The organism is Alteromonas sp. I10 (assembly GCF_003201515.1).
Taxonomy (GTDB): Bacteria; Pseudomonadota; Gammaproteobacteria; order Enterobacterales; family Alteromonadaceae; genus Alteromonas; species Alteromonas macleodii.
Map to the genome: position 1 here is coordinate 57,672 of NZ_QJJN01000012.1, position 57,671 is coordinate 115,342.

The 57,671-nt window shown below is 45.1% G+C and carries 54 protein-coding genes and 2 pseudogenes (2 of these 56 cut by a window edge); 17 read left to right on the plus strand and 39 right to left on the minus strand.

All coding sequences use genetic code 11. From position 1 onward, the window contains the following. Positions 1-1,839: the 5' portion of a S9 family peptidase gene (locus tag BZA03_RS18940; RefSeq protein ID WP_110289581.1), read on the minus strand. Its footprint begins 153 nt before the window's first position; only the first 1,839 of its 1,992 coding nucleotides appear in the window; the start codon lies at positions 1,837-1,839; its stop codon lies beyond the left edge, outside the window. 617 nt (positions 1,840-2,456) lie between these two features. On the opposite strand from BZA03_RS18940, the gene BZA03_RS18945 reads away from it, so the two are divergent. Next, a complete protein-coding gene (locus BZA03_RS18945; protein WP_110289582.1) occupies positions 2,457-4,295 on the plus strand; it encodes an autotransporter assembly complex family protein in 1,839 nt (612 codons plus the stop codon). Beyond that, positions 4,292-8,164, plus strand: a complete 3,873-nt coding sequence (locus BZA03_RS18950) for a translocation/assembly module TamB domain-containing protein (protein ID WP_110289583.1) — start codon at positions 4,292-4,294, stop codon at positions 8,162-8,164. The genes BZA03_RS18945 and BZA03_RS18950 overlap by 4 nt, the downstream gene beginning before the upstream one ends. Before the next feature lie 42 nt (positions 8,165-8,206). Here BZA03_RS18950 and BZA03_RS18955 read toward each other — a convergent pair whose 3' ends face one another. Continuing rightward, entirely contained in the window at positions 8,207-8,827 is a 621-nt protein-coding gene (locus BZA03_RS18955) for a hypothetical protein (RefSeq protein WP_110289584.1), read from the minus strand. Next, entirely contained in the window at positions 8,820-9,326 is a 507-nt protein-coding gene (locus BZA03_RS18960) for an RNA polymerase sigma factor (protein ID WP_110289585.1), read from the minus strand. Before BZA03_RS18960 ends, BZA03_RS18955 begins: the two co-directional genes overlap by 8 nt. 210 nt (positions 9,327-9,536) lie before the next feature. Between BZA03_RS18960 and BZA03_RS18965 the strand changes: the two genes are divergently transcribed. Then, positions 9,537-9,812, plus strand: a complete 276-nt coding sequence (locus tag BZA03_RS18965; RefSeq protein ID WP_014951413.1) for a hypothetical protein — start codon at positions 9,537-9,539, stop codon at positions 9,810-9,812. Between the two features lie 16 nt (positions 9,813-9,828). Here BZA03_RS18965 and BZA03_RS18970 read toward each other — a convergent pair whose 3' ends face one another. The 4 genes from BZA03_RS18970 to proB form a co-directional block, all read right to left on the minus strand. After that, on the minus strand, positions 9,829-10,731 hold the full coding sequence (locus tag BZA03_RS18970) for a DMT family transporter (RefSeq protein ID WP_049586437.1): 903 nt from the start codon (positions 10,729-10,731) through the stop codon (positions 9,829-9,831). Between the two features lie 24 nt (positions 10,732-10,755). Continuing rightward, positions 10,756-11,757, minus strand: a complete 1,002-nt coding sequence (locus tag BZA03_RS18975) for a D-2-hydroxyacid dehydrogenase (RefSeq protein ID WP_110289586.1) — start codon at positions 11,755-11,757, stop codon at positions 10,756-10,758. Between the two features lie 3 nt (positions 11,758-11,760). Next, positions 11,761-12,198 (minus strand): thioesterase family protein, encoded by a 438-nt coding sequence (locus BZA03_RS18980; RefSeq protein ID WP_014951416.1) that lies wholly within the window; start codon positions 12,196-12,198, stop codon positions 11,761-11,763. A gap of 125 nt (positions 12,199-12,323) precedes the next feature. Further along, positions 12,324-13,424 (minus strand): glutamate 5-kinase, encoded by a 1,101-nt coding sequence (gene proB, locus BZA03_RS18985; RefSeq protein WP_014951417.1) that lies wholly within the window; start codon positions 13,422-13,424, stop codon positions 12,324-12,326. A gap of 193 nt (positions 13,425-13,617) precedes the next feature. Here proB and BZA03_RS18990 point away from each other — a divergent pair, with 193 nt between their 5' ends. From BZA03_RS18990 to BZA03_RS19005, 4 genes are all read left to right on the plus strand, one after another. After that, positions 13,618-16,080 carry a M1 family aminopeptidase gene (locus BZA03_RS18990; RefSeq protein ID WP_110289587.1) on the plus strand — a complete coding sequence of 821 codons (2,463 nt, stop codon included), beginning with the start codon at positions 13,618-13,620 and terminating at the stop codon, positions 16,078-16,080. Then, complete coding sequence (locus tag BZA03_RS18995) at positions 16,070-16,654, plus strand: DUF6702 family protein (RefSeq protein ID WP_014977821.1); 585 nt, start codon at positions 16,070-16,072, stop codon at positions 16,652-16,654. Before BZA03_RS18990 ends, BZA03_RS18995 begins: the two co-directional genes overlap by 11 nt. 283 nt (positions 16,655-16,937) lie before the next feature. Beyond that, positions 16,938-17,357 carry a hypothetical protein gene (locus BZA03_RS19000; RefSeq protein WP_014977822.1) on the plus strand — a complete coding sequence of 140 codons (420 nt, stop codon included), beginning with the start codon at positions 16,938-16,940 and terminating at the stop codon, positions 17,355-17,357. A 375-nt stretch (positions 17,358-17,732) separates the two neighbouring features. Continuing rightward, a complete protein-coding gene (locus tag BZA03_RS19005) occupies positions 17,733-19,100 on the plus strand; it encodes an AarF/ABC1/UbiB kinase family protein (protein ID WP_110289588.1) in 1,368 nt (455 codons plus the stop codon). 174 nt (positions 19,101-19,274) lie between these two features. On the opposite strand, the gene BZA03_RS19010 is transcribed toward BZA03_RS19005, so the two are convergent. Next, positions 19,275-19,583: a DUF6482 family protein gene (locus tag BZA03_RS19010; protein WP_014951422.1), complete on the minus strand. Its 309-nt coding sequence runs from the start codon at positions 19,581-19,583 to the stop codon at positions 19,275-19,277. Positions 19,584-19,673: 90 nt separating this feature from the next. After that, the gene (locus BZA03_RS19015) at positions 19,674-20,066 is read right to left on the minus strand and encodes a hypothetical protein (RefSeq protein WP_014951423.1); all 393 of its coding nucleotides are present in this window, start codon (positions 20,064-20,066) and stop codon (positions 19,674-19,676) included. Between the two features lie 381 nt (positions 20,067-20,447). Between BZA03_RS19015 and BZA03_RS19020 the strand changes: the two genes are divergently transcribed. The 6 genes from BZA03_RS19020 to BZA03_RS19045 all read left to right on the plus strand — a co-directional run bounded on the left by BZA03_RS19020 (position 20,448) and on the right by BZA03_RS19045 (position 24,765). Continuing rightward, positions 20,448-21,308, plus strand: coding sequence for a DUF3014 domain-containing protein (locus BZA03_RS19020; RefSeq protein ID WP_110289589.1), 861 nt, complete (start codon positions 20,448-20,450; stop codon positions 21,306-21,308). Continuing rightward, positions 21,295-21,879, plus strand: coding sequence for a DUF1285 domain-containing protein (locus BZA03_RS19025; RefSeq protein ID WP_061486859.1), 585 nt, complete (start codon positions 21,295-21,297; stop codon positions 21,877-21,879). The genes BZA03_RS19020 and BZA03_RS19025 overlap by 14 nt, the downstream gene beginning before the upstream one ends. Before the next feature lie 149 nt (positions 21,880-22,028). Further along, complete coding sequence (locus BZA03_RS19030; protein ID WP_110289590.1) at positions 22,029-23,321, plus strand: amidohydrolase family protein; 1,293 nt, start codon at positions 22,029-22,031, stop codon at positions 23,319-23,321. 24 nt (positions 23,322-23,345) lie between these two features. Next, positions 23,346-23,933 (plus strand): YqaA family protein, encoded by a 588-nt coding sequence (locus BZA03_RS19035; protein WP_110289591.1) that lies wholly within the window; start codon positions 23,346-23,348, stop codon positions 23,931-23,933. Between the two features lie 165 nt (positions 23,934-24,098). Continuing rightward, on the plus strand, positions 24,099-24,560 hold the full coding sequence (locus BZA03_RS19040; RefSeq protein WP_014951428.1) for a hypothetical protein: 462 nt from the start codon (positions 24,099-24,101) through the stop codon (positions 24,558-24,560). Positions 24,561-24,585: 25 nt separating this feature from the next. Then, on the plus strand, positions 24,586-24,765 hold the full coding sequence (locus BZA03_RS19045; protein ID WP_014951429.1) for a hypothetical protein: 180 nt from the start codon (positions 24,586-24,588) through the stop codon (positions 24,763-24,765). A 22-nt stretch (positions 24,766-24,787) separates the two neighbouring features. Here the strand turns inward: BZA03_RS19045 and tusA are convergent, their stop codons facing one another. From tusA to rph, 3 genes are read right to left on the minus strand one after another with little or no spacing between them, the layout of a single operon-like run. Beyond that, complete coding sequence (tusA, locus tag BZA03_RS19050; RefSeq protein ID WP_014951430.1) at positions 24,788-25,048, minus strand: sulfurtransferase TusA; 261 nt, start codon at positions 25,046-25,048, stop codon at positions 24,788-24,790. Then, positions 25,038-25,679 (minus strand): orotate phosphoribosyltransferase, encoded by a 642-nt coding sequence (pyrE, locus tag BZA03_RS19055; protein ID WP_110289592.1) that lies wholly within the window; start codon positions 25,677-25,679, stop codon positions 25,038-25,040. The genes tusA and pyrE overlap by 11 nt, the downstream gene beginning before the upstream one ends. 57 nt (positions 25,680-25,736) lie before the next feature. Continuing rightward, positions 25,737-26,450, minus strand: a complete 714-nt coding sequence (gene rph, locus BZA03_RS19060; RefSeq protein WP_014951432.1) for a ribonuclease PH — start codon at positions 26,448-26,450, stop codon at positions 25,737-25,739. Positions 26,451-26,751: 301 nt separating this feature from the next. Between rph and BZA03_RS19065 the strand changes: the two genes are divergently transcribed. After that, entirely contained in the window at positions 26,752-27,615 is an 864-nt protein-coding gene (locus BZA03_RS19065) for a YicC/YloC family endoribonuclease (RefSeq protein ID WP_014977829.1), read from the plus strand. Positions 27,616-27,773: 158 nt separating this feature from the next. Here the strand turns inward: BZA03_RS19065 and BZA03_RS19070 are convergent, their stop codons facing one another. The 3 genes and pseudogenes from BZA03_RS19070 to BZA03_RS19080 form a co-directional block, all read right to left on the minus strand. Then, positions 27,774-29,279, minus strand: a complete 1,506-nt coding sequence (locus BZA03_RS19070) for a tryptophan halogenase family protein (RefSeq protein WP_110289593.1) — start codon at positions 29,277-29,279, stop codon at positions 27,774-27,776. Then, positions 29,257-30,930 carry a tryptophan halogenase family protein gene (locus BZA03_RS19075; protein ID WP_110289594.1) on the minus strand — a complete coding sequence of 558 codons (1,674 nt, stop codon included), beginning with the start codon at positions 30,928-30,930 and terminating at the stop codon, positions 29,257-29,259. The genes BZA03_RS19070 and BZA03_RS19075 overlap by 23 nt, the downstream gene beginning before the upstream one ends. Before the next feature lie 143 nt (positions 30,931-31,073). Beyond that, positions 31,074-33,017: pseudogene (locus BZA03_RS19080) on the minus strand (TonB-dependent receptor); the annotation flags it as partial. A gap of 167 nt (positions 33,018-33,184) precedes the next feature. Here BZA03_RS19080 and BZA03_RS19085 point away from each other — a divergent pair. After that, positions 33,185-34,185 (plus strand): annotated as a pseudogene (locus tag BZA03_RS19085) (LacI family DNA-binding transcriptional regulator). A gap of 138 nt (positions 34,186-34,323) precedes the next feature. On the opposite strand, the gene BZA03_RS19090 reads toward BZA03_RS19085, so the two are convergent. Beyond that, entirely contained in the window at positions 34,324-35,493 is a 1,170-nt protein-coding gene (locus BZA03_RS19090; protein WP_110289595.1) for a DUF1624 domain-containing protein, read from the minus strand. A 201-nt stretch (positions 35,494-35,694) separates the two neighbouring features. Here BZA03_RS19090 and BZA03_RS19095 point away from each other — a divergent pair, with 201 nt between their 5' ends. Further along, positions 35,695-36,162, plus strand: coding sequence for a nuclear transport factor 2 family protein (locus tag BZA03_RS19095; protein ID WP_110289596.1), 468 nt, complete (start codon positions 35,695-35,697; stop codon positions 36,160-36,162). A 52-nt stretch (positions 36,163-36,214) separates the two neighbouring features. Here the strand turns inward: BZA03_RS19095 and BZA03_RS19100 are convergent, their stop codons facing one another. The 3 genes from BZA03_RS19100 to BZA03_RS19110 all read right to left on the minus strand — a co-directional run bounded on the left by BZA03_RS19100 (position 36,215) and on the right by BZA03_RS19110 (position 38,812). Next, complete coding sequence (locus BZA03_RS19100) at positions 36,215-36,856, minus strand: OmpA family protein (protein ID WP_014951442.1); 642 nt, start codon at positions 36,854-36,856, stop codon at positions 36,215-36,217. A gap of 365 nt (positions 36,857-37,221) precedes the next feature. Next, the gene (locus tag BZA03_RS19105) at positions 37,222-38,406 is read right to left on the minus strand and encodes an HD-GYP domain-containing protein (RefSeq protein ID WP_069945252.1); all 1,185 of its coding nucleotides are present in this window, start codon (positions 38,404-38,406) and stop codon (positions 37,222-37,224) included. Positions 38,407-38,473: 67 nt separating this feature from the next. Further along, positions 38,474-38,812 (minus strand): MGMT family protein, encoded by a 339-nt coding sequence (locus BZA03_RS19110; protein WP_014951444.1) that lies wholly within the window; start codon positions 38,810-38,812, stop codon positions 38,474-38,476. A 79-nt stretch (positions 38,813-38,891) separates the two neighbouring features. Between BZA03_RS19110 and BZA03_RS19115 the strand changes: the two genes are divergently transcribed. Continuing rightward, the gene (locus tag BZA03_RS19115; RefSeq protein WP_069945253.1) at positions 38,892-39,473 is read left to right on the plus strand and encodes a tRNA-uridine aminocarboxypropyltransferase; all 582 of its coding nucleotides are present in this window, start codon (positions 38,892-38,894) and stop codon (positions 39,471-39,473) included. Positions 39,474-39,496: 23 nt separating this feature from the next. Here the strand turns inward: BZA03_RS19115 and BZA03_RS19120 are convergent, their stop codons facing one another. From BZA03_RS19120 to mnmE, 20 genes are all read right to left on the minus strand, one after another. Further along, positions 39,497-40,096, minus strand: a complete 600-nt coding sequence (locus BZA03_RS19120) for a glutathione S-transferase family protein (RefSeq protein ID WP_069945254.1) — start codon at positions 40,094-40,096, stop codon at positions 39,497-39,499. Between the two features lie 97 nt (positions 40,097-40,193). Next, entirely contained in the window at positions 40,194-41,048 is an 855-nt protein-coding gene (locus tag BZA03_RS19125; protein WP_110289597.1) for a hypothetical protein, read from the minus strand. Positions 41,049-41,089: 41 nt separating this feature from the next. Continuing rightward, a complete protein-coding gene (locus BZA03_RS19130; RefSeq protein ID WP_110289598.1) occupies positions 41,090-42,022 on the minus strand; it encodes a hypothetical protein in 933 nt (310 codons plus the stop codon). Positions 42,023-42,234: 212 nt separating this feature from the next. Further along, positions 42,235-42,648, minus strand: a complete 414-nt coding sequence (locus tag BZA03_RS19135; protein WP_014951448.1) for a F0F1 ATP synthase subunit epsilon — start codon at positions 42,646-42,648, stop codon at positions 42,235-42,237. A gap of 60 nt (positions 42,649-42,708) precedes the next feature. Beyond that, entirely contained in the window at positions 42,709-44,094 is a 1,386-nt protein-coding gene (atpD, locus tag BZA03_RS19140) for a F0F1 ATP synthase subunit beta (protein ID WP_014951449.1), read from the minus strand. Between the two features lie 33 nt (positions 44,095-44,127). Beyond that, positions 44,128-44,988: a F0F1 ATP synthase subunit gamma gene (atpG, locus tag BZA03_RS19145; protein WP_110289599.1), complete on the minus strand. Its 861-nt coding sequence runs from the start codon at positions 44,986-44,988 to the stop codon at positions 44,128-44,130. Between the two features lie 58 nt (positions 44,989-45,046). Next, the gene (gene atpA / locus BZA03_RS19150) at positions 45,047-46,588 is read right to left on the minus strand and encodes a F0F1 ATP synthase subunit alpha (RefSeq protein WP_014951450.1); all 1,542 of its coding nucleotides are present in this window, start codon (positions 46,586-46,588) and stop codon (positions 45,047-45,049) included. Positions 46,589-46,601: 13 nt separating this feature from the next. Next, entirely contained in the window at positions 46,602-47,135 is a 534-nt protein-coding gene (gene atpH / locus BZA03_RS19155) for a F0F1 ATP synthase subunit delta (RefSeq protein WP_110289600.1), read from the minus strand. 14 nt (positions 47,136-47,149) lie between these two features. Continuing rightward, on the minus strand, positions 47,150-47,620 hold the full coding sequence (gene atpF / locus BZA03_RS19160) for a F0F1 ATP synthase subunit B (protein ID WP_075177147.1): 471 nt from the start codon (positions 47,618-47,620) through the stop codon (positions 47,150-47,152). A 37-nt stretch (positions 47,621-47,657) separates the two neighbouring features. Continuing rightward, positions 47,658-47,888: a F0F1 ATP synthase subunit C gene (atpE, locus tag BZA03_RS19165; RefSeq protein WP_075177146.1), complete on the minus strand. Its 231-nt coding sequence runs from the start codon at positions 47,886-47,888 to the stop codon at positions 47,658-47,660. A 99-nt stretch (positions 47,889-47,987) separates the two neighbouring features. Further along, a complete protein-coding gene (gene atpB / locus BZA03_RS19170) occupies positions 47,988-48,821 on the minus strand; it encodes a F0F1 ATP synthase subunit A (protein WP_075177145.1) in 834 nt (277 codons plus the stop codon). Between the two features lie 101 nt (positions 48,822-48,922). Continuing rightward, positions 48,923-49,309, minus strand: a complete 387-nt coding sequence (locus BZA03_RS19175; RefSeq protein ID WP_075177315.1) for an ATP synthase subunit I — start codon at positions 49,307-49,309, stop codon at positions 48,923-48,925. Between the two features lie 206 nt (positions 49,310-49,515). Continuing rightward, the gene (locus BZA03_RS19180; RefSeq protein WP_014951454.1) at positions 49,516-50,394 is read right to left on the minus strand and encodes a ParB/RepB/Spo0J family partition protein; all 879 of its coding nucleotides are present in this window, start codon (positions 50,392-50,394) and stop codon (positions 49,516-49,518) included. A 45-nt stretch (positions 50,395-50,439) separates the two neighbouring features. Further along, the gene (locus BZA03_RS19185; protein WP_014951455.1) at positions 50,440-51,234 is read right to left on the minus strand and encodes a ParA family protein; all 795 of its coding nucleotides are present in this window, start codon (positions 51,232-51,234) and stop codon (positions 50,440-50,442) included. Positions 51,235-51,269: 35 nt separating this feature from the next. Next, complete coding sequence (gene rsmG, locus BZA03_RS19190) at positions 51,270-51,905, minus strand: 16S rRNA (guanine(527)-N(7))-methyltransferase RsmG (RefSeq protein WP_110289601.1); 636 nt, start codon at positions 51,903-51,905, stop codon at positions 51,270-51,272. A gap of 334 nt (positions 51,906-52,239) precedes the next feature. Continuing rightward, positions 52,240-54,141 (minus strand): tRNA uridine-5-carboxymethylaminomethyl(34) synthesis enzyme MnmG, encoded by a 1,902-nt coding sequence (gene mnmG, locus BZA03_RS19195; protein ID WP_110289602.1) that lies wholly within the window; start codon positions 54,139-54,141, stop codon positions 52,240-52,242. Positions 54,142-55,036: 895 nt separating this feature from the next. Then, a complete protein-coding gene (locus BZA03_RS19200) occupies positions 55,037-55,864 on the minus strand; it encodes an ATP-binding protein (protein ID WP_014951458.1) in 828 nt (275 codons plus the stop codon). A gap of 6 nt (positions 55,865-55,870) precedes the next feature. Further along, positions 55,871-56,539, minus strand: coding sequence for a DnaT-like ssDNA-binding domain-containing protein (locus tag BZA03_RS19205; RefSeq protein ID WP_101566502.1), 669 nt, complete (start codon positions 56,537-56,539; stop codon positions 55,871-55,873). 27 nt (positions 56,540-56,566) lie between these two features. Beyond that, positions 56,567-57,004, minus strand: coding sequence for an FMN-binding protein MioC (mioC, locus tag BZA03_RS19210; protein WP_110289603.1), 438 nt, complete (start codon positions 57,002-57,004; stop codon positions 56,567-56,569). Between the two features lie 97 nt (positions 57,005-57,101). Next, positions 57,102-57,671, minus strand: the 3' portion of a protein-coding gene (gene mnmE / locus BZA03_RS19215; RefSeq protein ID WP_071816526.1) for a tRNA uridine-5-carboxymethylaminomethyl(34) synthesis GTPase MnmE. The gene runs 819 nt beyond the window's last position; the window shows 570 of its 1,389 coding nt (coding positions 820-1,389); its start codon lies off the right edge, out of view — the gene reads right to left on this strand; it ends in the stop codon at positions 57,102-57,104.

Below are 57,671 nucleotides of genomic sequence, written 5' to 3' on the forward strand. Positions count from 1 at the left end.
GTAGACCTTGTCGTAATCATCTAACTCGTCAGCCATGTAGCGACTATGAAGTGGAGGGACAACTCTATCTTCCTCTCCATGTACCAGCAAAATTGGCGTCTTTATTCCTTTCGCATTGTAGTAAGGCGAGCGCGCTTCAAGGTCGTCATAATCATCCCCAATTTGGTTTTTCACAAATTCGTTGTTCAGGAAACGGCGAGAATGAATAATGACGTGTTTAAGTGAACTTACGCCAGCAAAGCTCACCGCACACTTAAACAGATCCGGGGTTTTAACAGTTGCCATCAGGGCGGCGTAACCGCCATAGCTAGCGCCCACAATACACATGTTGTCTTGCTCAGCGTGCCCCTGCTCTACCATCCAGTTTGCCGCATCGGTGATATCATCTTGCATAGCCAAGCCCCAACCTTTCATTTGGCTTTGCGCAAAGCTGTACCCATACCCTCTAGAACCTCTAAAGTTAGGCCTTAGTACTGCATAACCTTTCGATGTAAAATACGCTGTCCAATAGTCGAAACCACTGAAATCTCTTGCTCCAGGGCCACCGTGGGGATGAATAATGGTAGGAAACGGGCCTTCGCCTTTTGGTAAAGTCAAATACGCTTCGATTTTGATGCCGTCTCTGGCTTCATATTCAATTAACGTATGCTCAGATAATTTTGCCGGGTCTATTTGAGCATATTGCTCAAAAAGCATCACTAACGTGCCTTCTTTACGGTCACCCAGCAAATAAACTCCTGGTAAGGTGTCAGACTCTGAATAAACAATATATGTTTGTTCGTCGTCGCTAAAGCTCACTAAGGTATTGTCGTAATCAGGAAGACCAGCATCGATACCATTTTGAAGAGCAACGTAACGTTCATCCCAATAATGTCGACCGTCATGGCGTACTCCTATTGCATCTCGGGTAACCGGTGAATAGATAAGGCTACCATTAACATCATACCCTTCATCAGCATACACCTCTGTTCGCTCATTAGTAGTGAGGTTTAAGGTGTACAATGCACGGAAGTCTCCTTTATAACCTTTGAAATAAAGAATATTTGGGTCTTTTGCAAAGCCAACTGGGTATTCACCCTTGTCAGACATAGCGTTGTAAGCAAATAAGGTGCGCCAATCGTCTCCTTCTTTTAGAAAGACTTCTCGCTCTCCTGTATCGTAATCAAGTGAAACACCTATACGAACGTTATTTTGTTGGTCCGTCATCCAATCTCTAATGCGTTTTTTCCCGCGAATAATGCGACTTACGCCACCATCATTAACATTGATTTTGTAAACCGACGGCAGCCCCAACACCTCAGCGTCTAAGGCAATTAGAATATGTTCTGGATCGTCAGGCAGCCAGTCGATAACGTCATCGTGAAATTGAGGAATGTGGTTCGGGTTACCTGCTCGACGCTTTATTCTCTCCCATTCAACCAAGTTGAATGCACCGCCTTCACCGTCAAACTTAATGCTTAACAACCGTGTGTCGTGAACTTTCGTGGTGCCACGGCGGGTTTCGTAACGAGCGCTAACCACCAGCCGTTCATTGTTCACCCAGTTGTACCAGTTAATTTTTACGCGTTCATTGTCCGATCGCAGTAGGTAGTGCTTTTCACCCTTTTTTAAGTCGTAAGTGGCAAGCATGGCAAACGCTTCTTCTTGCTCAACGTTTTGAACAAAAGCGATTTTTGAGCCATCGGGTGACAGCGACGGAGTCCAATAGGTTGGCAAAGAACTGAATTTTTCGTACTCGAGTTCTGCCTTAGTTTGATCTGCGCCCAGTGTGGAGAAAGAGCAAACCAACAGTAGCAAAGTAACTAGTGTTGTAGGTAAGAGAGCCTTATAAGAAGACATAACATTCCCTTGTTGTTTTTTATTGTTAGTGGAACTTAGCTTAGGCAAAAAACTCAAAGTTAAGTTACGCAGAGTATACTCACTCATGCCCAGATGTACAAAAACAAAGCAATACTAGGCTCTACGTTAAGTGAGTGGATGTGCCAGATATGTTCTGAAGAAGGGCATTCTAGTTAGGAAAATACGTTGAGTGCATTTTATACCAATCCGCATAGATCATTACCCACTCAGCGAGAGTTAAAATGTTCGTAATCGCGGCGTGTTACCGCAGGTATAGTGGTCTACATCAAGGTGACACAACAAAGAGTACGGACATTTTAAACTCGCCCTTCGGGAAGGTCTGGCAAGCTTCCTAGCTTCATTCTGGGAATTTGAAAGGGAACAGCCATTCCTGCATTCCCACGCTTTGCTAGGAAACTTGCCAGCGCCTTCTGAGTGGGCAATTATCTATGCGGATTGGTATTATTTACCGACGTCAGCGCAATTATTTGATCTCTCGTCGTAGTTTGCGGATACAAATTACAAATGTGGTATCATTAACCACAGACATAATATGGATTTTACCATCAAGCGGTAAGCTTCACAGCCCAGCGTTACCTTAAGGATTTAGCCTTTTCATGCCTTCGATTTGGAGCGGGCTTGCCAGTTTGCAAGACCATCTTTTCCGACAATTTATGTTCAGAATCACCAAAGCAGTCCGAGTTTTGGTGGGCAGTACATTGTGCACGCTAGCGTGTGCTCTCTTTACTTTTTCACATGCCCAAGACCCTATTTCCTATAACATTCAGGGCGTAGAAGACGACAAACTGCGTAATAATATCCGCCTGCATTTAAACAGTCTCGACGTGGAAAAATCGTTGCTTACTGACCCTTACTGGCAAGATGAAGTGGGTGAAACGGTAGCGACAGCGGTTCAACCCTATGGTTATTACAACAGCGAGACCAAGGTAAGTATTGAAGAGGGCGACAAGGTTACAGTGAATGTTGCTTTGAATGCGCCGCTTACCATAAATAAGGTTACTCGCGAAATAATAGGTGCGGGACGTGAAGATAAGGCTTTCAGAGAACGTTTTAATTCACTAAAGCTTAAAGAAGGCGACGTGTTAAACCAAACCATTTACGAGTCGTTTAAGTCGTCCATGTTTAACTACGCCTTATCTAATGGCTATTTTGATTATTTTTGGCAGGCGACGCGTCTCGACCTAGTGCGTGACGAAAAACAAGCAAACGTACTTTTGATTGCGCAAAGCGGGCCCCAGTACCAATTTGGAGAGCTAAAATTTATTGGCGATGACAAGGCGAAAGCCATCATTGAGCGGCTAAAGCCGTTTAAAACAGGCGATGCGTACTCTTCATCAACACTTGCCGATTTCAACAGAAGCCTTAATCAATCTGGGTATTTTACCCGCGTTATTGCACGCCCGGTTGTAAGTGAGGCTGATGGTTTGCTGGTACCGGTTGAGGTATCGTTACTTCACAGACCCACAGACGCATTTAACGTTTCTGTTGGCGCAGCCACTGACACGGGCCCACGGGTTCGCTTAGGATGGGAGCGTCCTTGGGTGAATAGTAAAGGGCACTCTGTTTCATCTGATATTTTCATTTCAGCGCCAGAACAATCAGTGACTGCCGACTACCGTATACCGATGAGAAACATAACGCGGGATTACGCGAGTATAGAGGCGGGTTACCAATTTATAGAGTACAGCAACACTTCCTTTGAGAGTGAAACCCTATCTTTGTCTGCACACCGTTACTGGCAACATGACAATTCACCATGGCAACACGATGGCTCGGTGACCTATCTACGTGAAACTTATGATCAAGGGGAATTGAGTACAAACACCACGTCCCTAGTATTACCCGGGTACTCGTTAACCTATCGCGATAAAGACAGTGAGCTCAACATTAATAATGGTACCTACCTTCAAATGCTCACCCAAATAGGCAGAGAAGGTTATGGTTCTGATATCGATTTTGCCAAGGCCGTGGTTGAAGCCACGCTTATCCGTACCTTTAACAATGTGCACAGAATAACCATACGCGGTGAAGCTGGGGTTATTAAAACCAATAGTTTTGATGAGGTGCCAACGTCGTTGCGTTTTTATGCAGGGGGCGATAAAAGTGTTCGCGGCTTCGACTATCGCGAAATTTCTCCGACAGCTGAAGTCATTGATCCAGAAACAGGAGAACTCATTGTTGACTCTATTGGAGGGAAGTACCTTGCTACATCGAGTGTAGAGTATGCCTATCAAGTGGCAGATAATTGGAGAGTGGCAGCGTTTGTCGATGCAGGTACAGCAACAAACGACTCCAGCACAACGCTGACATATAGCGTTGGACCTGGTGTACATTGGCTTTCACCAATTGGTCCAGTCAGACTTTACGTGGCAAGAGGCTTTGCGCCAGACGAGAATACATGGCAGTTACATATTTTGTTGGGGCCTGAGCTATGAGAAAACGTACGCTTTCGGCTATTTTACTTTCACCGGTTCTTATACTGGTCGCGTTGTATGCCGTTTTGATAAGTCCCTTAGGCGGCCCTACCGTTAAGTTACTGGCCAACACGTTTGTTGAAAACCTCTCCATCGATGCCATTGACGGTGGGTTTGCTGACACACTAGAAGTGCATAATGTGGAGTGGGAAAACCCGCAATGGAAGGTGTCTGCACAATATGCCTACATTGATATTACCTGGCGTTGTTTGTTTGAGCCTAGAGTATGTGTCAATGAAGTCACGCTGGAAAACGCTACGCTTACACAGCGATCAAACGCGCCTGACTCTTCCGATGATGCACCTTCAGGTGGCCAGATTGAATTACCGCTGCCCATTGATGTTGGGTATTTAGCGCTAACGAATATCAAACTTGCTCTACTTACGACAACAGTAGAAATTGATGAACTAGAGCTGACCGATTTTGAAGGAAATAGCGACCTCATACTTGACAGCATCGCCGCGAAAGGTGTTCGCATTGCTCTGCTAAACCAAGATGAAGCTGCTAGCTCTACACCGGCAGCCATGACCAATGCATCGGAAACTAATAGTGAGCAGCCTGCTCCCAAAAAAGAACAGGCTCCAAGTGCTGATAGCGCTTTGCCTACGTCATACTCACTAAGCTACGACGTCCCCGTACTACCAAATATAGCTACGCCTATTCCTTTGTCTCTTGGTACTTTTTTAGTAGAAGATCTACACATAATTCAAGGGGAGAGCAAACAGCACATTTCACTCATCTCGCTGTTAGAGGCTCACTTTAAGGGCAGCGATGTCGCTATTGAAGAAATGACCGTTGTACATGAACAAGGTGAGGTGAAAGGAAAAGCGAGCGCAACACTTGACGGAAACTTCCCATTAAATGTGGCTATTAACGCGAAAACGAAGCTTGGCGACACACCACAAGAACTGAGTGTAGCGGCCGCGGGTGCGTTGGACGATTTAACGCTGTCAGTTGTTGCCAGAGGCGCGGTAACCGCAAACGCTAACCTAATGGCCAACATTCTAGACAGTAACCTTCCCATAGAATTCACTGCGAACTGGCAAGAACAAGCCATACCGACACTGGAAAACACTACGCTCAAAGAAGGACAGTTAACGCTTTCCGGCACCATGGGTGATTACGTACTTAAAGGAGCAGGCGCAGCTACATTGCCTGACATTGGCAATGTACCAGTATCACTTGATGTGGTGCTGAAAAAGAACAATATTTTTGTTAATCAAGCCAATATAAACGCTTTGGATGGGAGCTTAACCAACACTGGTACCCTTTATCTAAATGAAAGTATCGCGTGGGAAGGTAAGACAACGCTTAAGAATGTATCAGGGCGGCAATTCAGCACTTATGCGCCTGAAAAAATTAGCGGAGAAATAGACAGTATATTGCAATACTCTGAGCGCGGCGGATTACACATGAGCCTAAGAGATATGACTGTCTCGGGTGTACTTCAGGGCAAACCGCTTCAGGTGAAGGGGAATGCGGTTTATGCTGGCCCCAGCGACTTATTCGTTACTAACGTCAATATCATTCAAGAACACGAGCAAGAGCGAAACACGATACGCGCCATTGCTCAGGTACTGAATAAGCGGCATTTAAATGCAAATATTGCGATAAACGTTAACGCTATTTCAAGCCTATACCCAGAAGTGACAGGTGCGGTAAGTGGCAATATCACAGCCGCCGGTCCTTGGCAAAATCCAAGTGCTAACGGAACACTCTCCCTATCTAATATTGCTGTGTCACCCAATTTAAATGCCTCTGCCGCGCAGCAAGGACCATTGAACGGCGAAATCAAAGTGAACGGTACCTATCGCGATCACACCGCAGATATTGACCTAACTGTTCCCAACAATAATATTGGGCTGTCCTTAAAAGGTGCATGGACGAACAATCACTGGGTGGGGGAAATTAGTGATACCGCATTGAAGCTCGCTAATATGCAGTGGACGCTATCAAGCCCGTTCAGTGTAGATATAGGCACCTCACCTATAACGGCTAAAATAGGTCAGCACTGTTGGACCTCTCGAAAAGAAGGTGAGCTGTGTATTTCAAACGTGAATTATCAACAAAACAAAGCCAGTTGGGATATCAGCGCGACGGCGCTGCCCATCGGGTTGTGGGCGAACGAGTTAGCGCCTACTGTTGTTTCAAGTCCCTCACAAGCAACACTTACCGTAAAAACCAAAGGCAGCTACTCGGCTAACGATCCCATCGATGCCACATTTACTGCGTCTATGAGTTCTGCGCCATGGCAACTTGGTGAAACGCGCCCGCTAACGCTCACTATTAACTCCATAGAAACTAAAGGAGAGATAAAGCAGGGGCAGTTAGCATCAACATCTGTGATCTCAAGCCAAGATGTCGGGGATGCAACACTAACCTTGAATACCCGTCCTTTCGAATCGCGTATACCACTCGATGGTAAACTAGAGATGCAAGGGCTTAATGTTGCACCATTCAAACCCCTTTCCCCTGCTATCAGAACCCTTACAGGAAAGTTAAACGGGAACGTATCGTTGAGTGGTTACATTGACGACCCTACGCTTAACGGTGAATTGACGGTTTCAAATGGCGCTATCGATATACAAGATACACCTGTGACACTGGCCGATTGGAATCAAAAAGTATCGCTTAATGGTCAAACCGCTGCTCTAGACGGCACCTTCTTACTAGGCGGAGGAAAAGGGGCGTTAAAAGGCGAGTTAGACTGGTCATCCAACCCCAGTGCGACATTTAATTTAAAGGGAAACGGTTTCGAAATTCGTCAGCCAAACATTCGACTCAAGGTATCACCGAATATCGATATCGCCGCCACAAAAGAAAAAGTGGACGTGAGTGGCGAGGTAAATATTCCTTGGGCGAGAATTGAAATAGAGTCGCTACCTGAGAGTGCTGTTTCCCCATCAAAAGACGTGCACCTGCGTGGCGAACCGGATAGAGAGGAACCGCTAGATATCGTCCACGCTTCGGTATTGGTCAACATCGACAAAAACAAAACCGAAGAAGTAAAACTCGAAGCGTTTGGCCTTACTGCAAGTTTGTATGGTGGCATTCGCGTAAACACTCAACCTGCACTTGTGGGCTATGGTGACCTTCAAATTTTAAATGGTCGATACAACGCTTACGGACAACAGTTAATTATTCAAACCGGTGAAGTACAATTTAACGGCCCAATTGACCAACCTTTGTTGCTGGTTGAAGCCATCCGCGACCCGGCTAAAACCGATGACGACGTAATAGCAGGTATCCGAATTGATGGCGCGGCTGACTCGCCAAGTATCAACCTGTTCTCTGAGCCTGCAATGGATCAACAGGGCGTATTGTCATATCTACTTACAGGTTCTGGACCGAACTCGGGCACACAAGATCCTAACTACGCTGCGCTGCTGGTAGGTTTTGGTTTATCCAACACCAAAACCCTGACAGGGCAAGTGGGAAGCGCGCTAGGTATTGATGATTTTAGTTTAAGCACTAACGAAGATTTACTGTCGGTAAGAGGGCAGATTAACGAGCGATTATCTGTGGAATACAATGTGGACGTTGGTCTAAGTAACAACGACGCTAATAGCACGCTACGACGCAGACAACTACCGCCTGACTTGGCGGTAAAATATCAGCTTCTACCTAGTTTATATTTAGAAGCCATTCAAACCACACTGGAAGACCAATCTGAGTTCGCGTTAGACCTTTATTATGAGTTTTTCTTGGGTGATAACAGAACCCGTAGAGATAGTGATGAAGACGACAGTGAAGCTGAAGAGTCCAATGAAAGCGCAGAGCAAGATCTGAAAGATAATGCGAGCACTCCGAGCACAAGTAATAACAATTAAGCGCTCAAAGTCAAAACATCGTACTTTTGCACTCATGCGCCCTTAACGCTGCTGTGCCATCTTCTCAAGCGTTTCGAGTTGACGCTCAAAACGCTTTTGTCTTTTGCTCGCCCACACATACCACACTAGCATCACAACGCTCATGGACGTCATAACTATAGCCATCTTCATAACTTTCTCTGGGGTAAGCTCCCCATAAAAATAGCGCTCCACCAGAAAGGCACATCCAAATAACACTGCAGTCCATGTCGAGTGTTTAGTGATTACAGCAATCTTCACGTTATTCTTAATTTGCTTTATTAGCTGTGTTAGGTGGTCAGCGGTTTGAGTGTCTTTTGAAAATGCGGCCACTCTTCTTAACCACAGCTGATAAACAAGTAGGGGAAGAGCCGTGACCAGCATAAAAACAAACATCGCGTGGGCGACAAAAGTGAACTTTTCCCAAGTAACAACTAGCAAGTAGATCGCTGGGATAAACGCTAAGGAGTCAACCAACATATACCAGCGTTGCTTGGTTCGCTCACTGCTTAGGCTGGCTTTTACTTCCGAGAGGTTGATAGTCGTAACTGGCTGAGCTTGCCATAGCGCAGAAAGGCCATCATTCTGCGCATCGTCTACTGATACGGGCGGGTTCGTTTGATTCTCTTTATCTGAATTATGCATGCGGTTGCTCCTGCATGATACTTTGCTTGGCGCGCTTTAATATCACACCAACATGATTTTTAGTCAGACCACAGACGTCTGCAATTTCATCGTAACTTAAGCCTTCAAGAGAAAGCGTTAGCACTTGTCTTGACTGCAATGGAAGTGCCCGTACCGCGCGAAGTAGGCGTTCTAATGACTGGTGTTGACTAGACATTTCCTCTGGTGAGTGGGTAGTACTCGCGAACCCGTCAGAGCCCAAATCATCGTTGTCATATTGATGGGTATCGAGACGCTTCACTTGATTTGCTACGTGAGTAACTGCGCGGTTATGAGCTATCTTCAAAATATAGGTTTTCACGCTGCTATCGCCCTTAAAGCGAGACAGCCCCTGCCAAACGGCAATAGCAATTTCTTGCAATAATTCTTGCTGCATCGCTTCGTTTGCTTCATAGCTGTTGGCTACACGGCTCAATATTGCCCCGTATTGCGCAAAAACATCTTCAAAACCCTGCCCCAACGTCACATCCCTAATCACAAAAACTGTTGTTATTTTATTGTGTTACTTCTATCAGTCTGCCCCCACGAATTTTTATTACAAACTTTTTTCGTCAATGCTGTAATTTTTTTAAGCAACAAACGACTAGTTAAAACAGTAAGTGCAGTAACGTGCGTTTAGGGCATTTTCCCTAAAAGCCTTCAACCTTGAAATTTGGATTAGGAAAAAATTATGTCTACGTTAAGTATAGTTTTGTTAATTGGCAGCCTGACGTCGCTTGTGCTTTTGGCAAGCTACTTAGACGCAAAATTTCAGTGGCGACTAAACGACTGGATGAACGGCGAGTGCAGCAACCCGTTCGTTAAAAGCGTGACCGACAAACAGCAGCAGCGTTTAGAGGAAAAAGATGCGCAGATTGAAGCTTTGATGGCGCGAATCGAAACCCTTGAAACCATTGTTACCGAGCCTGCTTACGAACTGAATAAGAAAATCAACGCGCTCAAATAAACGGTTTTACCAGCTCCTAGCTCGACACCGGTGGGCGACGCATAAAGCGGGGAATTTTTCCCATTGCAATGGCGTTGCCTACCAGCACAATGACCACCCCAACCACAGATAAAACGCTCCAGGTATAGCCTTCGAAAAAGGTGGAAATAACCAGTGCAACCATGGGGTATACCAAGACCACATATGCAGCCTTGTCAGCGCCCATTTGCTTTAACAGTTTCATGTACGCGCCAAACGCAAACACAGAGCCAAAGATAGCCAGATAAAGCAGCGACAGATAGAACTCGGGTTGGGTAGGAATGACCAACTTACCCGGCATTGCCAGTGAGGTGATGAAAAGCAGCACCATGGCATAGCTCATGGCATAGAAGTTCATTTGGATAACAGGCGTACCCGAGGTCAAAATACGCTCGGAGATAACGTTACCTGTTGAGGCGCAGAAAAAGCTGACAAACGCTATAGCGAGGCCGGTAGCAAGCGCCGCATCCATGGAGACTTTGGAAAACTCCGGCACAAACAAACACACAATGCCCAGCAAGCCAAATGTAGCACCTATAACCACTTCTTTTCTTATAGGCTCTTTAAGCCACCATCGCCGAAGCACAACATTAATGTAGATAATACAAGAACTCATAAGGGCTAACAGCGCGCTAATTATGTGCGCTTGCGCCATATACAGCAGCGTGTAATTTAAGCTGTATAAAAAGAGACCGACTGCGGCCATTTTCACATGAACATGTACCGGTAGCTTAAGCGGCAAACGCCTAATAACACAGTAAATCCCTAAACAGGCCGACGCCAATAAATAACGCAGCGCAATGGCAAACGTTTCAGAGGTATGCCCTATTTGGTAAGTGATGGCTATCCAGGTTGAGCCCCAAATCAGGCAGCACAGAGCAAATAAGGTTGCGTTATTCATAGCGGTGTTCTAGCCCTGGGAAGCTCATAAACAAGAAGATAAGTGGGCAGATAAATGGTCGATAGCACTATCGAGCAGTTTTTGCCTAGCGCCATTACCAATCCACGCATTATGCGGCGTTACCAGCAAGTTAGGTAGTGCCTCTTTAAGCAATATATGATCAACAGGCGGAGGCTCGACACTTAGTACATCTAATCCCGCGCCACCAATTTGGTTGTTTTTAAGCGCATGATAGAGTGCTTCCTCATCAATCAAGCCGCCGCGAGCCGTATTAATGAGAAAAGCGCTTGGCTTCATCAGCGACAATGTATCGGCATTAATAAGCTTGTCGGTGGCTTCAGTAAGCGGGCAATGAAGACTTACCACATCGGCATTTGGTAAAAGCGATGCAAGACTTGGACGAGGGTCGTCTTGTTTACCTGGGCGAGCAGCGATACTCACCTGCATACCCATAGCCTTAAACAATGCCTCTACACGCTTGCCAAGCTCGCCATGCCCAACAATTACCGCATGCTTACCCGCCAATTCCACCACGGGATGATTGAGTAAGCAGAAATGAGAAGATGCAGACCATGCTTGGTTGCGCATATCGCGCTGATACGTCACAAAATTGGTGGCCAAATTCAACGCCAAGGTCAACGTATGTTGAGCAACGCTATCAGTGCCGTAGCCCTCTACATTTTGAACGGTAATACCAGCCTGTTCGCAGTAATCACGGTCGATATTGTTCATGCCGGTCGCAGTTACACCAATATAGCGAAGCTGACTGGCCTGCTGTAAATCTTTGGCTTGTAGCACGACTTTGTTAACCAGCACAGCATCGGCATTTTTAATGCGCTCGGCCACATCTTCGGCTTGAGTTTGTTGATGAAGCGTAATACCTGCGCCGAAATTGTTTTGTACGTCATCGAGTGAAGAGGTATCAAGGCTGGGCAAATCCATGGTTTCGGCGTCTAGAAAGACAACCTGCTTTTGATTGCCGTTGCTCATCGCTTGTGATGCATTGTGTTTCGTCATTTTTGCCATGCTCTACATTACTTCCACAATCGACTCTAACGCTGTTTTCACATTAACAGGAATAGGAATGGCCTTGTCGGTTTTTCTATCTACAAACACATGCACAAATTGGCCATGAGCCACGCGTCGCTTATTCTCTCCGGCATAAACCGATAGACCATAAGTCACTGAACTTCTACCAATTTTGATAACGCGCAAGCCTACAAAAATGTCTTCAGGGTAGGCTGCCGGAGCAATGTACTGACACTGACTGCTTACCACGTATGCCACGGATTGCCCGTTGTGTATATCTAGCCCACCTTCTTCAATTAAAAAACGGTTTACCGCGGTATCAAAGAAACCATAGTACACAACATTGTTGATATGTCCGTACGCATCATTGTCTTGCCAACGCGTGGCGATAGTGACTTTGTAAGGGTAGTCGGCAAGTGTAGGTGTGATATCAGTCATGATCGTCCCTTAGTGAATAAATGTATCGCTTTGTTGTTGGCGCAAATAATGGAAATCGATGAACGACTAACGCCAATTAATGTTTAATGTGCGGTAGTCTATTGCAGCGATTCTTTTGAGTAGCGCTATGAGTAAAGCACCATATCGTCACGGTGAATGGCAACATCTGTTGTTTCATAACCTAACACACTGGCAATTTCTTTCGACTTTTTCCCTTTTATAAGCGTTAAGTCTTTTGCGTTATACAGGCAAAGCCCCTTGGCAATAACTTCGCCTTGGCACACCACTTCAACAGCATCGCCTTGTTCAAACAAACCGACGACATCAACAATACCCGATGGCAGTAATGACGCGCCTTTTCGCACTAACGCCTCTTTCGCACCGCTATCAACGTCTATTCTGCCAGCGGTTTTAAGAGTATGGGTAAGCCACAGTCTGCGCGCGCTGGCGGGAGTGCTACTAGCATTAAATAGGGTTCCCGGCACTTTACCTTCAAGTAATGCATCGAAGGTTTCGCCTTTTCGCCCGTTGACAATAAGAGTTTGAATACCGCTACTGGTGCACTTATCTGCCGCTTCAATTTTTGTGCGCATGCCGCCAGTTCCTACCGCTGTTCCAGCGCCGCCGGCAAGGCCGTAAATAGTGCTGTCTATTTTATCTACCTGTGGAATGAGTGTGGCGCTGGCGTCTTTTCTTGGGTCTGCGGTAAATAAACCGTCGATATCTGAGCAGATAATGAGGGTGTCTGCTTGGGCGACCAGGGCAGTGTAAGCACCCAAGTTATCGTTATCACCCACTTTGAGTTCGTTGACAGCTACGGTGTCGTTTTCATTCACAATAGGTAACGCATTGTGATTCAAAATTTCGCGCAAGGTATTTTTAATATTTACGTAGCGGGTTCTATCGCGTAGATCATCCGCCGTTAACAATACTTGTGCACAGGGAAAGTCGAAAAAGCGCTGCCAGTTGGCCATCATTAAATTCTGGCCAATCGCAGCCATGGCTTGTTTTTCTGCAATAGATGCGTTGTGACGAACCTTCACTTTGCTGCGGCCCGCGGCAACACTGCCAGAAGAGACAAGAATAATCTCTTTGCCAGCTTCGCGACTAGCAGTAATAAATCGAGCAAGAGACAGTAAATAACGCCCACTACACTCATTGCCTTCAGGAGCAATAAGCGCACTGCCAACTTTTATAACGGCACGTTGCCAATTAAAACGGTTCATAGGGGGAAGAAAAAAGAAAACAAGAGCTTAAGAATACGACAGTTAAAGCGCGAAACAAAACGATCTGTTACAGTTTTTTTGCGTTAAAACATGGTTAGTTTACGGTCAAAAAATTGGATTGTGACAGGCATACTTATATACTAGGCGGTGTTATCTTATAACAATTCTAACTTACAAGTTGCAAGGAACCTGCATGAGCACCGCAAAACGACACTTTTTCTGGCTAGCGCCAGTGTTGTCTATGCTGATTTCTCTTCCTAGTACCGCCGCTATTAAACAAACTAAAGGCGATTTCGAAGATAAATTCCGTCAGCTGGACGAAGTTCTTCCTACTCCAAACGTATACCGTAACGCCGCTGGTGAGCCAGGCCACCAATATTGGCAACAACAAGTAGATTACGATATTGACGTAAAGCTACTTGAAGACAAACGCCGCATTGAAGCAAGCGAAACCATTACTTACCACAACAACGCGCCAGATACGCTTAAGTACTTGTGGATCCAGCTTGACCAAAACAAATTCCGCGACGATTCAATGTCTGCGCTTACTACCACGTTTGGCGGTATCGGTAACCGCGGGCCGGGTACGCAAGCTGCTAGCGGCGATGCGCCAGCTAAGCTAAGCATGGGTGCATTGCGCCGTCAGCAGTTTGTTGACGACAACGAGCTGGGCTATACCATTTCTCGTGTTGAAGACAAAGCGGGCAATGACTTACGTCACACAGTAGTTGGCACCTTAATGCGTGTTGACTTGGCTCAACCGTTGAAGCCAGGCAGCAAAGTTACGTTTGATATCGATTTTGCGTTTAACATTGTTGAAGAAGACGCTGTTTCAGCACGTGCAGGTTACGAGCATTTCCCAGATGACGAACGTGAAGGCGGTAACGACATCTTCTTGCTAGCACAGTGGTTCCCTCGTCTAGCGGCTTACACCGACTACGAAGCATGGACCAATAAAGAGTTTATTGGCCGTGGCGAGTTCACGCTAGAGTTCGGTAACTACGAAGTAGATATTACGGTTCCGGCTGACCACATCGTATCGTCAACGGGTGTGCTTCAAAACCCGAAAGACGTGTTAACTAAAACACAGCGCGACCGTCTGAAAAAGGCAGAAAAAGCTGACCGTATCGTATTCATTGTTTCACCAGAAGAAGCAATTGAGAACGAAAAAGAAGGCACGACTAAGCTTAAAACCTGGACCTTTAAGGCAGAAAACGTACGTGACTTTGCATGGGCCTCTTCGCGTAAATTTGCGTGGGATGCGCGTGGTTATCAGCAAGGCGGTGACACTCAACCATTGGTAATGGCTATGTCTTTCTACCCGAAAGAAGGTGGCGAGCTATGGCAGAAGTATTCTACAGAATCAATCATCCACACCATGGATGTTTATAGCCGCTTTAGCTTCGATTACCCATACCCAGTAGCCCAATCAGTAAATGGTCCAGTTGGCGGCATGGAATACCCCATGATCACCTTCAACGGCCCGCGTACAGAGCTTCGTGACGATGGTTCACGCACGTACTCGCTTGCTGAAAAACGCTTCCTTATTGGCGTAGTTATTCACGAAGTAGGTCATATCTATTTCCCTATGACGGTTAACTCTGACGAGCGCCAGTGGACATGGATGGATGAAGGTCTTAACAGCTTCCTAGACGGCGTTGCCGGTCGTGAGTGGGATCCTACGATCCCTTGGGGCGTAGAGCCACGTGATATCACAGGCTACATGAAGTCTCAGACGCAGGTGCCAATTATGACCCAGTCTGACTCAGTCCTTCGCCTTGGCCCAAATGCTTACACCAAGCCAGCTGTAGCGCTGAATATTCTTCGCGAAACTATTCTTGGCCGTGAGCTGTTTGACTTCGCGTTTAAAGAATACGCGCAGCGTTGGATGTTTAAACGTCCTACACCATCAGATTTCTTCCGCACTATGGAAGAAGCGTCAGGCGTTGATCTAGACTGGTTCTGGCGTGGTTGGTTTTACACCACAGACCATGTGGATATTAGCCTAGACAGCGTATATAAGCTTCGTTTAGACACTGAAAATCCAGATATCGATTTTGCTCGCGAACGTGAAGCAGAAATGGAGAAACCGAAGTCACTTACCGACCTTCGTAATAAAGAAGAAGGCAAAAAACTTTGGGTAGATCGCTTTGAAGATATCAGTGACTTCTACGACGAAAACGATCGTTACACCGTAACTAACAAAGAGCGCAACAAGTACAAGAAATTCTTGAAAGATCTTGAGCCTTGGGAGCGTAAAGCGTTTGAGCGTGCGGTGAAAGAAGACAAAAACTACTACGTGCTAGATTTCAGCAACAAGGGTGGGTTGGTGATGCCAATCATTCTTGAACTAACGTTTGAAGACGGCACGAAAGAAGAAATGCGTATTCCTGCGGAAATCTGGCGTCGTACACCTAAAGCCGTAAGCAAGCTTATTGTTACCGACAAAGACAAAGAGCTGGTAAGCGTAACCGTTGATCCGCACTGGGAAACCGCAGACGTAGATGTGGAAAATAACCACTACCCGCGTCGTATCATTCCTTCGCGTATTGAAGCGTATAAGAATAAGCCGCGTAACACTTACGAGTACCGCGACCTTATGCACGACTCAAAGACCGAACTGAAAACCGACGACGAGGACAAAGATGACGAATAAGTTGTCTTTGGCTCGCTTGCAGCAGAGCGCTCATGCTCTGCTCGCAAGCGTAAGTGCATTCGCAATTACGGCTGCGCTATTAGTTAGCGCAATGTCGTACAGCACTGCAGCCCAAGCGCATCAAATAAAAGCAGCAATTACCACGGTACTGTTCAATCCTAGAACAGAAAATATTGAGGTGATGCACCGCTTTAATTTGCACGATGCTGAACACGCGGTTAAGGCGCTGTTTGACAAGCACGCAGATATTATGGACGACATAGAAACGCAGCAACAATTCGCTGATTACGTCGCCCACCACTTTGCAATTTTAAATGCAGCAGGCGAGCCATTAAAGCTTGCTGATGTTGGCTTTGAAGTTGAAGGTAAGCACTTTTGGGTTTATCAGGAAACTGCTGAGCCGCCTGTACTTGAAGGCATTAAGATTCGCCACGATGCATTGCGTGACTTGTGGCCGAAACAGGTGAATACGCTAAATGTAGAAGGCAAGGGTGATATCAAAACCCTGACCTTTGCTGATAGCGTAAATTTGCTGGAAGTAAGCTTCAAAAGCCAAAATAGCGACCATCACTAATACCTAACGGTATAAGTTTGTGAAAGCCCACCCGCATTCCTTGTCAAACGGCAGTGATTGCGGGTGGGCTTTTTTGTTTGCGTGCTTCACGGTGTTCTTGAAGATAATGTATGCCTACCTCAGCCTTTGCCCCCTCTAATTCGAGCGCCGCATTCGAATAGGGAAAATCTAAAACACGTTTTCTAATTGTCGTGTGAGACCGAAGTCGTATAGTCATCTAGGCATGCATGCTCTACCTTAACTATGGACAAACAGTTACTAAATTCAGTTAATGAGGTACATCATGACCCATAGCGCTGCATCACCGTTGCCTTCACAGGTCAAGAAACCCCAATCAAGAAGTGAGCGTAGTGCACGAAAACTACGTGCATCTAAAGCAGCTCAGTGCGCTGTTCAAGCAGAAAATGCACAGCAAACGCAAGATGCCGATGCAAAGAACGTCAAACAAAACAATGCGTTCGCTGATAAGAAAAATATCATGTGGGTGCTGTTAAGTGGCGCAATGGCGCTAACCTTTGTCGTCATGCTGTTTTTGCCAGATACAGGGATGGGCGGCGGCCTTGTTTCCACCTATTCTGCCATGCTTTGGTGTGGCTTTTTTGGTGCAGCACTTTGGCGTTATAGAGCGACAAGTGGCTGGGCTGGGTTTGCTTATGGAAGCGTTGTTGGACTAGTGATTCAATTTATTTCACAGATAATCTAGCACACAGTGTTTTTACAATTGCCTTATGCAACTCGCCTAGTAAGAAAGCGCTAAGCGACTAGGAACGGCAAGTACACATTTCTTTTAAGTATATTATGGGCAATCTAAACGCGGCTTTTAAATCAGACTTCTGTTTAAACAGCTGTCTTATCCGTTGATTGCCCTGTTAGCAGCCTCACTTCCTAAACATTAAGTCCTGTTGATCTTTGATGTACAGCAATGGTCAACAGGTCCTCAATGACTTTTGGCTGGAAACCCGATCCAGACGTTTTGTCCCACAGTATAATTTATAAACTCCAGTTACTTTTTTAGGTTATGTTTAGCCAATAAAAAACCAAACGTTACCCTTTGCCCTTAATAAAACTGAGTGAGCCTATGGCAGAGAAGCCCAATAAATACGCTGAATCACCAACCCGTTCTAGTAGAGCGGTACCATCGTCGCGTTTATCGCGCATAGGCCGCTTGGGCTCATTGGCAGGTAGAATTGCAGGTAACGTAGTATCACAAGGTGCAGGACAACTTTTAAAGGGCGAGAAGCCCGCGTTGTCTTCGCTGCTCTTAACGCCCAAAAACATTTCAAACATTGCAGATCAGCTTGCCAGTATGCGTGGTGCAGCTATGAAGCTCGGGCAGCTTATTTCAATGGATGCAGGAGATTTTCTCCCCGAAGAGCTCGCGGTAATTTTAGGGCGATTACGGGACGACGCTGACCCGATGCCAAAAGACCAGTTAATTGCCACGTTGAATCAGTCTTGGGGCGAAAAATGGCAAGATGACTTACTTTACTTTTCCTTTGCCCCTATAGCTGCGGCCTCTATTGGTCAGGTGCATAAAGTCATTACGATGGACGGTCGGATGTTAGCAGTAAAAGTGCAGTATCCTGGTGTGAAAAAAAGCATAGATAGCGATGTAGACAACGTAGCTACACTTATAAAACTTACTGGCTTGGTACCCAAATCATTAGATATCAACCCGCTTTTACAAGAGGCTAAAGCTCAGCTTCACCAAGAAGCTGATTATGTGCGAGAAGCTGACATGCTCAACCGTTATCGCGCGTTGGTTGAAAGCACCGACATCCAAAACAGGGGGAGTAATGCGTTTGTCATTCCGCAAACCTTTGCTCCCCTTACCACCAGTACCGTGTTAGCGATGGATTTCATAGAGGCGCAAGACTTAGATGCGCTATTAAACGAGCCTCAGGACGTCCGAGATGCCGTGATGACGGCGCTAATGACTTTATTTTTTAATGAAATTTTTCATTTTAAGCTGCTGCAGAGCGACCCTAACTTAGCCAACTACCAGTTTAAACCCGATACAAAAGAAATCGTTCTGTTAGATTTTGGTGCTACACGGGATGTGCCTGACGCCATTTCAGCCCAGTATCAAGCGTTACTCAACAGCGCCGCAGCCAACGATAGAGCGATGATGCAGCAAGCCGCGTTTCGCATAGGATTAATTGACGAAAGCCACTCTCAAGCGCAAGTCGACGCCGTCATAAACATTGGTATGGAGGCGTGTGAAGCGATTCGCTGCGAGGGCGCTTATGACTTTGGACAAAGCGATCTTATTGCAAGGCTTCACGAAAAGGGAATGGCGCTGACTATGGAGCACAATTTTTGGCATACGCCGCCAGTAGATGCTCTGTTTATACACAGGAAACTAGGTGGCTTATTTCTGTTGGCTAAACGATTGAAAGCTAAAGTAGATATGCGAAAGGCTGCAGGCACATGGCTGAATCTATAACCTGCACTTCGTTGGTGTGTTAAGCGAGTAAGAAACTACTTATTACGTAGCTTATATTTCGTTTATATCGGTTTTGCGTTGCTGGGCCATGTTTTACTGTAAAAACGTTACGCTGCGACCTTACGATACTTAATAGAACCCACTTAAAAAAGCTTACAGCGTTCGTACAACAGTCTAGTAAGGCAAATCCATACTGAACGGTAACGCCATCTGCTCTTTACTTTTTGGCGGGTTGCCAATCATTTCATCGTAAGGGGTATCGTGCTTCATTACCGCCTGCTGAACATGACAATGCGCAAAGGCTTCGCGAATGTGGCCGGCACTAAAAAAACGCATGGGCTTATCTTTGTTGTCGTAAAGCATGCCACTTTGACTGCCGATAGTGAGATAAACCAGGTAAACATTCATCTCATACGACTGAACTTCCAGATAATCTATCGCGGTAGGCGACTCTTCAATATCTCGAAAATAGAACTTCTGCATTTTTCTACCTCATGAATCAAGTATGCACCTTGCACGCCCTATATTCTTATTTAATGACGGAAGCTAGGGCGAAAAAGCAGAATATATACGTTAGGCAAGGTGCTCAGGTTCATTAGATAGATCTAGCGGAGGTCGATGGTTTTTAAACCGTACTGCATTTGCCAACACCAGTAAGGATGCAAGAGAGCAGGCACTGTATAGGAACGCCGCCGTTCCCATTCCAGAAGCAATCCATAGTAATGGAAATACCAGCAACCTAGGGCCTTCAACAGCTAAAGCGACTTTCGCTTTAGACAGTATAAAGCCATTTTGTATACTCATAACAATGACAGTCGCTACAGCAATGATCTGATGCTTAGTTGACAAGTTATTGATATTTAAAAGGAGATAAAGCATTACTCCCAGCATGATTAGATGCTGCATAACACTGTAGCGTTTTACTGCTCGGTGTAATTTAGGGTGATACTGTCTAAACTTACTCACGCTAATTATCCTATAAGGGCACATTTAAGTTGAAACGGGGTCGTGAGGCTCGAAATATTCACTAATTATTATAGATAACAACGAGCTAGCATTTGCTTTTCAATGACTAATCAACACATTAGTACACAAACCCAATTTGTTAAACATTTGTTTAAAAATAATTTTTGCATTTACATAATATCGAATGTGAATGAGAAGAAAAAATGAGGGTTTTCCACTAAATTTGTATAAAAAGAAATCGGAAAGTGACTTTTTTACGTTAAAAAGTGTTCAAAATAAGGAATTTACAATCTAAGGGAACATTTCCCTTGATTGATTTTCTAAATTTGGGTGTTATCTCTGGTAGTATTACCAAAAGGATAGTTTTGTAGCGGAGTCATTATGAGCGAATCGTCGGAAAAGAAATCGTTAGGCCCACACTTTATCATTGTAGGCATCCTTCTTGTTGTTATTCTGGCTGTTGTGTTTTGGCCCAGCGACGATGAGCCTGAGCCAGTAGTTACGCCTGAGCCCGAAGTGACTGAACCTGAAGTGACTACGCCAGAAGAGCCTGAAGTATTTGAGCCTACTCAGCCAGCCCCAACAGTAGAGCTTGAGGAAAAAGACGAGGTTGAGCCGCTTCCAGAGCCAGTTGAACCAGAACCGGAACCTCTGGATACCAGCGATCCTGCGGTGAAAGCTTCACTTATTGAGAGTTCGTCTGCGAGCGAAGAAACCGTTAACCGCATGCTGGTTGATGAAGGTCTAATTCAACGCTTTGTGGTGTCGGTTACGAATCTAGCAAATGATGAAATGGCGCCTAATCACCAGTTACTAACGCCACCTGAGCAGAACTTCCGCGTATACTCTCAAGCAGGCAAGCAATGGATTGATGCAGCAAGCTATAAACGTTATACACCATACGTAGATATATTGGAGTCATTCAATAACGAAGCACTGCTTAACATATACGGTATTTATAAAGACGACATTCAGGCGAAGTACGCCGAAATTGGAAGCCCTGACCAAGACTTCAACAGCGTATTGCTAGAAGCGATTGATCAGCTTCTTGATACACCTGAAGTGCCGGTTCCTGTAGAGGTTTATACCGACTCGGTCGCCTACAAGTATGCTGATGATCGTCTAGAGAGTTTAAACGAGCCACAGAAACAACTTCTTCGTACTGGCCCAGATAACATGCGTCGCATAAAGGCAAAGCTACGCGAACTGAAAGTATTGGTTGAAGAGCGTGGATCTAACTAGATTTCAGCAGCAGCTTAAGGGCACGTCGTCAAAAGCGCGCCCTTTACCTCCTGTTGAACAATGGAACCCCGATTTTTGCGGTGACATTAATCTAACTATAGCGCTTGATGGAAGATGGTTTTATGAAGGCAGTCCTATTGGGCGTGCAAGCTTGGTTCAGCTTTTTGCTTCGGTGTTAAAGCGGGAAGGTGAAAAGTACTTCTTAGTTACTCCCGTAGAGAAAGTAGGCATTACCGTTGAAGACACACCTTTTCTTGTAACTCAATGGCATAGAGAACAGGGTGAATCAGCAAGTGACAGCACCTATGTGTTTACCACACAAACAGGCGACATTGTAAGGTTAGAGCGTGCTGATCAGCTCGAACTTCGCGTTCCGCCTAAAGCCATACAAGATCCAGAGGCAACGCCCATTCCCTACCTATGCGTTCGCAGAAACTTGTGGGCAAGACTACATCAAAATGCCTATTATCAACTGCTTGAACAAGCTGATGAAAAACCGGATGAAGCCGGCACGCAATTTAGTATTCAGTCAAACGGCATCACCTTTATTTTAGGTGAAGTAAGCAACTAGCCTACTTTGTTGCTTCTGTCTCTTCGAACATATCAAAACGTAATTCATCTTCAATAAAGCACCGTTAACAGCGCTTTGTTTTGCGTTATACCTCTGACTGCATTACATTCGATATAGTCTATAAAACAATCAACAAGAAGACCTATATCATGAAAAAGCCTCTGATTACGCTGGCTGTTGCCAGTGCCTTACTCTCATCGCCCTTTTCCACTGTAGCCGACACGCTGATTCATGCAGGAAAAGTGTTTACTGGCACATCAAACTCTCTTCAGGAAAATGTGACTATTGTTGTTGAAGACAACATGATCAAAGCGGTAAAAAAGGGGTTTGCTGAAGCCCAAGAAGGCGATACTGTCATCGACTTGAAGACGTCAACCGTTATGCCAGGTCTGATGGACATGCATGTTCATTTGTCTTCTCAACATGGTGGTCCACAAACGTATCTGGAGCGCTTTTCACTAAATGAAGCCGACTATGCATTACGGGCAGCGAACTACGCTAAGATTACGTTAGATTCGGGCTTCACCACAGTTCGCAACTTAGGGGATGGCTACAACGAAACCGTTGCGCTAAGGAACGCTATTAGTAAAGGCTATGCTACAGGTCCGCGAATCTATACCGTTGCCAAATCTATTGCCACTACAGGCGGGCACGCCGATCCAAGTAATGGCTTATCTCATTTACTTCGCCCAGACGTAGGCCCTAAGCAAGGTGTGGTTAATGGCGAAGCTGAAGCCCGTGAAGCAGTAAGAACTCGTTACCAAGATGGTGCGGACTTAATCAAGATCACCGCAACCGGCGGCGTATTGAGCGTAGCTAAAAGCGGCCAAAACCCACAATTCATGACCGATGAATTAGAAGCAATTGTTGAAACGGCAAAAGACTACGGTATGACAGTGGCGGTGCACGCGCATGGGAAAGAGGGAATGAAGCGGGCTATTGAAGCCGGTGTAGATTCTATCGAACACGGCACTTATATGGATGACGAAATCCGCAAATTAATGAAGAAGCACGGCACCTACTATGTACCAACAATACTGGCAGGAAAGTTTGTAGCAGACAAAGCCAAAATTGATGGCTTCTTTCCGGAATTGGTGCGCCCGAAAGCTGCCGCTATCGGCCCGCTTATCCAAAATACGTTTAAACAAGCGCATAAAGCAGGCGTAAAAATTGCTTTTGGTACAGACAGTGGTGTATCAGCCCACGGCGACAATGCGCAAGAGTTTTCATTAATGGTTGAAGCTGGTATGAAGCCTGCCGACGCGCTGCTAAGTGCCACCGTGAATAGCGCGAATTTACTAGGTATCAGCGATATTCTTGGCACGCTGGAAGAGGGTAAGTTGGCTGATATTGTTGCGGTTCAAGGCAACCCGCTTGACGATATATCGCTTATGGAAAGCGTGTCTTTTGTGATGAAAGACGGAGTTGTTTACAAGCAGTAGAGAAAATAAAGTGGTAGGGATTACATGGAACTAGGTAAAAAGGTTAAGCACAAAACCAAAAAACTTGTCGATTCTAAGCATATGTTAAAGGGCATCACTCTTGCCTCATTTTTAGAATCAACCATTGTTCCCATACCACTAGAAGCCGTAATGGTGCCACTAATGCAAGCAAGACGAGAGTCGCTTTGGCAAATTGCATTGATGGCCACCATAGGCTGCGTGATTGGCGCAGTCTTCGGCTATGCTCTTGGCTATTATCTTTTCGATATGGTTGGTCAGTGGCTTATAGATACTTTTTTTAGCCAAGAGCAATTCGACAATGTAAAACAGCAGATGCAAAACCAAGGTTTTTGGTTCGTAATGACCTTAGGTATTGCCCCTATTCCTTTTCAGGTTGCGATGCTTGCAGCAGGTGCAACCCAATACTCACTTCCGCTTTTTCTTTTAGCTACTGTTATTGCACGTTCAATTCGCTATTTCGGACTCGCAGCCGTGGTTTATTACACAGGAGACAAAGCTGAGCAGCTCATTAAGCGCTACAAAATGAAAGCGGTTATTGCTATCACAGTTGCGGTGCTTCTTTTATGGTGGCTTTCAAATTTAATCAGCTAATAAGCTCGCCTGTACTAGTGACTCAAAGCACTTAATAGGCGAGACAAACGATGCCGTTGGTTCACGACAACGTAAATATCAAATCAACCCAATAGATTTTTTGAACTTTACATTTGATAATGATTCTTATTTGCACTAATGTAATAAAAAACAGGAGGTGCTTATATGAATGTTCAGCGGCTATGCCCAGTTTACAAAAAGTGGCTACAGCTAAACCCTTCAAACGCGCGACAGCATCGCTATGCTATGCAAGCGCAGACGCAGCAAGCCCATCAACAGGGCAGATTGGATTATGCGAGAGAGTTAGGCTATCAAACCTTTGAGGCCGCAAAGGTTATCCTTAATGCGCTTCAGCCTACCTCTTTGCAGAAAGTCAGTGTAGTTCAAGAAGACGTACTCGCTTTTTCCACTATGGGAATGTACTTATCTTCTCTGCTTGCCGAAGAACATAGGAAGCGAGAATCTCACGCTATTTTACAAGAATGTCAGCAACAGCTTATTGCCATATTACCCCTGCATGCCACCAATCCTTCTATATGCAGGCTAATCGCGGCCATTCAGCATACCCTTGAGCAAACCTATGTCCCCCAAGCAAGCAAACGACTCGCTTCTGTGGCCGTGCATTAAATACTTTAGATAAAAGGAGATAGTTATGGCGTCGAAACAAATTTCAAGCGAAGACGGCTTTGTCTCATTAAACGTTAGAGCTTCTGTACTTCAAAAAATGCTTAATGGTGAAGTGCTACACATGACAGATATTCACTGTACCTGTTCGCGAAGCAAGCAGGTTTTGAAGCAACTTTTATTGCAGGCTGCTAGCGGCCGCGAATAGAAACAGTAACAAAAAAAGGCGCTCAAGCGCGCCCTTTCTTAATAACGTATTGGTAAGGCATGGTCTCGGTTTGAGACGCAACCAGCGTGTGGTCCATAAAGCGGCAAAAGCTAGGAATATCTCTGGCCGTTGAGGGATCGTCAGCCGTGACCGATAAAGTTTCCCCATCGGCCAGCTTTCGAATATTCAGACGCACCATCATTACTGGCTCTGGGCAACGCAATCCTAGCGCATCTAAATGCTGACTAGCCGCGCTAAATGCGCTGTCAAAATCAGATGCCATAATTTTCACGATAGGTGTTAATGGCGCTGATTTCGCTATCAAACCCGCCTTTCTCGGTCAGATAAGCCACGACATCGGCAAGCGATACAATAGAGATAACCTGAGTGCCAAAGTCGCGCTCGACCTCTTGAATAGCTGACAGTTCGCCATTACCGCGCTCTTGTCTGTCTAGCGCAATCAGCACGCCAGACAAGCTAGCCTGCTGTTGCTCGATTAAGGTCATCGATTCGCGAATAGCCGTACCCGCAGTGATCACGTCATCCACCAGCATAACCTTACCTTCTAGTGGGCTGCCAACTAGATTGCCGCCTTCACCGTGGGTTTTCGCTTCTTTGCGGTTGAAGCAATAAGGGACATCAAGCTTGTGGCTATCGGCCAATGCAACGGCTGTTGTTGTCGCAATAGGAATGCCCTTATAGGCTGGACCAAAAAGTACATCGAACGCAACGCCTGTGTCCATTAACGCATCAGCGTAAAAACGCCCCAACTTAGCCAAATCGCCACCGCGATTAAACAAACCGGCATTGAAAAAGTACGGGCTAACGCGGCCTGACTTTAAAGTGAATTCGCCAAATTTAAGTACGCCACGTTCAATGGCAAACTCAATAAAATCACGCTGAAACGCTTTCATGATGACCTCTTAATTTCTAATTTACGCGTTGGTTCTAACTACGTGTCGATGACTCGCTTACGCTAGCGCCGCTTTTTGAATGTCGAACAATTCACGTAAACCGTGCTTACCAATTTTCAGCATCTCGTCAAGCTCTTCAAACGAGAACGGTTCGCCCTCTGCAGTACCTTGAACTTCAATCAGCTTGCCGGTTTCGGTCATTACAATGTTCATATCTGTTTCTGCCTCAGAGTCTTCGGTGTACTCAAGGTCAGCGATTGGCGTACCTTCGTAAATACCTACTGAAAGGGCGGCAATCATATGTTTAAGCGGGTTAGTTTTGATAATGCCTTTTGCACGCATGTAAGTAAGTGCATCAACAAGAGCTACACACGCACCGGTAATTGACGCTGTACGCGTACCGCCGTCGGCCTGAATAACGTCGCAGTCTAACGTAATGGTGTTTTCGCCCAGAAGTTTTAAATCTACCGCTGCGCGTAGTGAACGCGCAATTAGACGCTGGATCTCTAACGTGCGGCCGCCTTGTTTACCGCGCGCCGCTTCACGGCCGCTTCGCGTATGAGTAGCACGTGGAAGCATGCTGTACTCAGCTGTAATCCAGCCTTTCCCTTGGCCCTTCATAAAGCGTGGCACACCTTCTTCTACCGTCGCATTACACAACACCTTAGTGTTACCAAACTCTACAAGAACAGAGCCTTCTGCGTGACAAGTGTATTGGCGAGTAATTGTAACAGGGCGAATTTGACTGGCGGTTCTGCCGCTTGGACGCATAGTGTTCTCCACAACGTAAGTGCTTAAAAAAGGGTAGCGTTTTACAGGTTTTATTGGCGATATGTGAATAGAAAGCCCAATTCGCGGTCAAAACCTATAAATTCGATGTAGCTACGAAATTGCGCCTAAGTATAACGCAATACCCGCGGCCGTTAAAAACGAACTTTACATGTTTGCTTATTGAATTACGTAAATGTGCGCTAATATACAAAATACAAGAAAACCTGCTGTAGATATTCACGTATACAACACGACGTTCGGGTTGTTTTTGCAGGCTTTCAGTTAAATTTAAAGGATATTTATGATTTACAGCATGACAGCGTTTGCACGCGTAGAAACCAAAAAAGAGTGGGGCTCAGCCGTGTGGGAAATACGCTCGGTCAACCAACGCTTTTTAGAAACTTACTTTCGCCTGCCGGAACAGTTTCGCTCATTGGAGCCGGTTTTACGTGAACGATTCCGTAAAAAGCTAGCCCGAGGTAAGGTGGAATGTGCGCTGCGTTTTACTGCCAACGATGCTGCTGTAACTAAGCTAAGCTTAAATGAAGAGTTGGCTAAGCAAGTGCTTCACGCCGCTGACTGGGTGCAATCCCATGGCCAATCCACGGGGGTTAACCCACTAGACGTTTTGCGCTGGCCTGGGGTAATTGCAGCGGAAGAAGCCGATATGGACGCCATCCACGCTGACGTAATGGCCGCGTTCGACCAAGCTCTTAACGATTTTATCAGTGCCCGCGCTACCGAAGGTGAAGCCCTTAAAGGTATGATTACGCAGCGCCTTGACGCTATAGAAGTGGAAGCTGAAAAAGTAGCCGCGCGTATGCCTGAAATCATGGTGTGGCAGCGAGAAAAAGTGCAAACCCGCTTTGAAGAAGCAAAGGTTGAACTTGATGCAGGCCGTTTTGAACAAGAAATGATCATGCTGGCGCAAAAAGTAGACGTAGCAGAAGAGTTAGATCGTCTGAATGCTCACGTTAAGGAAACCCGTAATATCCTTAAAAAGGGTGGAGCAGTAGGCCGCCGTCTTGATTTCATGATGCAGGAGTTTAACCGCGAATCAAACACGTTAGGCTCAAAGTCTATCAGCACCGACATCACACAATCGGCGGTTGAACTTAAAGTCCTGATTGAGCAGATGCGCGAGCAAATTCAGAATATTGAGTAATTAAAAGCAGACTCAAACTCATTCAATAATTAACACCAAACCCAGCTTTCTAGCTGGGTTTGATACTTCTGTAGGGCGTTTGGTAGCTCGTCAGTTACGAGCTGATTGAGTCACTGTTGACGCGCTACCTGCCGCCAACATCTAACGCTTCTAATAACTCATTTCAGATACTGTGTTAAGAAGGCCTCATGCGAGGGGAGTTTAGCTACGTGATTATCCACCTGCTGCTTTAATCCTGCCATAAACTGCTTAAGTGACTGTTCACTCATTTCATCGGCAACACGATGATACTGGCTAGGTGTCATGCCTTGGCCCATTAATACCTGGGTCCAGGAATCAACACGGAAAATATCTCCGTCATCTAAAAATACACGGCCAGATTCAGCAAACAAATCCAATTTATGTTTAAGAGAAGACGGAATGTCCATGCGTTGACACTGCTGCCAAAAGGGGCTGTCCTCGCGCTGTGTCACCTTGTAATGCATAACAATAAAATCGAGTATGGCCGACATTTCGCTATCAAACTTATTATTGTATTCGTCGATTGCGCTTTGGGTGATGCCATCAAAAGGAAATAGGCGCATTAAGCGTATGAGGCCAGTCATGATTAGATGGATACTGGTCGACTCTAAAGGCTCAATAAAGCCACTGGATAGCCCTAGCGCTACGCAGTTTTTATTCCAACCGCGCCTGCGTTTTCCAGGAGTAAAACGAATCACTCTCGGCTCATTAATGGGCGCGCCTGTCACCTGCGATTTAAGTGTATTGATGGCGTCTTCATCGCTCATAAATCGGCTACAAAATACCAATCCATTACCCATTCGTTCTTGAAGAGGTATTTGCCAGCGCCAACCGGCCTGGTGTGCCACACTTTTGGTGTATGGCACGGGTGGGGCAGTAAGCTCAGTTTGCATGGCCACCGCACTATCGCAAAAAAGATAGTGTCGCCAATCGTCGTAACCGGTGTGAAGGGCTTGTTCAATAAGCAGTCCTTTAAAGCCTGTACAGTCTATGAAAAAGTCGCCATCTATGACTTCATCGCTTGCTAATCGAAGGGACTGGATGTTGCCTGATTGCGGGCATACTACGACCTCTTCTATATCTCCTTCCTTGTGAGTTACCCCAGCATCACACGCTAGAGACTTTAAAAATCGACCGTAGGCAACAGCATCAAAATGATAGGCAAAGTTAAGCGGCATGGCTTCTGATGTGGCGAACTTGCTCTGTTTAGCGGCAATAAGTTCCGGGCAATAATCACCAAATTCACCACCAAATCCGTATTCTTTAGCCCTCAGCCAAAAATGGTGAAACTCGCCAGCCCAACACTCTCTTCCGGTTATACCAAAAGAATGAATATAGCTGTGACCTTGTTCACGCCAATTTTCAAACTCAATACCCAGTTTGAACGTGGCTTGTGTGGCACGCATAAATGCTTTTTCGTCAATGCCAAGCAACTTGTGAAATGTTCTAATAGGCGGAATAGTCGCCTCGCCCACACCTACAATACCAATATCTTTCGACTCGACTAACGTAACGTTTATTGACTTACCCAAAAGCCGTGACAGCGCTGTGGCCGCCATCCATCCCGCAGTACCGCCACCCGCAATAACAACGTTCTTAACGGGCGTTTGATTTTTACTGCTATCTAAACCCGATACGGTCATAAGAGGCGTCCTTTTTATCTGAAGTATTTTTTATGTCATTACAACTCGAAGCTGAAGCGTGTTTGTTCTTTTCACGTTGAACAAGCGAGGGCACGTGTTGTTTTTCATTGTTGTAGCGCTTTGCAATATCATTGAGCAAAACTCTGTTAGACGGCAATCCCTGCAGATAAGCGTTTTTAGTTTGTTGTAAGGTTTCGCGAATGTGAACTGCTTTACGCTTATGCTCTTCATTTAGCCGTAAAGGCGATGTAGAAGAAGAAAAGCCCATTCCATACAGTACATACTGATAGCTAGCAGAGGGGAAAATCTCTTCGTTCTCGATAAGATCTAAACGTGAAGGGCTTTGATACTTCCACAGTTCAAGCAATTCAGCGAGGGAATCGGGTATGGACGCCTTATCTCTTTGCGCTAACCAATACGGCTCTTCTCTATCGCTTAAAGCATAATGTAGTTTTAGAAAGTCGATAACGCGCTGCCAGCGATATGCAAAGCGCGAGTTGTAGCGCTTACTGACTATTTCCATGTGTGCTTTGTTTTGCGGAAAAGCCTCACAGAGCATACGTAAGCCAAGCTCGACCATGGCAATGGCTGATGCTTCAAGCGGTTCAACAAACCCCGAAGACATACCTAAGCTCAAACAGTTTTTTACCCAAAACTGTGATCTATAGCCAGGCTCAAAGGAGAGTGTACGAAAAGAAAGCTCTGCATCTTGTGCACTAGGGTAACGTTCACGAACATAGTCAATCAGCACCTGCTTTGCTTGATCTTCATCTGTGAATTGAGAAGAGTAAACTAGGCCTACACCTCGGCGGTGCTGCAACGCAATATCCCACGTCCACCCACAGGTTTGTGCAGTGGCCACTGTGGTACTTTTTATTTCAGCATCTTCGTTTGAATAAGGCACTTGAAGCGCAACGGCGCGATCGTTGAGCATTGTGCGCTTAACCGGTACCCAGGGAATAGTAAAGTGTTCCTTGATAAGCAAGCCCCTGCTGCCAGAGCAGTCGATAAATAGATCGCCAACTATTTTTTCCCCGTCCTTTGTTGATACGCTTTCAATATCCCCGTTTTGATGAGAGTGAACACTGTCAACATGACCAACGACATGAGCGACATTTAACTTGTCTACGCAATGATTTTTTAACAGCTCAGCAAGCTTTGTGGCGTCGAAATGGTAACCGTAATTGAGCACATGGGCGTAGTCCGGCGTAGCAATTTGCTTTGGCGCCTTGCCTGCGGCACACATGGCGGCTTGTAACGAAAACACATCTTCGTACGATGTGTTTGGTGCGATTGATTTCCAACATGTATAAATATCGAGCTCGTTGTAGCCTGTTGGAACGGTAAATGGATGATAATAGCAGTGCCCGCCTTTACGCCAATTAACAAAGCTGGAGCCTTGCTTGAAAGCGCCATGACACAGCGTTAAGAATTCCGTTTCACTAATACCAATATCAAGAAGGGTATCGCGCAGTGACGGCCAAGAGCCTTCGCCCACTCCTAAAGAAGGGATGTTGGGTGACTCTATCAAGGTAACGGTGTGATTCGCGCTTAGTTTTGCGGCAAGTATCCCTGCTGCAAGCCACCCAGCCGTACCACCACCGACAATGACGACCCGATGCATACTGCTATGACTTTCGTTATCACTCATACGTTAAGAACCACGATATGCCCCACTGCACTTCTACAAACATGTTCAGTCGTTTTTCTGGTTACTATTCAAACAGCACTATGACAAAAAAACCCGCTAAAGCGCAACCCTAAGCACTTTAGCGGGTAAACACACCCCAATCGTTAAAACTTGTAGCGAACTCCCAGTGCATAGCGAGCGCCAAGCTCATCTAATTTCCACAACATAGCACTTGTTCTGCCGTGTCTACGGATATTTTCATCTGTGATGTTTATCCCTTCAAATGATACCGTAAGATCTTCAGTGATGTCGTAAGAAACATTGAAGTCTATTTGTGAATAGTCTTCGGTATAGCCCGGCTCATTAATGTACTGAGAGGTTGTATCAAGGAACTTATCACGCCAGTTGTAGGCAATACGCGCTTGCAAAGCATCTTTCTCATACATCAAGATGAGGTTTGCTGTGTCACTTAGTCCCACAAGGGCAAACTGAGTTATCGATGGATTTGCGTCATTATCAAAACCAATATCACCTTGCACTGTGGTGTAGTTAGCCAGTACCCCGAAGCCGCTATCACCAAAGAAGTGCTGCGCAGCAAGTTCGAAACCGTAAATATTCGCCGCTTTATTGTTAACAGGTTTAGAGTTAATGAAGGTAATCAACGGATCTTCGCTATTGGGCAGCACATCGAATTGCTGCTCAAACTGCTCGTCAGTCAACGAGTCATACTCGATACCGTTTTCCATCGCAGCAACCATGTTAAACAATGACGTGTCATTAATTGGAATACCACGCGCCTCTAATTCAGCGCGAGCCGCCTCTGCACGCGGTCCATTGGTAACGTCTCTCAACCCAAAGATATTTTCTTCAACTTGTTCATTACCGATAAAGTTCTTAACACGCTTATCGTAAAAACCAACCGACACATAGCTTGTCTCATCGAAATAATATTCGAATGAAAGATCAAGGTTGTCTGATTCTAATGGTATTAGCGATGGGTTACCTGAACTCGCGGTGGCGGTAATGCTGTCAGTAAGAATTGTCGGCCCGCTTTGAGGCGATACTGTCGATGCAGCACTTAACCTATTATAAGTTGGTCGTGCGATAGTTTTGCTGTAAGAGAATCGCGCAATCATGTTTTCAACAACTTCGATATCGAAATCTAATGCAGGAAGTACATGGTCGTAACTTGATTCAACTTCAACATCTTCCATGTCGCTTCCAAAGCGGACGTTGAAGTCATTATTACCTTCCCACGCAATGCCGCTAGGTAAACTTATATTTGCAATTGAAGTTACATCGGTATTTTCGTAGCGTACACCTGCCAACAGGTTGTACTCCATGCCGTTTAACTCGCCAGATAAATCCAATTCGAAATAAACCGCAGTTATGTCTTCTTCAATAGTACGGTTAGTTGCAAACGGGTTGTTGGCAAGAAAATCAAAACCGTATTCTTGAGCAGCAAATGCACCAATTTGCGCAACGCTACCGGTAAAGCCCTGAGAGAACATCCCCTCAGTATTGAAATCGCTAAACTCACTCGCCAAATCCAGCGGTGTTAAAGAACCAGCAGGAAGCTCACCCGGGTTCTCAATTCCCCAGTTGCCCATGGTGTGGCGGGTTAGAGATTGGAGCGATGTGCTCTCCATTGAGCGTGACTCGATACCAAAGTTAATGCTTCCGGTATCCATAACGTAAGAGCCATCAAGACGAGCTTGAGTAATTTCGGTGTCTTGCGACGAGAAATTCATGTCCAATATCGATGTACCTACGTCATCTTGGTCAAGCACGCCATTACCGTTAAGATTATCACGAGCTTCATCGTCAAAATCGACGAACATAATTGGGAAGTCGCCTCTGAAATCGACACCTTGCCCTTTAACTACGTTTGCGCCTAAACCAAGATTTGTCCACGTTCCATAGGGCGCATCTGGGCGTCCTTCTGCCGTCGAATTATGAAGGTCGAAGACTAGAGTTAGCTCGTCATTTACGAAGTACTCAAGATTTAAACCGATTGACTTGTTTTCGTTGACTTGGTTTAGTTCTTGAAGTGCCAAACCTAGATCACGAGGTAGCAAATCTCGGCGTTCTTGAGTGATTAATACCGGCGCTATTTGGCTTTGCTGGCGCGGCGTTAATCTGTCTGTACCCATTAAATGACGAAAAACAAAAAGAAGTTACACAAGCTTTACTCTCTCGACGTAGCGAACAACCGCCGATATCGGCATAATACAGTCAGTTAGAGTGATTGTTTTAGAAAACGAGGTCTTATCACGTGCCCACCATTTATCAAGTTGCGAGCGTGCAGGTGTTTCTTTATCTACGGTATCCCGCGTATTAAATGGTAAGGCTTCGGTAAACAAAGTACTGAAAGAACGCGTAGAGAAAGCGGTTAAAGAGCTAAATTACCGCCCAAATTCTGTCGCTCGTTCATTGGCAAATAACCGCACTGACAGCGTCGGGGTACTTGTACCTGAACTCAACGCCCCGTTTTTTGGCGATCTGATGCAAGCTGTAGAGTCAACGCTGCGCGCTGCAGATAAACATGTCATTATTTCGGTAGGACGAAATTGCCTAGAAACCGAGAAAGATGCGGTAGAGTTTCTTATTAGCCGTAACTGCGATGCACTCATCATGCATGCAGAAGCATTATCCGATGAGTATTTATTGGAGTTAAACCAGTCGAAACTTCCCGTTGCTTTGGTTAACAGACAGGTGGAAGGGCTACCTGAGGCATGCACTAGCCTCGATAATGAAAAGGGTGGATATCTGGCTACCCGCCACTTACTCGAGCTAGGCCATAAAGACATTGCATATATTTCTGGGCCGACTGACAAGTGTGACGCGAGCTTGCGCTTGGAAGGACATAAACGCGCCTTGTCGGAAGCAGGGTTGCCCATAAACCCACAGTTGATATTTAACGGCGACTATTCTGAAGAAGACGGGAAGATTGGCTTGTTAGAGCTCATGGCGCGCGATGTGCCTTTCACGGCTTTAGTGTGCGCCAACGATTGGATGGCATCGGGTGCGATAAGCTGCGCGAGAGATTTAGGCATGAGCCTTCCCCATGACTTGTCTGTGGTCGGTTTCGATGACGTGGTATTTGCCCACCATGTTTTTCCTCGTCTTACCACGGTCAGTAACCCAATTGCGGAAATGGCTGAAATGTCAGCCAAGTACATACTTAATAAAGTATATGGTCAGGCTAATAACGTTCAGCTGTACTTCGAACCTTCCTTGGTTGTTCGGGAGTCTACGGTAAAACATGAAGGATGAAGCAGCTGGTAAGTCGAAAACCGACGCTCATCTAAACTCTTAATTAAAACTTTCAATTAAGTGCCTTTCGCTCCCAATAGCGCACTTTGCTATCCACCTTAATAATGATACGACCCACAATAGACGCGAAGGCCTGTCTTACAAGTATTTAAGCCAAGGGGCGTGGTGCTTTGATTTATAGGCGCTAAACCATTTAACAGGGAAATAAAGCACTAAACTAAGGCCAGCAGCTATTAACCATATTTGATAAATATGGTCTACGCCCACGTATTTTCCTTTATTCGTCCCCCAAATAAAGAATGCAATACCGTACATCACCAGCAATACGTACAAATGCAGGATGTAGAAAAACATCGGGACCGAGCCAAAGGTGTCGAGAAACGCAAACTGCGTATCCTTAACGCGCTCGAAAGCAAACAACAATAGAAACATGCCGGCCAGCGTAAAGAGCAAAAATGCTAAAGACGGGGGGTACTTAGTCAAATTAAGTAATGACATCAACGTAGTGATGGCACTTTGTTGTAGCTCCCAAGGCAAGGTCTCACCATAAATATTTAAACCGCGAAGTAGGAAAAATAGGCTGAGCGACACTGCAAATAAACCAAGCAACCACCGACCGCGTCGCGCTTTATCAAGCTGTTGACTGTAAAGAGGCCCACATGCATAACCGAGCAGTATTACCCCTATCCAAGGAAGCACGGGATAACTCACTTTAATGTTTAGGGCGGCTGACTGAAGTATATATCCTCTATCGTGCAGCATTGTCCAAAGCGTATAGCCTGTTTCATGTGGAACATAGCTAATTGGCGTTAGTGCATTATGTCCAAAGACAATTAAGAGGCCTAAAATGAGCAACAGAGTTCTTGGAAGATAACTCAATACAGCCAGAGCAATCATGCTGATACCTATGGCCCACATCACCTGAAGATAAAGCGTTTGGAAACTCGCCCCCCAGCTAAACGTAATAAATGTGACCTCTAAGAACAAAATAAACAATCCACGCTTAATTAAGAACTCTCTGACATTACGTGTCGGCTTAGCCTTATTCGCTGAGTCCATTGGATTGGCATAGAGCCATGCAGACAGCCCCGTTAAAAACACGAATGTGGGTGCGCAGTAATGGGCGGCTAACCGTGTGAAAAATAGAGAAGGTGACGTAGTATCGATATCCATAGGATCAGATACCTGCAAATGCAGAAAAAAGCGCTCTCGCACGTGATCGATAAGCATAATGAGCATGACCAAGCCACGCATCATATCGATGCTTCGAATACGGTTTCGTTGAATACTAGAAGACATTTTAGCCATTACATCAAGGAGGAAATATTTGCTATCAACACAACTTCGTTCAGAATTTAGCGGTAGTTTTAGCCACTCACAGCATCGATAGTTAAACGATTAACCCAATGCTATAACATTGCAGTAAACAGTGGCAATTATTTGCTTCGAATATACTAATGATGCGTTCAACAGCATAATAAGAAATACTAGAAGAAAAGCGGAGTCACTATGAAATATCTATTGTTAGGTCTGGTCATGCTTGCTGTTGCGACGACGGCCGTTGCGAACAACGACCGCGACGCAGTGAATCAGACACTTAATGCTCTACATCACAATGCGTCTATTGCAGACTTTGAGCAGTATTTTGGTTTGTATCACGACAGCGCGATCTTTATTGGCACCGACGCATCTGAGGTATGGACCAAAGAAGCGTTTAAGGCGTATGCCAAACCTCACTTTGACAAGGGCAGAGGATGGACATACCACCCGCGAGACAGGCATATCTATTTTTCCCCTAATCACGATGTAGCCTGGTTCGATGAACTGCTCGATAATGAAAGCCTGGGAGAAACACGAGGCACGGGTGTCTTAATAAAAGAGGGAGCAAAGTGGAAAGTCACCCAATACCATTTAACGATCCCTATCCCCAACGCGCTTGCAGATAGCGTTGCTAATCAAATTAAAACCATACAATAAAAAAAGCCCCGACGTAACGGGGCCTTTGTTTCTCTTTGGGTCTTAACTACCTTTAGGTATTAGACTGTGTGAGTGGTTGAATTTCCATCTCTACTCGACGGTTCATCGAGCGGTTTGCTGCACTATTGTTAGGTACTTTAGGTGCGTATTCGCCCATACCTACCGTCGTGATACGCGTCGGGTTAACGGAATAGTTAATAAGTAAATTCTTAACCGCTCCTGCGCGACGCTCAGATAAAGACTGGTTGTACTGCTCAGAGCCAGTGTCATCCGTATGACCTTTGATCATAAGAACGGTTTTTTCGTAATTGTTTACGACTTTGGCAACGTCTTGAAGAACCGGATTGAAGTTAGGGCTGATGCTAGAACTGTCAGTAGCAAAGGTAATGTCGCCCGGCATGATCAATCGCAGATTATCGCCTTCTCGCACAACTTGAACGCCAGTATCAGAAAGCTCATTTCGAAGCTCTTCTTCCTGTTTGTCCATGTAGTTACCTATCGCACCACCTGCGATTGCACCTACCGCAGCGCCCCACGCATAACGACTTTTGTCGTTATCACCTGTCGCTTTACCCAGCAATGCGCCTACTACCGCACCAATAGCGGCACCTTTTTGCGTATTATTCGGATCAGTTGCGCAACCTGCTACCGTTAGTGACGCAGCAATCAAACTTACAGCAAGAGTCTTTTTCATAACTTCCTCTTATTTCAATTAAAAGCTCAATATTGATGAGTTGCATTTATCCATTGCCACTCTCAATAAGCTCAGTGTTAGTTTTGCATTAAACAACTACAGTGATAGCAATTAGCGTTCCACTGGCAAATATTCTGTATATAAGCAACAACGAGTATCTGAGCGCCACGAGTTCGCTTCCTGCTTAACTTTTTCTAAAAATCAGCACTCAAAGGCACTACAGCACTTCATGTTTAGAGGATTGTAGGACATCAAACCTGAACGTTAGCTAAATGAACGTTGGAATAAAGAAGAAAAAATGCGTTGGTACACAGTGTAAATACTACACTGTGTTGCTAAAAAGTAACGTTTTAGCCTATTGAAACTTAACGCTCAAAAAATGCGTTCAGATCAATCTTATAGTCAGACGCTATGACGGCTTTGTTGATACTGATTGTTTTATCCGATGATAGGTCAACATCTTTCGGCGTTAGATAGTGGTTACTGCGAACCGAATAAAAAACCTTTACGAGTGGCGTAAGCGGGGAGTCTCTCTGTTCAAGCACCATCGCTAATTTATCATTTGATAATAGAACTAGGCTCCCTACGGGGTATACGCCCAGACACTTTATAAACTGTTGAACGAGCGACTGGTCAAGACGCGTTGGCGCATCACTCATCAAAATAGAGAATGCCTTTTGGCTAGACATACCGGCCTTATACACCCGGTCCGCGGTGAGTGCATCGTACATATCGGCAATGGCAAGCATTCGGCCTGCTTGACTAATATCCTCACCTTTGGTCCCAGCAGGGTAGCCTAACCCGTCCAATCGCTCATGATGCTCACTAATCGCTTGAATCAGTGGCTGCGCAATTTCCGTACTTTTTAAATAGTCGACCCCGTGCTTTACATGACCTTTCATGATGTCCATTTCGCTGTCCGTAAGGCGGCCTGGCTTATGAAGAATTTCATCTGGAATTTTGATTTTGCCCAAGTCGTGTAGAAAGCCAGCATAGGAAAGGTCTTGCACCTCTTCTTCAGACATCCCTAAATACTTGCCAAAATTGGCGAGTAAAATAGCAACGTTCAGAGAATGCTCTAGTAAATAGTCGTCTTTTTCTCGAATTTTAGTCAGACAAAGTAACGCATCGGGGTTTCTATCTACCGACTCTACCAACTTGTTTGAAAATGCTTTGGGAATACTTGCATCAAAAGGCGTCTCTTTTTGTACATTGGCAAGTAACAACTTTTGAATTGCCTTTCCTTGCTCGTGAAGCTTTGCGGCTCTTACCAGCTCATTTTCTAGTGATACTTTTTTTGATTTTACCGGCTGATCAGAAGGCGAGTTTTGGTGCTTTTCCACAGTAGCCGATGAGCTAGGTTGCTCAACGTTAAACGCCTTATCTGTATCAATGGCGAGGGTTTTCACACCTCGCTTTCTAAGTGTTTTAACCACGTCATCAGACGTAACGCGGCCTTGGCTCGTAACCCTCAACGCACCTTTTTGCTCTAAAATTTGATGAACAAACATGCCTGGCACTAACTGATCAATAGTAATCTTTTTTATCATCTTATATGCACTGCACTATATTAATCGCCATATATTTGCTAACTGCTTTCATATAAAAAGTGAAAGCTCAGTACTCTAACTCTACTAGTATAGTGTGTAAATCTGGCTTCCAACCAAACTTCGTCATATTCACTCGGTAGTTTTTAACGACCACACCTTCCTCTGCTAATCGCTCTCGCTGCTCATCCGCTTTATCAGAGCCAGCAGGAAAAGCAATTTTACCGTCAGCACGTAGTACGCGATGCCAGTGGCAGTCAGCATTTATCTCTCTTAAACACTTTCCCATCATTCTAGCTCTGCCGGGTAATCCACACAGGTCAGCGAGCAAGGCGTAACTTATTACCTGTCCCTCAGGCACTAAAGAAAGCGTTTTCTCTACTCGAGATTGTACTGCTTCATTCGGCATGTTGTATATTATCCTATCTATTAAGTTACTTAGTTAATAAGTGCGATAAACGTTCAAAAGAGAATAAAGAAATTCAGTTATGCGCCTTTATTGTGAACACTGTGGATATCCTCAAAAAACCTGTATTTGCTCTCACATTAACACAGTAGATACATCGTTAGAGATTGTGATAGTTCAACACGAAAAAGAAGCACTTCACGCCAAGAATACGGCGCGCTTAGTTTCATTGTGTATTCCTTCGACGCGAATCATACTTGCTAATGATGTCGTCGCTATGCAATCACTATCCGAACACTGCTCACGTCGACATTCAGTGCTTGTTTACCCAAGTGAATGCAGTACACCGATAGAAAGTGTCGATGCCGTTGCACGTTCTGAGATCACAACGCTAATTCTAATAGATGGAAGTTGGAAACAAGCATTTGGTCTAGTGAAACAGAACCCATGGTTAACAAAGTTACCAGCGTTTCACTTCATTTCTGCACCCACTTCTAACTATGCTATTCGTCATACCACATTAAGCAATGCACTTTCCACGCTAGAAGCAACAGCTTATGCACTACAGTGCTTAGATCAAATCGACGTTTCTGGGCTTTACAGAGCACAGAGAGCCTTACAAGATAAGTGGCAAGGCCCTATGTCACATAGAAGGCATTTCTAGCGTAGAACTTCGTTTAGCGCACATTACGCGTTCATGGGAATGAAGCCCTTTTGATCTTTGACTAAACTTATCCAATTTCGAATGGCGGGATAGGCGGAAAGGTCAAACCCGCCCTCGTGGGCCACGTGGGTATACGCAAACAATGAAATATCCGCAAGAGTTAACGTGTCACCTAGCAAAAACGGCGTAGTTTTAAGTTGATGCTCCATGACAGCTAGTGCTCGATATCCACCCGCTTGTTTAGATTCGTACTCCGCTTTCCTGTCCTCGGGTAGCCCTAAATAAATATTGATGTAGCGAGCAACGGCGATATAAGGCTCGTGACTGTATTGTTCGAAAAACTGCCACTGTAAAAGTTGCGAAAAACTATAGGGAGAAGAGGGGATTAAAGGAGTGTTAGATGCCAGGTAGTGCATGATGGCATTGGATTCTGACAACACCCTGCCGTCGTCTAGTTCAAGCAACGGAATTTTCCCATTAGGGGTCTTTTCTAGGAAAGAAGGAGCGCGTGTTTCTCCTTTCATAATGTCCACATCAATCCATTCGCAGGTTTTACCTAACAAAGAAAGAAGCAGTTGGAGTTTGTAACAGTTTCCTGAACGCGTGTCGCCGTATATTCGCATAAGGTAAGTTCCTTAAATGTAGAAATTTAAACAGCCATAGCCTTTCACCACGTTGGTGTAATACAAACTAGCAAAGCAGCAAAATTCATTACACTTATTATAATTTCCATGAAGACTTTGGGTCGCAGAGCGTTTCTTTTACATGCAATAAGTGCTCTATTTCTTTACTTTTCTCTTCAACCAAGCTTTGTTTTATTAGCTGCGCTATTGTCTTATCAATTTCTTTCGCCACAGCTAGTTTTATCTTTTTAACTTGATGGTGAAAATACATAAGAGGAGTGAGCAGAAATGCTACAAAAAACGCAAACAAGCAGGAAATAAAAATTGCATCAAAGAGGTGAATTGGCTGATTTATCCAAAAAACGGGAATGACCAAAAATACCATCGACGTCGTCATTACTGTTGTTACGGTAAGGCTTATGACGTACTTATAAAGCTTTAATTTCCCCATAGCATCAACAGTATCATCGGACAAAAACTTCCATAAGTACCTGTTAACTGTTGTCAGCTGCATAATAAAAAGAGACAGAAGCAACCAAAAGGGTATCGCGCTCATTGCAACAATAAACACTTCTTTCTCGTCGATCCGTTCTATAACACCTTCCGAGATCATGTATAGCAAAGGCATCATAAATCCTATAGATATCGCCCATACCAGTTGCTTTTTAAACTGCTCAGACAAGATTCTTCTATGCAAGCCAAATTCATTGTGCTTTTTAATAGTATTAAGAATTAATAGAAGGTTATTAGCCGCTTTTTGTTGAAGTACTCTGATTGCTAACAGAAAGACTCCGCTAAGCAGAGATGTTCCTATGGCTGTATTTAGATCTCGTTGCGCATCACTAGATTCTACGGGGAATTGAATAGTGCCAGAAAAGCAATGCAAAGCAATCATGAAAAGGATTAGCAGTACTGGGTACATCAGGTTGTCGAATAAAACATTGTGTTTCATATGTTTAATCGTATTAGCTTGCTCATGGTTACCTATCAAACTTAGGAAACAAAAAGCGCTAAACTCCACATTATTGTTATGAAGGATAGGCAAGCAGCTAGCCTTACTTTATCCCGCCTTTCAAATAGTCTCATTGAAAGAATACTTAGCCTTTCCAGCTCTTGATCACATCTTTCATATTGCTCTAGCTTATCAGACGAAATCTTACATTCCATTTCTTCTAGAAGTTTACTGCTTACATTCGACTTCTCCTTTAACCACTGAGACTTCAGCCTGACGACAGGAAAAAAGAGATAAACACCGATTACTACCGAAAATAAAAGCGTCATCAAAATGTCGTAGATTGGAATATTTTTTCCTAACCAAAAAATGGGGAACAGTGAAATAGCGCCTAACGAGAGGGTAGCATTCACAAAGGAAAGTTTTGCTAAAGAAGAAAGTGAGTTTAAGTAATCGTAATAGTTCTCGGTTTGGCTAAGTACGTGATCTTTTAGGTAGCTAACATTCGATGAAGATTGCGCTAGAAAAAGAAAGAACAAAAACCAAAATAAAACGGCGCAGATCGTTATTACATATTGGTAAAACTTTACATCGTTAAGAAGAAGGTTCTCTACAAGAACATATACAACAGTATTTAAGATGGCTATAAATAGGCAATTAGCGGATTGTAGTTGGAACTTGCTTGATAACTTTTGCCTGTGCTGATTCAAATGACTCAACTGACTTGTTTTTACAAGGATTGAGATCAAAGTACTTACTACATTTTTGTGATTTAGCTGAATACAAAACCAAAAATAGCCTGATAGTAAACTCATACCTATTGCAGTGTTGAAGTCTCTTAGGCCCCCCTCTTTAATGGGTAAAACTAATGCTCCCGAGAAGTAATGCACCATAAGGAGTACAGCAACCAACAATGCTGGATACAGTCCTATAAATGCACCGTTGTGTACATTAGCGTAGGGATTGAGCTTCATTAATAATATTTTTACTAGCAGATAAAGTAGAGCACCTAAGCCGTATTTCTGACTCAGTGCACTAGCGTACTTTAGATCAAAGATAACCTTACAACCTTAAGCGCTAATAACGATGTAAGCAATAAAAATAAACGTAAGAGAATGTGAACGACCACTTTTCGTTCGGCAATAAAAAACCCGCCATTTGGCGGGTTTTTTCAAAGCTGTGCTTTTTATTTGCGTAACTTCTGAATAAGACGAAGTTGAGCAATAGCTTCTGCAAGCTCGTGAGCTGCTTCAGCGTAGTTAAAGTCAGCGCCTGGGTTGGCGATGTGCTCTTCTGCACGTCGTTTGGCTTCTTCTGCTGCCTGCTCGTCAAGATCTTCAGCTCGAACCGCGGTATCAGCCAGTACGGTAACATTGCCAGGTTGTACTTCTAGTACACCACCAGCAACATAGATTACTTCTTCTTCACCGTGCTGTTTAACCAAACGCACCATACCAGGTTTAATAGCAGAGATAAGTGGCGCGTGCCCTGGGTGAATACCCAGCTCACCTTCGCTACCTGTCACCTGAATCGCTTCAACGCGACCTGAGAAAATCGCTTTCTCCGCGCTTACTACGTCCAAATGTACTGTCATTGCCATGTGAACCTCCTGATTAGGTACGTTAGCATGATGCTAGGCTAGCAACTGCTAGCCCTGTCATTATGCTTTCTTGGCTTTCTCTAGCGCTTCTTCGATAGAACCAACCATGTAGAAGGCCTGCTCTGGAAGGTGATCATACTCACCGTCTAGAATGCCTTTAAAGCCACTGATTGTGTCTTTTAGCGATACATATTTACCAGGTGCACCAGTAAATACTTCTGCTACGAAGAACGGCTGAGATAGGAAACGCTGAATCTTACGAGCACGTGATACCACTTGCTTGTCTTCTTCAGATAGTTCGTCCATACCTAGGATCGCGATGATGTCTTTCAGCTCTTTATAGCGCTGAAGAACAGTCTGTACGCCACGTGCTACGTCATAGTGCTCTTGACCAATTACTAGCGGGTCTAGCTGACGAGACGTTGAATCTAGTGGGTCTACCGCAGGGTAGATACCAAGAGACGCGATATCACGAGAAAGTACTACCGTTGCATCCAAGTGAGCAAAGGTTGTCGCTGGAGATGGGTCCGTCAAGTCATCCGCAGGTACGTATACCGCTTGGATTGAAGTGATTGAACCTGTCTTCGTTGACGTAATACGTTCCTGAAGTACACCCATCTCTTCTGCAAGAGTAGGCTGGTAACCTACCGCAGATGGCATACGACCTAGAAGTGCTGATACTTCAGTACCTGCTAGGGTATAACGATAGATGTTATCTACGAAGAATAGAACGTCACGGCCTTCGTCACGGAACTTCTCAGCCATTGTTAGACCGGTAAGTGCAACACGTAGACGGTTACCCGGTGGCTCGTTCATCTGACCGTATACAAGCGATACTTTATCAAGTACGTTTGATTCGTTCATTTCGTGATAGAAGTCGTTACCCTCACGCGTACGCTCACCAACACCAGCGAATACTGAGAAACCGCTGTGCTCGATTGCGATGTTACGGATAAGTTCCATCATGTTTACGGTTTTACCTACACCCGCACCACCGAATAGACCAACTTTACCACCCTTAGCGAATGGACAAACCAAGTCGATTACTTTGATACCAGTTTCTAGTAGTTCTACCGAGCTAGACTGATCTTCGTAGCTAGGCGCTTCACGGTGAATAGACATACGCTCTTCTTCACCAATTGGGCCTGCTTCGTCGATTGGGTTACCCAATACGTCCATGATACGACCAAGTGTCTTCGTACCAACTGGAACCATGATTGGGTTACCGGTATTTTCTACTGCAAGACCACGCTTTAGTCCGTCAGTAGTACCTAGTGCGATGCCACGAACAACACCACCACCTAATTGCTGTTGCACTTCCAGGGTTAGACCTGACAAGTCACCTTCGGTAACTCGTAGTGCGTCATAAACTCTTGGTACCGCATCTTGTGGAAATTCAATATCCACAACGGCGCCAATGATTTGGACGACCTTACCTTGACTCATAATTTGTCCTCGTTATCTCTTTTAAACCTTTGCCTACACCGCTGCGGCACCGCTCACAATCTCACTGATTTCTTGTGTGATTGCAGCCTGACGCGCTTTGTTATATACCAGTTGTAACTCATCAATGAGGTTACCGGCGTTGTCGGTTGCTGCCTTCATGGCAACCATTCGCGCAGCTTGTTCTGACGCCGCGTTTTCTACAACACCCTGATACACCTGAGACTCAATGTAACGAACCATTAGTGCTTCCAAAATTTCTTTTGGATCTGGCTCGTAGATGTAGTCCCAACGATGTTGATATTCTTCGTCTTCTGACTTTGGCAAAGGCAATAACTGATTGATCACAGGTTTCTGTGTCATGGTGTTAACGAAGTCATTGAATACCAAGAATACTCGGTCAATTTGTCCTTCGTCGTACGCTTTAAGCATAACGCGTACAACACCCACTACATCGCTCACAGCCGGCTTGTCACCTAAACCAGATTCAGCAGCAAGCAACTTGCCACCAAAGCGGTTGAAGAAACTGCACGCCTTAGAACCTAATGCAGCAAAATCCACTTCTACACCCTGTTCACGCCATTTTTTGACGTCTTGAGTGACGAGCTTAAATTCATTGGTGTTCAAGCCACCACATAAGCCTCGGTCAGTGGAAATCACAATGTAACCGACTCGCTTGACTTCACGCTCTTCCAAATAAGGATGGCGATATTCAAGGTTACCGTTTGCAATGTGACCAATCACTTTAAGCATATTTTGTGCATATGGACGGCCAGAAGCCATGCGTTCCTGCGCCTTTTTCATTTTAGACGCAGCAACCATTTCCATCGCACTGGTAATCTTCTGAGTATTTTTGATACTCCCAATCTTACCTTTTATTTCTTTACCGCTGGCCATGACTATCTCTCCGATTACTCAACGAATTGCGCTGGTGGTTAAACACCAGCACCATTGATTACCAAGTTTGTGTCGCTTTAAAGTTTGTTAAAGCGTCGTTCAACTTAGAGGCAATCTCGTCGTTGTAGTTACCTGATTCGTTGATAGTCTTCATAAGGTCAGCGTGTTCGCTGTTCATGTAAGAGTGAAGAGCGGCTTCAAAATCTAGGATTTTGTTAAGCTCGATACCCTTAAGGAAACCTTTTTCTACCGCGAACAGAGATACACCCATATCAGCAATTGAAAGTGGTGCGTACTGCTTCTGCTTCATTAGCTCAGTTACGCGCTCACCGTGCTCAAGTTGCTCACGAGTTGCATCATCAAGGTCAGAAGCAAACTGCGAGAACGCCGCAAGTTCACGATACTGAGCTAGGGCTAGACGGATACCGCCACCCAACTTCTTGATGATTTTAGTCTGTGCAGCACCACCAACACGAGATACCGAGATACCAGCGTTAACCGCTGGACGGATACCTGCGTTAAACAAGTCAGTTTCTAGGAAGATCTGACCGTCGGTAATTGAGATTACGTTAGTTGGTACGAATGCAGATACGTCACCAGCTTGCGTTTCGATAATTGGAAGCGCAGTCAATGAACCTGTCTTGCCTTTCACTTCGCCGTTTGTGTAACGCTCAACGTATTGTTCGTTTACACGTGCAGCACGTTCTAGTAGACGTGAGTGAAGGTAGAATACGTCACCTGGGTAAGCTTCACGGCCTGGTGGACGCTTAAGTAGTAGTGAGATTTGACGGTAAGCAACAGCTTGCTTAGACAAATCATCATATACGATTAGCGCGTCTTCACCGCGGTCACGGAAGAATTCACCCATAGTACAACCAGAGTAAGGCGCTAGGTATTGAAGCGCAGCAGACTCAGATGCAGATGCTGCAACCACGATAGTGTGGTCAAGTGCACCGTGCTCTTCTAGTTTACGTACTACGTTAGCGATAGTAGATGCTTTCTGACCAACCGCTACGTACACACATTTAATGCCTGTACCTTTTTGGTTGATGATAGCGTCAACAGCCATTGCTGTTTTACCACACTGACGGTCACCGATGATAAGCTCACGCTGACCACGACCTACTGGGATCATGGCATCAACTGACTTATAACCAGTCTGTACTGGCTGGTCTACCGATTGACGCTCGATTACGCCAGGTGCAATTTTTTCAACTGGCTCGAAACCAGCTGCGTCGATTGCGCCTTTACCATCGATAGGCTCACCTAGTGTGTTAACAACACGACCTAGTAGTGCATTACCTACTGGTACTTCAAGAATACGACCAGTAGATTGTACTTTATCGCCTTCTTTAAGGTCCGCATAAGGACCCATAACAACTGCACCTACAGAGTCTCGCTCAAGATTTAGTGCAATTGCGTAACGGCTTCCAGGAAGCTCGATCATTTCACCTTGCATTACATCTGCAAGGCCGTGAATGCGGATAATACCGTCTGTTACTGCGACGATAGTACCTTCATTACGTGCTTCACTGCTTACATTGAACTGTTCAATTCTTTTCTTGATCAGTTCAGCAATTTCAGTGGAATTAAGTTGCATGCTCTTATCCCCGTTATGCTTGCAACGCGTCTGCTAGACGGTTCAATTTCGACTTTACGGAACCATCAATAACTGTATCGCCGGCATTAATTACCATTCCAGCGATCAGGGCAAGGTCCACGTTACAATTAAGCTTCACTTTACGTGCCAAACGTTTTTCCAAAGATGCAACCAACTCGTTTTGTTGTGCATCAGTCAGCGTAGATGCTGAGGTTACGTCCACTTCTATTTCTTTGTCGTAATCTGCTTTAAACGCATCAAACAAAGTAGAAATTTCAGGCAACGCGGCTAAACGTTTATTCTCAGCCAAAACCTTAACCAGGTTTTGGCCGTGTTCGTCGAGTTGCTCACCACAAACATTGTTAAAAATGTCGGCAAGCGTGTCAGCGGCAACCGCACCAGACAAAAGCTGGTGCATGTCATCGTTCGCTGCTACAGCGCCTGCAAAGGCGAGCATTTCTTGCCATTTTGCAACGGCATCTTTCTCGACAGCAAAATCGAAAGCAGCTTTAGCATAAGGACGAGCAACGGTTGTCAATTCAGACATGGCTCATCTCCCTATTAAAGCTCAGCGACAAGTTTTTCAACAATGTCGTTTTGTGCGTTTGCATCGATTTCACGTTGTAAGATTTGCTGTGCGCCAGCTACTGCAAGTGCAGAAACCTGCTTGCGCAAATCTTCTTTGGCACGATTGCGTTCAGCTTCAATCTCGGCATAACCAGAAGCGATAATCTTTTCGCGTTCCGCATGGCCTTTTTGCGTTTCTTCGTCAACCAATTGGTTGGCGCGCTTTTTGGCCTGCTCGATAATTTCAGCTGCTTGCGCTTTCGCATCTTTAAGCTGCTCTGTTGCTTTCGCTTGAGCTAGCTCTAGGTCTTTCTCTGCACGTTCAGAAGCTTCAAGCCCATCGGCAATTTTCTTCTGACGTTCTTCAATCGCTGCCATTAGTGGAGGCCATACATATTTCATGCAGAACACCACGAACACAGCGAAAGCGATTAATTGACCAATAAAAGTGGCGTTAATATTCACTATCGCCTCTCCTCATAAAAGTTCGCTAGAGTATGAATTAAAGTAGGTACTGAGGTGGAGCGAACAATAGGAATAGTGCGATACCAACACCGATCATCGCGATGGCGTCGATAAGACCCGCTACGATGAACATTTTAACTTGTAGTTGTGGTGCAAGTTCTGGTTGACGAGCAGCAGACTCTAGGAATTTACCACCTAGAAGACCGAAGCCGATAGCGGTACCAAGAGCACCCATACCAATTAGGATAGCAACTGCGATTGCAAGCATGTTTAAATCTCCGATTTAAAGTTTAGTTAAGGTTAATGTTTAAAATAAAACTCGGTTAAAAACGGTACCGGCAAACCTATTCCCGGTACCCGTTAATTCTTAGTGGTCTTCTGCCGCTAGGCTTAAGTACACGATAGTTAGCATCATGAAAATAAACGCCTGAAGCGGAAGTACCAGAATATGGAACACAGCCCACATGAAGTGCAGTGGAAGCTGGAAATAACCAATTGTAGCAATCAAAATGAAGATTAGCTCACTGGCATACAAGTTACCGAACAAACGCAGCGCTAGTGAAAGCGGACGCGCAAGCAAAGTAACGGTTTCAAGAATAAAGTTCACCGGAATGAAAAGCGGGTGACCGAAAGGCTGCATAGTAAGCTCTTTAGTAAAGCCACCAATGCCTTTCATCTTGATTGAATAGTAAAGAATTAGGATGAATACACCCGCCGCTAGTGCAAACGTAAGGTTAAGGTCAGTAGTTGGAACTGCCTTCATGTATACGTCGTGTGGATCCATACCAAACGCTGAAGAACCAATTAGGCCTGCGATAGTAGGCAGCACGTCAACAGGGATAAGGTCCATAAGGTTCATTAGCAATACCCATACAAAGATAGTCAGTGCTAATGGCGCAATAAGTGCGCTCTTACCGTGGAAAGTGCTCTTCACATTATCATCGACAAACTCAACGATTAGCTCAACAAATGCCTGCATTTTGCCAGGCACGCCGGTTGTAGCTTTTGAAGCAACGCTTCTAAAGATGATTAGGAAAAGAAGACCAAGACCGATAGACCATGCCAGTGTATCAACATGCCATGCCCAAAAACCAGCGTCAGAACACGCTTTATTAAAAGCTATTCCGTTGTCAGTTGAGCACATGGTGGCATTGGTCAAGTGGTGCTTGATGTATTCTGAGGTAGTGTATTCAGATGCCATTGTTTAACCCAAGTTGTAAAGTGTAAAAATTTGGTGACTGGTTCTTTAGTCTCAATCGGTCGATTACGTTGTTTTCGTTATCGCAACGCCATGCGTTGTCTTTATTCTTTCGTACCGTAGTGAAACATGGCTAGCGCATGGCTAGCGGTTGTAATCACGAACGCTGCAAAAATCTCAAGCGGCGTAGCATTTAAGCCTTTAAACGCAATTACAAATAAAATGATTGTCAGTGCCAGCTTCATTTTTGAGCCTTGGCTAAAACTTCGTGCAACAAGGTCGTTTTTACTGGCGCCTGCATAGCGAAATGCAAAGCCAGCAAACACTATTGTAGGCAGTATACTTATTAAGGCACCTGCCGCTGCCGACATGGCGGAATGACTTCCTCCTGCGGCGCCTGCGAAAGCGGTAACGACTAGGGCTGTAATAGCCTGAAAAAGTAGCCCTTTCTTGGCGAGGTCTAACCCGCGTTTTGCTAACTTGTTCGTCACTTTTACTCGCAGCTTGTTCACGTCTTACAAAAAGCGTCAGAAGTATACTGTTTTACCGACAATTTTCAACAGTACAACGCTTTTTGAAAGTTATTCTGAAAATTTTCTATTGCTATAACCGGAAAGGAGAGTGTCCGGTGTTTGCACCGAACAGCGTATCAATTGCGGGTTGGCAAAGGGAGCTTCTCTACTAATTTTATTTTAAACTATTGAATTTTAGAGATAATTCCATCTAATTGTTCAAGGTCGCTAAAGCTAATTGTCAGCTTGCCTTTGCCTTTCGCATTGTGGTCAATACTCACAGGAGTGCCTAAATTTTCTGAAAGTCGTGTCATAAGGTTTTGCACATCGGGATCAACTTTCTTCTCAGGCTTAGGTTTAGCTGGCTCCAAAAGCTTTTTAACAAGCTTTTCTGTATCGCGCACAGTAAGGCCTTTGCCCGATACTACTTGCGCAGTTTCCGACTGGGTATCACCTTCTAGCGCTAACAGCGCTCTAGCGTGACCCATTTCAATATCGCCATGCTCGACTAACAGTTTCACGTCGTCGTTCAAATTATTCAGACGAAGTAAATTTGTCACTGTGGTGCGTGATTTGCCCACCGCTTCGGCAACTTCTTGATGGGTAAGCGCGAACTCATTCATTAAACGGTCAAGGGCTTGCGCCTCTTCCATAGCATTTAAATCTTCACGCTGGATATTTTCGATAAGCGCAATGGCCACTGCCGCTTCGTCAGGCACGTTCTTAACCAAACAAGGCACTTCGTCTAGCTGTGCCAGTTGTGAAGCTCGCCAGCGACGTTCACCGGCAATGATTTCATAGCGGTGCTCGTCGACTTTTCTCACTACGATAGGCTGAATAATACCTTGCGCACGAATGGACGATGCTAATTCTTCTAATGCCTCAGGTGACATGTCTTTACGAGGCTGATACTTGCCCGGCACTAAGTATTCAATAGGGAGTTTACTCAACTCACCGTTGGTTGAATTTACCTCGGCGGCATCTTGTTCTTTTTGAGCAGATGATTGGCTGGTTGCGAGTAGCGCATCTAAACCGCGGCCAAGGCCTCTTTTACGTGCTGACATAGTGTCCTCTATGGCATGTGCTGATAGTGTTCAGCTTATTGTAGTTTAACTTGCTTTTGCCTGTGCAGGCGTTGTTTTGTCCCTACGACGCAGTATTTCACCCGCCAGTGCCAAGTAGGCTTTAGCGCCTGTCGATGACTTATCATAGTACATCGCTGGCGTACCGAAGCTTGGTGCTTCAGCTAGACGAACATTGCGCGGAATAACCGTGCGATAAACCTGTTCACCAAAATGGCGCTTCAACTGTTCTGAAACGTCGTTAGCAAGGCGATTGCGCGGGTCGTACATAGTACGCAATACGCCTTCAATCTTCAATTCTGGATTCACTACGGATGCCAATTTTTGAATGGTATCCATAAGGGCAGTGAGGCCTTCTAGTGCGTAATATTCACACTGCATAGGCACCATTACCGAATCGGCAGCTGCCAGGGCGTTCACCGTTAACTGGTTTAGCGAAGGCGGGCAGTCGATAAAGACAAAATCGTAGTAATCCATAACGGGCTTCAGCGCATTGCGAAGTCTTACTTCACGGGCAAACATTTCCATCAGCTTGATTTCTGCCGCGGTTACGTCACCGTTCGCCGCGATGAGGTCATACTTGCCGCTTGTCGCTTTAACGATAACATCGTTAATTGGCTTTTCTTCAATCAACAATTCAAATGCCGTAGATTCAACGTCGTATTTATCAACGCCGCTTCCCATGGTCGCATTACCTTGTGGATCGAGATCAATCAGCAACACCTTACGCTTGGTTGCTGCCATTGACGCTGCCACGTTAACTGCGGTGGTTGTCTTTCCAACACCACCTTTTTGATTTGCGATCGCGATTACCTTAGCCACGTTAGATCCTGTTCTCGTCTATTTCTATTTTTCGGCTATTTCTTTTTTAGCCAAACCAGATGTCGTTCGCCTACCAAATTTGGCACAGTGAGGTTTTCCGTTTTGCTCACATGGAAGTGATCACTCACTTCGTCTATCTCATCTTGTGGAAACTGACCTTTAAGCGCCAAAAATTGACCTTCTGAATCTACCAGATGCTGACACCAGTGCAACATATCTTTTAGCGAAGCGAAAGCTCGGCTTAGCACAATATCGTAAGGCGTATCGCCATTGTGCTCTTCAACGCGGCTTTGCACAGGAGTTACGTTAGTTAATCCAAGCATGTGCACACATTGGGTCATAAACCGTACACGTTTGCCTAGCGAATCAAGCAGTGTAAAAGATTTATCCGGAAACGCGATAGCTAATGGCATACCAGGAAGGCCAGGGCCCGTTCCAACATCAATGATATTGTCACCATCAAGAAAGGGCACAATAGCCAGCGAGTCTAGAATGTGTTTCACCATCATTTGCTTAGGATCGCGCACAGAGGTCAGGTTGTACGCCTTATTCCATTTGTCCATAAGCAGCACATAGTCAACTAGCTGCTGCTGTTGCTTATCACTTAAATCTAGTGAAAGGGCATCGAGTCCAGACACCAAAATGGTGTGCAATTCTTGCTGTATCGTCATCGAAAAATCTGTCTGTTCGCGTTAATGTCTTTTGCCTTACACAGTCCCTACCATAAACACGTGCGGAAAATCATTATCTGCCGCTCATTTACAGCCGTTTCTTAATGCAGTTCTTCATGCTAGATAAAAATGCGCTTGAAGAAAGCACCTGAATTAATCAACGCAGCAATTTATCAACGCTGCGTAACGAATGTAAATTGGTGTAATAGGACGGTGTGAAAAGCGCCGAGTTTTTCTAGTTTTCGCACAGTTTAGGCAATTATGATAATCATAATACGCGAATAAATAAGAAAAACTAAGCGCTGCGCGTAATGTGTTGAGTTAAGCGCGTGTTTTACGCACTAATTTTCTCTTGCTTGCGCAACATGCCGTGTTTTTTAAGATAAACCAGCAGTAAAGAGATGGCCGCCGGGGTAATGCCCGAAATACGCGACGCTTTACCAATAGTTTCCGGTCTGGCTTCGGTTAGCTTGGCTACAACCTCGTTCGACAGGCCAGAAATTTTGCTGAAGTCCATATCAACCGGCAACAAAGTATTTTCGTGTCGCTGCGTTTTCGCGATTTCATCCATTTGACGGGCAATGTAGCCAGCGTACTTAATTTGAATTTCCACTTGCTCTGCAGCAATCGGATCTTCAAGACCTGGGCCAACACTTTCAATTTCCATTAACTGACCGTAAGTCATTTCAGGTCGACGGATCAGCTCTTCAAGAGAATGTTCACGACTCACCGGATTTTTCAGCATGGTATTGAGTTCTGGCGTTGCCGCGTGATCAGGGTGGATCCACTGACTGCGTAAACGCTGTAGCTCACTTTCTACCGCTTCCATCTTGTCGTTAAATTTCGCCCAGCGCGTATCATCAACAAGACCAATCTCTCGGCCCATCGCGGTTAAGCGGCTATCGGCATTGTCTTCACGAAGCAGAAGTCTGTATTCTGCACGGCTAGTGAACATGCGGTACGGTTCTTTCGTACCCATGGTAGCTAAGTCGTCGATAAGTACGCCCATGTATGCTTGATCGCGGCGTAAAATCATCGGGTCTTTTTCTTGAACTTGTAGCGCTGCGTTTGCGCCTGCTACTAACCCTTGCGCACCCGCTTCTTCATAGCCAGTGGTACCGTTAATTTGGCCAGCAAAGAACAAACCTCGAATAAACTTCGTTTCCAGTGTTTGTTTCAGATCGCGTGGGTCAAAGAAATCATATTCAATCGCATAACCCGGGCGAACAATGTGCGCATTTTCAAAACCTTTGATCGAGCGGACAAGGTTCATCTGTACGTCAAATGGCAAACTGGTTGAAATACCATTTGGATAAACTTCAATGCTGTTTAAACCTTCAGGCTCAACGAAAATTTGATGCGATGTCTTGTCTGCAAAACGAGTGATCTTATCTTCGATGCTTGGGCAATAGCGCGGTCCGATACCTTCGATTACCCCAGTAAACATGGGTGAGCGATCTAATCCCCCGCGAATGATATCGTGGGTTTTTTCGTTAGTGTGGGTGATATAGCACGGGATCTGTGTAGGGTGCATGGTTCTATCACCCATGAACGAAAATACCGGCGTAGGATTGTCACCAGGTTGAGGCTGCATTACAGAAAAATCTAACGAGCGAGCATCAAGTCTTGCTGGTGTCCCAGTTTTTAAACGGTCAACACGAAACGGAAGGGCACGTAGTCTATCTGCAAGTGCGATAGACGGTGGATCGCCGGCACGACCGCCGCGATAGTTTTCCAAGCCAATGTGTATGGTTCCGCCAAGGAAAGTACCCACTGTCAGTACCACTGACTTAGCTTTAAACTTCAAGCCCATTTGCGTAACAACACCGCATACCTGATCGTTTTCAACAATCAGATCGTCAACGCTCTGTTGGAACAAGGTTAGGTTTTCTTGATTTTCAACAATGTCGCGAATAGCGTTTTTGTAAAGCGTACGGTCCGCTTGCGCACGCGTTGCACGAACAGCCGGGCCTTTAGAAGAATTCAATGTTCTAAACTGAATACCACCTTTGTCGATAGCCAGTGCCATTGCACCACCTAACGCATCGATCTCTTTTACAAGATGGCCTTTACCGATCCCACCAATCGCAGGGTTACACGACATCTGGCCTATCGTCTCAATATTGTGAGTGAGCAACAGCGTATTTGCACCCATGCGAGCAGCTGCAAGTGCCGCTTCTGTACCTGCATGTCCACCACCTACAACGATGACATCAAATGCTTCAGCATAAAACATGGTTAAACCTCACTATTAACTTACGATAAGCCGATTAAAAACTAATTTTTCTCACGCAGAGACTGCTGAAAAAAGGGCGCGTATTTTATCTGACTTATTGGATAAAGAAAATGATTAAATTTTCCTCAAAACCTGTTTTTGAAAAGGTGTGATCGAATTATAAGATCTTAAGATCTCTTTTAGATCTGTTTATTTTTACTTTTATTAGGATCATCAAGATCTGTGGGTAACCGATCAAAGCACATAAAGATCATCAAGTTACGCGATCAATAACATTGGGAAACCCCGATCCATAACCCTACCTCAAACTTGTGTATAAATGGCCTTTTTATCCACACCCCGAATCGTTTGAAAAGTTATTCTTTTTTCGATCAAAGCTTATGCACAGTGGTTTGTAGGATCCTATCCACAGGGGTGATCAAGATGTGATCCAACTGGGGATAAAATGTTTGCTATTTATGTATCGCGCTCAAAAGATCGTGTAGATACGTGCGTTATAGCGTGATCACATTGTGGAGGAGATCTTTTCCAAAAGCTGTGATTAGATCGCCCGATCGCATTTATCAACACCTTCAAAAAATGTGCACGTTTTTATGGACGACAAGATTATTTTATCAAAACAGACCATTTTTCAGGAGAAAAACATAGAAGATGACCAAAATACAGTCACTTTTACAAGGAAGAAGTCAGTCTGTAAGAATGGTTATTTGTTTGACTGAAGGAGATCGTTGAGTGTATCTATGAATTAAAACCGTATTGTTTTGGTAAAAGTGTGATCAATAGGCTAAGTGATTCGCTATTACCTGGCACAACAGGAACATGCAATAAGGTTTAATGAAGGAAAAGACCTAGCAGAGTAAAGGCTAGGTTTCGAGAGAGAGGAAACCAGGTGCTATTAGCGCACCTGGTTGGGTTGATAGCGTGGCTGTGAAACAGAGCCTTGCATGTCTTCTTGTTCAATGGTTAAGCCTTCACGGCGGCTTGGGCCTTGGAACCTAACCTTATAGGTATCGTATTCTTTTATCGACTCAAAACAATAGGGGCCAAGGGCATTTTCAAGTTCGGCTAAATTGTGATTGGTGATCAAAATACAGTTTTTCTTGTTTACCAAGCGTTGTCTTAGCAGGTTACCAAACCAACTCTGCGCATTTTTCTTTAACACGCTTTCGTTTACACACACCTCATCAAGAATAAGAAGATCAACGTCTAGCAGTTCCTGATTGATCTCCCTGAAGCGCTGCCCCGCGTTGTCCGAAGCCCCAAAATCAAACGAGAAATTGCGCATTTCAAGCAGTGTAGACAGTTGACGATAAAGTACTGAAATTTCGTACTGCTCTATAAGTTGATGGGCTATGGCGCCGGCGATATGTGATTTACCACGTCCGTAATCGCCGTAAAACAGCATCATATGCGAGCCGCTTTGACGCCATGCAGGGTCGTCATGGGCAGCAATAAAAGACTGAGCTATAGATACGGCTTCAATCACATCGTCACTGTCTTCAACTAAGTTGGCGAAGGTCCATTTAGGATTCAGATCAGAACGGCCATGAATAGCCTCTACACGCGCTTTTTTACTACGCTGCTGTAGTTGTGATACTTCTTCGTTCGCTTTCGCCTCGTACTGCTTACGAAGCGTTTTATAGTCGATGTATTCACGATTGGGATCGACGTCTTTGTTGAGCGCTCTCGCTAAATTAGCAATTTTGTCGGTTATACGATCCATAACGAATTAACTCTTCTTAGTTGCGGCATACTTTTCCACCAGCTTTCTAGCATTATCATCTGCTTCTATGCCGGCTGCAACTTTCACTTGTTGCGTTCCCACTACTTTTGTTGGGGCGTAGCCTGAAGCGAGACGCTTGCGCTTGATATTGTTGGCAAACTTTTGTGTCCATTGGAATTCGCTAAATACTGAACTAGGTCTTCCTAACCAATAGGCAATGAATTCACCCACCTCGTTGTCATCAAATGTTTTATCGATAATACCCAGTAGCGAGGCCATTTCTTCAAACAACGCTTTATTGGGCGTCCAATTAGGGGTCATGGCGCTATGACGGGCATGTAGTTGGTCGAAGTCCGATTGTGGCTCGCTTATAAGCGGAAGAAGTAAGGTTTTCCCGTTGATTGTGTGCTCTAGATCAAGTTCAAGGGGCAGGGCAACCAAACCCACTTGTTCAAGCTGCTTCACCAAGCTATTGATTTGACGACCGCGTTGGTAAGGCTCGTCTTTGCTGTCGCCGTTTAGCAAGTTCAATAATTGCTTATAATCAATAGGTGCTGACGATGTCGTTGCCGAATTTGCACCTGTTCGAAGCCCAAGTAAATACAGTACCCGGCAATCGTTAGAAAGGGGAGATTGCAACGCCGCTAGTTCAGCTTGGGTAAGGTTGCTGTTCATCGCATTGGTTCCACGTAAAAAAGCTTGTTAAGCATTGGCCAGCTTTTCGTCAAACCATTCCACGGCGGCATCTTCAGGGATAGGGTGTTCTAGCACATCGATGTATAGCGCGTCGGTAATTAACGTGCCACCTGCGTTTTTAATATGCTTTTCCATTTCTTTTGCGCCGAAACAAAAGGTGTCGTAACTGGTGTCACCTAGCCCAATAACGTAGGCATTTACTGCGCTTAAATCTGCGCCCTCTAACTGCTTTGCGAACGGCTGGATGTTGTCAGGTAATTCGCCAGCACCGTGTGTTGATGTACACACGATCCACGTTGATTCTGTTTTAATCTCATCTAAATTTGGTTCAGCGTGAATAGTGTGGGTGTGCCCGCTCGCATCAAGTTTTGCCGCAATGGCATCAGCCACATATTCTGCGGCACCTAACATGGTGCCGACGATGATTTCAAAATGCTTGCTCATTACTGGGTCGCTTCTCTATTTACAATTGTCGTCTTAACGTAAGTACGGCTTATCCGTTACGTTATTCACCATCTTACTTATAACTTTATTGGTTGCGCTATTTACCAATACAGAACGATGAAAAAATCTTACCAAGTAGGTCGTCTGACGTGAATTCACCGGTTATCTCACATAGTGCCTGGTGAGCCAAGCGCAATTCTTCAGCAAGCAACTCACCCGCCATAGCGTCATGCAGTTGTTGTTCGCCTGTGCTTACATAACTGTAGGCTTGGTCGAGTGCGTCTATGTGTCGTCTGCGCGCGATAAATTGACCTTCAGTTGTAGTATCGAAGCCCATGGTTTTTGCCAGATGTGCTTTTAGCGTGTCGACTCCGCTACCTTCTTTGGCTGATAGATTAATGACTGAGATATCACCTTGCTCGGTGGCAACCGTGCTTTGTCCAATATCTAAGGTACTAAGGTCGGCCTTGTTACGAACTACGGTAACGGGGATGCCTTGTGGCAATCGGGCCATAAATTCTGGCCATATTTCATAAGGGTCGATAACAGCAGTTGCGGTAGAGTCTACAACGAATAATACGTGGTCCGCTTCATTGATAGCTTGCCACGCGCGCTCAATACCAATTTGTTCCACTTTATCTGGGCTTTCTCGAAGTCCTGCTGTGTC

What these genes read in the sequence shown, in the direction of transcription:
- BZA03_RS18945 (WP_110289582.1), top strand. Translation starts at nt 2,457, where the DNA reads ATGCCTTCGATTTGGAGCGGGCTTGCCAGTTTGCAAGACCATCTTTTC.
- BZA03_RS18950 (WP_110289583.1), top strand. Translation starts at nt 4,292, where the DNA reads ATGAGAAAACGTACGCTTTCGGCTATTTTACTTTCACCGGTTCTTATA.
- BZA03_RS18955 (WP_110289584.1), bottom strand. Translation starts at nt 8,827, where the DNA reads ATGCATAATTCAGATAAAGAGAATCAAACGAACCCGCCCGTATCAGTA.
- BZA03_RS18965 (WP_014951413.1), top strand. Translation starts at nt 9,537, where the DNA reads ATGTCTACGTTAAGTATAGTTTTGTTAATTGGCAGCCTGACGTCGCTT.
- BZA03_RS18970 (WP_049586437.1), bottom strand. Translation starts at nt 10,731, where the DNA reads ATGAATAACGCAACCTTATTTGCTCTGTGCTGCCTGATTTGGGGCTCA.
- BZA03_RS18975 (WP_110289586.1), bottom strand. Translation starts at nt 11,757, where the DNA reads ATGGCAAAAATGACGAAACACAATGCATCACAAGCGATGAGCAACGGC.
- BZA03_RS18980 (WP_014951416.1), bottom strand. Translation starts at nt 12,198, where the DNA reads ATGACTGATATCACACCTACACTTGCCGACTACCCTTACAAAGTCACT.
- proB (WP_014951417.1), bottom strand. Translation starts at nt 13,424, where the DNA reads ATGAACCGTTTTAATTGGCAACGTGCCGTTATAAAAGTTGGCAGTGCG.
- BZA03_RS18990 (WP_110289587.1), top strand. Translation starts at nt 13,618, where the DNA reads ATGAGCACCGCAAAACGACACTTTTTCTGGCTAGCGCCAGTGTTGTCT.
- BZA03_RS18995 (WP_014977821.1), top strand. Translation starts at nt 16,070, where the DNA reads ATGACGAATAAGTTGTCTTTGGCTCGCTTGCAGCAGAGCGCTCATGCT.
- BZA03_RS19000 (WP_014977822.1), top strand. Translation starts at nt 16,938, where the DNA reads ATGACCCATAGCGCTGCATCACCGTTGCCTTCACAGGTCAAGAAACCC.
- BZA03_RS19005 (WP_110289588.1), top strand. Translation starts at nt 17,733, where the DNA reads ATGGCAGAGAAGCCCAATAAATACGCTGAATCACCAACCCGTTCTAGT.
- BZA03_RS19010 (WP_014951422.1), bottom strand. Translation starts at nt 19,583, where the DNA reads ATGCAGAAGTTCTATTTTCGAGATATTGAAGAGTCGCCTACCGCGATA.
- BZA03_RS19020 (WP_110289589.1), top strand. Translation starts at nt 20,448, where the DNA reads ATGAGCGAATCGTCGGAAAAGAAATCGTTAGGCCCACACTTTATCATT.
- BZA03_RS19030 (WP_110289590.1), top strand. Translation starts at nt 22,029, where the DNA reads ATGAAAAAGCCTCTGATTACGCTGGCTGTTGCCAGTGCCTTACTCTCA.
- BZA03_RS19035 (WP_110289591.1), top strand. Translation starts at nt 23,346, where the DNA reads ATGGAACTAGGTAAAAAGGTTAAGCACAAAACCAAAAAACTTGTCGAT.
- BZA03_RS19040 (WP_014951428.1), top strand. Translation starts at nt 24,099, where the DNA reads ATGAATGTTCAGCGGCTATGCCCAGTTTACAAAAAGTGGCTACAGCTA.
- BZA03_RS19045 (WP_014951429.1), top strand. Translation starts at nt 24,586, where the DNA reads ATGGCGTCGAAACAAATTTCAAGCGAAGACGGCTTTGTCTCATTAAAC.
- tusA (WP_014951430.1), bottom strand. Translation starts at nt 25,048, where the DNA reads ATGGCATCTGATTTTGACAGCGCATTTAGCGCGGCTAGTCAGCATTTA.
- pyrE (WP_110289592.1), bottom strand. Translation starts at nt 25,679, where the DNA reads ATGAAAGCGTTTCAGCGTGATTTTATTGAGTTTGCCATTGAACGTGGC.
- rph (WP_014951432.1), bottom strand. Translation starts at nt 26,450, where the DNA reads ATGCGTCCAAGCGGCAGAACCGCCAGTCAAATTCGCCCTGTTACAATT.
- BZA03_RS19065 (WP_014977829.1), top strand. Translation starts at nt 26,752, where the DNA reads ATGATTTACAGCATGACAGCGTTTGCACGCGTAGAAACCAAAAAAGAG.
- BZA03_RS19070 (WP_110289593.1), bottom strand. Translation starts at nt 29,279, where the DNA reads ATGACCGTATCGGGTTTAGATAGCAGTAAAAATCAAACGCCCGTTAAG.
- BZA03_RS19075 (WP_110289594.1), bottom strand. Translation starts at nt 30,930, where the DNA reads ATGAGTGATAACGAAAGTCATAGCAGTATGCATCGGGTCGTCATTGTC.
- BZA03_RS19090 (WP_110289595.1), bottom strand. Translation starts at nt 35,493, where the DNA reads ATGGCTAAAATGTCTTCTAGTATTCAACGAAACCGTATTCGAAGCATC.
- BZA03_RS19095 (WP_110289596.1), top strand. Translation starts at nt 35,695, where the DNA reads ATGAAATATCTATTGTTAGGTCTGGTCATGCTTGCTGTTGCGACGACG.
- BZA03_RS19100 (WP_014951442.1), bottom strand. Translation starts at nt 36,856, where the DNA reads ATGAAAAAGACTCTTGCTGTAAGTTTGATTGCTGCGTCACTAACGGTA.
- BZA03_RS19105 (WP_069945252.1), bottom strand. Translation starts at nt 38,406, where the DNA reads ATGATAAAAAAGATTACTATTGATCAGTTAGTGCCAGGCATGTTTGTT.
- BZA03_RS19110 (WP_014951444.1), bottom strand. Translation starts at nt 38,812, where the DNA reads ATGCCGAATGAAGCAGTACAATCTCGAGTAGAGAAAACGCTTTCTTTA.
- BZA03_RS19115 (WP_069945253.1), top strand. Translation starts at nt 38,892, where the DNA reads ATGCGCCTTTATTGTGAACACTGTGGATATCCTCAAAAAACCTGTATT.
- BZA03_RS19120 (WP_069945254.1), bottom strand. Translation starts at nt 40,096, where the DNA reads ATGCGAATATACGGCGACACGCGTTCAGGAAACTGTTACAAACTCCAA.
- BZA03_RS19125 (WP_110289597.1), bottom strand. Translation starts at nt 41,048, where the DNA reads ATGAAACACAATGTTTTATTCGACAACCTGATGTACCCAGTACTGCTA.
- BZA03_RS19130 (WP_110289598.1), bottom strand. Translation starts at nt 42,022, where the DNA reads ATGAAGCTCAATCCCTACGCTAATGTACACAACGGTGCATTTATAGGA.
- BZA03_RS19135 (WP_014951448.1), bottom strand. Translation starts at nt 42,648, where the DNA reads ATGGCAATGACAGTACATTTGGACGTAGTAAGCGCGGAGAAAGCGATT.
- atpD (WP_014951449.1), bottom strand. Translation starts at nt 44,094, where the DNA reads ATGAGTCAAGGTAAGGTCGTCCAAATCATTGGCGCCGTTGTGGATATT.
- atpG (WP_110289599.1), bottom strand. Translation starts at nt 44,988, where the DNA reads ATGGCCAGCGGTAAAGAAATAAAAGGTAAGATTGGGAGTATCAAAAAT.
- atpA (WP_014951450.1), bottom strand. Translation starts at nt 46,588, where the DNA reads ATGCAACTTAATTCCACTGAAATTGCTGAACTGATCAAGAAAAGAATT.
- atpH (WP_110289600.1), bottom strand. Translation starts at nt 47,135, where the DNA reads ATGTCTGAATTGACAACCGTTGCTCGTCCTTATGCTAAAGCTGCTTTC.
- atpE (WP_075177146.1), bottom strand. Translation starts at nt 47,888, where the DNA reads ATGCTTGCAATCGCAGTTGCTATCCTAATTGGTATGGGTGCTCTTGGT.
- atpB (WP_075177145.1), bottom strand. Translation starts at nt 48,821, where the DNA reads ATGGCATCTGAATACACTACCTCAGAATACATCAAGCACCACTTGACC.
- BZA03_RS19180 (WP_014951454.1), bottom strand. Translation starts at nt 50,394, where the DNA reads ATGTCAGCACGTAAAAGAGGCCTTGGCCGCGGTTTAGATGCGCTACTC.
- rsmG (WP_110289601.1), bottom strand. Translation starts at nt 51,905, where the DNA reads ATGACGATACAGCAAGAATTGCACACCATTTTGGTGTCTGGACTCGAT.
- mnmG (WP_110289602.1), bottom strand. Translation starts at nt 54,141, where the DNA reads ATGTTTTATGCTGAAGCATTTGATGTCATCGTTGTAGGTGGTGGACAT.
- BZA03_RS19200 (WP_014951458.1), bottom strand. Translation starts at nt 55,864, where the DNA reads ATGGATCGTATAACCGACAAAATTGCTAATTTAGCGAGAGCGCTCAAC.
- BZA03_RS19205 (WP_101566502.1), bottom strand. Translation starts at nt 56,539, where the DNA reads ATGAACAGCAACCTTACCCAAGCTGAACTAGCGGCGTTGCAATCTCCC.
- mioC (WP_110289603.1), bottom strand. Translation starts at nt 57,004, where the DNA reads ATGAGCAAGCATTTTGAAATCATCGTCGGCACCATGTTAGGTGCCGCA.